This is a genomic window from Gottfriedia sp. ABJ_BB2_2 (genome assembly GCF_055484705.1).
Window position 1 is genome coordinate 230,685 of the sequence record NZ_JBVFKR010000001.1, and the last position, 57,671, is coordinate 288,355.

The following is a 57,671-nucleotide window of genomic DNA, read 5'->3' on the forward strand; positions in this document are numbered from 1 at the left end:
TCGTTCCATTATGTCATCCCATGAAAATGTACCAGGATAATGTTTATTCCCTAATACAATTACATTTCTTAAATATGGAAGGCGAGTACTGTTTAATTCACCTGGTATGGAGTTCTTTAATTCTGGTACAATTTCATATAACATTTCGATATAAGAAGAATCTTTAAATTGGTCCATTAAAATGATAGTTGTAGAATCAGATTGTTTCAATAAGTATTCTAATTCTGATGTACGATAATTTGTATTGACTGTAACAAGTACAGCCCCCATTTTCCCTGTAGCAAATTGTGTTGTTAACCATTCCGGAGTATTGGATGACCAAACTGCAATATGATCACCTTTCTGAATGCCAAGATTCATTAGACCTTTAGCTGCATTTCGACAATGGTTATTAAATTGTTCATAACTCATTCTCAATCCTCTGTCTGCATATACTACTGCTTCATGTTGAGGATGCAAGTTTGCTTTTTCCTCTAATAGTTTTCCAATTGATACATCTAATAAATTTGTCATCTTATCCTCCTTATAAGTTAGCATGTACTTAAAAGTATACGCTTTCAAAATTAGATAAAAAGTATAAGTATGAATATTCTATATATTTGAAATATAACCTTCTTTCGCAAATAAAAAGATGTAAAAGAATGACCTTTTACATCTTCTATCAATCATATTTATTTTAATTTAATAGTTTGTAGCATTTCGATCATCTGCGGCGTAATCCCCTCTGAAGCTTCTTTGTTTTCAAAATGTATTGTGAATCTAACAAGTTTACCATCCACTCTTTTGACAACAATATTTTGTTGGAATTTAGCATTATGAGCGTGTAAGAAAAAGTATGCATTTTTATAAAATGGTACTCCAACATCTGTTTTAAGTTCTGTCACTTTCCCAGTTGAAGAAAGATAAAGTTTTGAATTTGCTTTTACATCACTAATTTTAGCCTTGGCATCTAATACTTCAATACGTGTAAAATAATATCCATTTTTCTTATAGAGCAAAATATATTTCCCAGGTTCCTCAAGTCCAAATGAAAAGCCATTTTTTGGCTGTAGAACGACTTTTACCTTCATTGCATCGTAATTTATATTATTACTTATGATGAGTGTTTTACCTGCATATATTTTGTCAGATTGCAGTCCATTTAACTTCTTCAGTATAGTAACTGTAGTATGATATCTTTTTGCAATGGAATATAAAGTGTCTCCTTTTTTAATTTTATACGTAATCGTTGCGGCATCTGTTGTTTGAGTAAATCCGAGCATAGTGGTTAGACCTAATGTTAAAGCAGCAGTTTTTATAAAACTACGTTTCATTAAAAAGCCCCCTATATCTCTATTTTTTTGTCATGACTTTATGAAACATAGAGTCATGATTCAAACGTATATTCCGCACATTAGAATGCAATTATTAAGAAATTAATGCGCATTTATAGGTATATTCAAGATTTACATAATTTTTTCCTTCAATTTGTTAAAAAGTCAATTTTTTGTGAGGTATGAAAGGTTCAAAAAAAGAAGAAGCTCAAAAGAGCTTCTTCTTTTTTAAATACTATTTTTATGCAATTTTCTTTGCATTTTCTGAATTAGGAGTAAATTCCCCTTCCCATTTCGCAATTACGACAGCTGCTAATGAGTTACCAACAACGTTTACTGCTGTTCTTGCCATATCAAGAATACGGTCAATACCTGCAATAAATGCTAAGCCCTCTACTGGAATGCCAACAGTACCTAAAGTAGCTAATAGTACGACGAATGATACGCCTGGTACTCCTGCAATACCTTTAGATGTAACCATCAATACTAGCATTAATGAGATTTGATCAGTAACTGATAACTGAATACCATACATTTGTGCAATAAAAACAGCTGCTAATGCTTGGTATAATGTTGATCCGTCTAAGTTAAAGGAATACCCTGTTGGAATAACGAAAGACGAAATCGCTTTTGGTACACCAAATTTTTCAACTTTCTCCATAATTCTAGGTAAAACCGTTTCAGAACTTGCAGTTGAATAAGCTAAAAGTAATTCATCTTTAATCAACTTCATAAATTTGAAAATATTTACGCCCACCATTTTAGCAACTAAACCTAATACTACAACAATAAAAAATGCCATCGTTGCATAAACAGTAATAACTAATTTTCCAAGTGGTATAAGTGATTCTAAACCGAATTTAGAAACAGTGACTCCTATTAATGCAAAAACTCCAAATGGAGCAAACTTCATGATTTGATTTGTAATATAAAACATTGTATCTGCTGTACCTTGGAAAAATGCAAGAACTGGTTTTCCTCTTTCACCTACTGCTGTTAATCCAAGACCAAATAAAACTGAGAAGAAAATAATAGCTAACATATTTCCTTCAACGAATGCTGCAAAAATATTGCTAGGAACAATATTTACAAACGTATCGGCAAACCCATGACTTTTTACTTCAGATGCAGTTTCAACATAGCTGTTAATATCAGTTTTTTGTAGTGCACCCATATCCACTCCTGAACCAGGATGGAATATATTTGCAACGAATAGACCAATAATAATAGCGACAGTTGTAATAATTTCAAAATAAATGATTGTTTTACCGCCAAGGCGACCAAGTTTTTTTGTATCTCCTACACTTGCGACACCAACGATAATACTAGAAATGACAATCGGTATAACAATCATTTTAATTAGTCTAAGAAAAATGTCTCCGATTGGTTGTAAGTAACTAGCTACATTGGGGTTACCAAAAAATATAGCACCCACGATAATCCCTACTACTAGTCCAATTAAAATTTGCCAAGCTAATCCAATTTTTTTCATTTTAAAAAGTCCCCCTTTTTTACAAGATTTTAGTCATAGAGTAGATACCAAGAAATAAAACCAATGAAGTTTTCCCTCTTAATGGTATTTGGCATTCTGCAATGGCTTCCTCTGTAAACGATGGAACTTTAAATTACCCATCACTCACAATGAATTTGAAAATTTGTTAAAAATGCATTAGAAAAAGTTATATAAAAAATAGTATAACAGAAATCATTACGATTTCAACTTTGAAAGATTTACCAATAAAATGGAAATGATTAATTCTAAAACCCTTATCATATATGGAACTAATCCAAATATCTTAATTTTTTATCTCGAAATGAATGTTCAAAAATTTGCTAATGTTCATTTTTATATCATAATATTATGTCTTTTATATCAAGTTATAAAGCTGTTCTCCATGAAATAATCAACAAGTAAAATAAGGAAAAATTAGGAATTCATCCTGTTTACGTTTGAATATGTTTTGTTTATGATTAAAGTAAGAAAATAAGCAAAATTATTTATTTTTTGATAATCAATTGAGTTTTTAGATAAAATGTGACACTTTTTTATGTAGAATTTACGTAAATTGAATAATCACAATTGATTATTACTAAAATAAGTTAGTAATTTATGATTAAGAAGTGAGGTAGTATCATTGAAAAGTACAGAAAATCGTCCTAAAGCTGTGATCGTTATTTTTGGTGCAACTGGAGATCTTGCAAAAAGAAAGTTATTTATTTCTATTTATAGACTGTTTTTAAGTCAAAAAATAGATGAAGATTTTGCTGTAGTTGGTGTTGGGCGTAGAGCATGGTCAAACCATGAGTTTCGTGAAACAGTTAAGAAATCAATTCAATCTTCTGATCAAAGTCAAAATGATATAGATAGCTTTCTTTCTCATTTTTACTATCATCAATTTGATGTGTTAGAACCATCTTCGTATTTAGAGCTAGGTACTCTATTAACGAATATGGATCAGCATTATTCTATACCAGGAAATCGAATTTTCTATTTAGCGATGGCACCAGAATTCTTCGGTACAATTGCCAAACAGTTAAAAGAACAAGGGTTAACGGATACAAATGGTTGGAGCAGACTAGTCATTGAGAAGCCATTTGGTCATGATTTACCAAGTGCAATTGAATTAAATAAAGAAATTAGAGAAGCATTTTCTGAGAATCAAATTTATCGAATTGATCATTATCTAGGTAAGGAAATGGTTCAAAACATTGAAGTTATTCGTTTTGCAAATGCAATGTTTGAACCGCTCTGGAATAATCGTTTTATATCTAATATACAAATTACTTCAAGTGAAGTTTTAGGCGTTGAAGACCGAGGTAGATACTACGAGAATTCAGGTGCTTTAAAGGATATGCTTCAAAATCATATGCTACAAATGGTTGCCTTACTTGCAATGGAGCCACCGATCAAACTAACAACTGAGGAAATACGTAGTGAAAAAGTAAAGGTTTTTAAAGCACTTCGTAAAATTGAAGAAAATGAAATAAAGAATTACTTTGTTCGTGGACAATATATTGAAGGTACATTACAAAATAATAAAGTTCCTTCATACCGTGATGAAGAAAATGTTGATCCAAACTCACAGACTGAAACATTTGTAGCCGGTAAACTATTCATTGATAATTTCCGATGGGCTGGCGTGCCTTTTTATATTAGAACTGGAAAACGAATGGCATTAAAATCCACAAAAATTATTGTTCAATTTTCTGATATTCCTATGAATTTGTACTATAATACGAAAGAACAAATGACACCAAATCTACTGATCATACATATACAACCAGACGAAGGTATTACACTTCAATTAAATGCTAAGAGATCAGATGCCGAAAGTTATACAAAACCAATACAATTAACATTTAATAATAATTGTGTTGATTGCATTAATACCCCTGAAGCATATGAAAGACTAATCTATGATTGTATGCTTGGTGATGGAACGAACTTTACCCATTGGGATGAAGTAAAATATTCTTGGAGTTTTGTTGATGTTATCGCTCAAGCGTGGACAAATAATCTTGCTCCATTAACAACATATGAATCTGGATCAATGGGACCTAAAGAATCTGATTCATTACTTGCAACAGATGGACATAATTGGTGGCCAGTTTCAGATCTCTTAAATGATAATAAAGATAAATAATGTAAAAACCCTTGTAAAAATTACAAGGGTTTTTTTATTGTGTAACTATATACAAAAAATTTGAATTTCAAACTGATTGATTAAGTCCACTGAGTATGGAATTTTCCTTCTTTATCTGTGCGTTCATATGTATGAGCACCAAAGTAATCCCGTTGTGCTTGAATTAGATTTGCTGGTAAAGTAGCTGTACGATAGCTATCATAATAAGCAAGTGCAGCTGAGAAACAAGGAATTGGCACACCTGCTTCAATAGCTACCACACTAATTTTGCGTAAAGCTACTTGATAGCTTTCAACAATTTCTTTGAAATACGGATCAAGTAATAGGTTTGCTAAATGACCATCAAGGTCGTATGCTTCTTTAATTTTTTGTAAGAAAGCAGCTCTAATGATACACCCACCGCGGAAAATCATCGCGATATCACCATATTGTAAGTCCCAGTTATACTCATCTGAAGCAGCTCGCAATTGGGCGAATCCTTGTGCGTAAGAACAAATCTTGCTCATATAAAGTGCTTTTCTTACATCTTCAATTAATTCTTCTCTTTTACCGCTAAATCTGTAATTAGAAGGTCCTGATAATAGTTTGCTTGCCTTTTCTCTCTCATCTTTCATCGCAGAAATAAACCTAGCAAATACTGATTCAGTAATAATGGACAATGGTACACCTAAATCTAATGTGCTTTGACTTGTCCATTTTCCGGTACCTTTTTGCCCTGCTTTATCAAGAATTACATCGACTAATGGCTTTCCAGTTTCTTCATCAGTTTTTGTGAAGATGTCTGCAGTAATTTCAATTAAATAACTATCTAATTCGCCTTTATTCCATTCACTAAATACATTGTGAAGTTCTTCCGCTGTTAAACCTAATACATTTTTTAATAAAAAGTAAGCTTCTGAGATTAATTGCATATCTCCGTATTCAATACCATTGTGTACCATTTTTACGTAATGGCCTGCTCCGTCTGGACCAATGTATGTAGTACATGGTTCATTATTTACTTTTGCAGAAATTGCTTCAAAGATTGGCTTTACAAGTTCAAAAGCTTCCTTTTGACCACCTGGCATAATTGAAGGTCCTTTTAATGCACCCTCTTCTCCCCCAGAAACACCTGTTCCAATAAAATGAATGCCGCTATCTGATAATTTTTTATTTCGTCTTTGTGTATCTTTATAATATGTATTTCCACCATCAATTAAAATATCGCCTTTTTCAAGATAAGGAAGTAATGCATCAATTGTTGAATCTGTTGGCGCACCAGCTTTAACCATAATTAAGATTTTACGAGGGATTTCTAATGACTGTACGAACTCTTCAATTGAAAAAGCTCCTACGACATTTTTGCCTTCTGCTTCTTTTAAGAACTCTTCTGTTTTTTCTGCAGATCGATTATACACAGAAATAGAAAAACCACGGCTTTCGATATTTAGCGCTAGATTTTTCCCCATTACTGCTAGTCCAATCACACCAATTTGTTGTTTAGCCACCTGAATTAGTCCTTTCTTAATTAAATTATGCAAGGTTTTGTACCGAAAGTAATGACGATACCCTTCATTAATATAACCTTACACAGTTAACACTATCCTTTTGCACAATTATTAAGGATATTATGAATAAGTATACATTCTATTATTGTTTATACATAATATTTTTTTCTTGCATACTCCGAAATTAAGGTCAATAATGATAGTTATATAATAATAAAGTCATAAAAAACAATGCAATTACTCAACATTAAAATTTAATAAAATGAAAAGAAGTGATTCTATGATTGTAAAAACATTATTTCAAAAAAAATGGATTCTATTTTTAGCTACATTCATGATTGCGATTGTTGGTGGTTTATTATTTAAAGTAGTAAATCTTCCTATACCGTGGCTTCTTGGTTCGATGCTTTTTGTATTTATATGGTCAAAATTCTTTAAACAAAAACTCTACTGGCCAAGTAAACTTCGTGACTCGGCAATGATTATCGTAGGTTATACGATCGGCCTTTCATTTACTAGTGCTACTTTTGTTCAAATTGGTCAACAAATAACTTCTATGATTTTAATGACTCTCCTTCTTTTACTTTTTACATTAATCATTTCCATAGTCATCTCAAAACTCTCGGGTATACCTTTTCCAACTATATTAATAGGAAGTATACCAGGTGGATTAAGTCAAATGATTACTTTAGCTGAGGAATTAGAAGATGTTGATATAACTGTTGTTACTTTTCTACAAATATCTAGATTGATGATGATCATCTTTACAGTCCCACTATTTATTTTTAGCCCTTTATTTGATATTCATAGGGATAGTTCTATTACTAGCACAGCTCAAAATTCTGCCAACCTAATTAATTTATTTCCAAATATATTAGTATTTGCAGTTGTTTGTACTCTTTTTGCAGTTTTAGGTAAACGTATTAACTTTCCAACTGCATTTTTGCTGGGACCGATGCTAGCAACTATGTTACTAAATTTATCAGGGTTTCATGGTCCTACTCTACCATCATTCATACTTGACTGTTCTCAATTAATGATAGGAGGATATATCGGACTACTTCTTAAACCTGAAAATATGAAAAATAAATTAAAAATATCCATTTTAGCAATCAGTAGTGGTATTGTACTATTATTATTTTCCTTTGGATTAAGTATTTTATTAACGCATCTACATTCTATGAATACTGTCACTTCAATGTTAAGCCTTTCTCCAGGTGGAATGGACCAAATGGCTATTTTTGCAAAAGAAGCACATGGTGATATGTCAGTTATTATGTGTTATCAACTATTTAGAACATTATTTATTTTTATTGCTGTTCCTTATTTATTAAAGTTTATTTTTAATAGAATGAATGTGAGAATTGCAGATAAAATGTAATTCGTTTAAGTACTATCGAGTTAGGATTTAAAAATCAAAGGGGCGTCGCATAGATGCCCTTTTTTTGAAGCATTAATATTTTGAATGACTTTAAAATATAGTCTATTGAAAGAATTCCGCAATTTGTTCTTATCTCTCATTTTTACAGATCGTTATCTTCCCTAATTGATTTACATTGATAGAAATTCTGCCTAATTAACTCATTTTTTATGCTCACAAAATAATGAAGAAATCAATATTATTTAATTCATAAGAATAGTTTAAACACATATAAACTATAATATTGTTATGCACATTTATATATTTTTAGATGGGGTGATATTAAATGGTAGTATTATTTACATCAAAAGCCACAGCTTCTGGTGGTCGTGAAGGACATGTGAAATCTGATGATGGATTAATTGATTTACAGCTGACAATGCCCTCAGCTCTAAATAAGAAAACTGGTTCAAATCCGGAACAATTATTTGCTGCTGGATACTCTGCATGTTTTGATGGGGCCCTCAATTTCATTGCAAAAAAAAATAAACATCATATTGAATCATCAATAACAGCAGAAGTTAGCCTATTAAAAGATGAAACAGAAAGCCCATTTTCATTAGCCGTCACATTAAACGCACATATTAAAGGTGTACCAGAAGATGTTGCAGTAGAGCTAGTCAAAGAAGCACATGGTTTTTGTCCGTATTCAAAAGCTTTACGAAATAATGTTGATGTAAAATTAAAGGTTTCTGTAGAATAACTATTTATTTTAGTTAAAACCGCTGATATGAATGTATAAAAGACTGTTAAACATATTAACAGTCTTTCTTTAGCTTATATGTAACTTATTTCAATTTAGATTTAATATGTAATATATAAAAACTCAATAGATTGTTAAATTATTTTGTATATCAATCTATCATATATTCAAGTGGATCATTACAGTTTTTATAGCCATTTGATTTATAAAATTCAATACTTTCTTCACTTGGCCAAACCATTATGAATTCGTATTTCATTTCCATTGACCAGTTATTTACATGTGATATTAGCCTACTTCCAATACCATTACCTCTGTACTCTTCTACAGTATAAACATTTGTCATAAAAACAAATGGATTTGTAATCCTTCCTGGACGTGGTACTTTTTGAATGAGTTCTAAGTAAATATGTGATACAATTTCTCCATTAATTTCAGCTACCCAAATAATCCAGCGCTGACCATTAATTGCATCAACCAAGAAGGTTTCGCACTCCTTTTGAAAATAAATATACTCTGATTCATTTATCTTTCCACTTATATCATACTCAACAGTAAAATCCCATCTCATTTTTATTAATCGTTCTATATCTTTTAGTTCTGCTTTTCTGATATACAATCGATCTCTCCTCTCCTAAAATCCTATAACTATTTTGCAATCTAACTAACTTATTTCAATAAAAAAGCATCACTTCCTTCTATAGAAAGTAATGCTTTTGATTCATTCTAATTTAAAATCAGACTAATAAAAAATGATGACGTAAAGTTACCTTTTTTGAAATTTATTGTTCGAACTTTTTAAAAACAAGTACAGCATTATGTCCACCAAAACCAAAGCCGTTTGATATCGCATAGTTTACATTAGCTTGGATCGCTTCATTTGGCACATAATCAAGATCACATTCCTCATCTGGGAATTCATAATTGATTGTAGGTGGAATGATATTTTCCAAGATACTTTTAAGCGTGATAATTGCTTCAATTCCCCCAGCAGCACCGAAAAGATGGCCTGTCATTGACTTTGTCGAGCTTACTTTTAGACGATAGGCATGTTCACCAAATACGCTTTTAATTGCTTTTGTTTCAGATTTATCTCCTTCTGGCGTACTCGTTCCATGTGCGTTGATATAATCTATCTTATTTGGATCAATTTCAGCTAACTGTAATGCTAGCTTCATTGCTCGCTCTGCTCCGTGAAAATCAGGAGATGTAATATGGAACGCATCAGTTGTTGAACCATATCCAACGATTTCTCCTAGAATGGTTGCTCCCCTTTTTTTAGCATGCTCATATTCTTCTAATAACAAAATACCTGAACCTTCAGACATGACAAAACCGTCACGATTTTTATCAAAGGGTCTGCTAGCTTTCTTTGGTTCATCATTATTTGTTGACATTGCTCTCATTCTTGAAAAACCAGCGTAAGCTAATGGGTTAATTGATGCCTCAGATCCTCCTGCCAAAATAGCATCTGAGTATCCATGACGAATATTTAAAAAGGCCTCTCCAATTGCATGATTACCTGTTGCACAAGCAGAGACTGGAGAAAAGCTTGTACCTTTAAACCCAGTTTTAATAGAAATGATACCTACAGCCATGTTGATAATCATCATTGGGACCATAAACGGTGATACTTTTCTAGGCCCTTTGTCCAAAAGAGTTTGATGATTTTCTAATACTGTATCAATACCGCCAATTCCTGAGCCAATAAAAATACCTAATCTATTTGGATCAAGTTTTTCGATATCTAAGTTTGCTTGATCTAATGCTTGTCTTGATGCTGCATATGCGTATTGAACGAATTTATCGTATTTACCTAATTCCTTCTTCTCAAAGTAATTTTCTGGTGCGAAGTCTTTGATCATTCCACCTATTTTTGTAGTAATATCTTCATATCCTTCAAATTCAACTTTATCAATACCTGATTCTGATGCTTTAATACGATCCCATAAAGTATCTACATCATTACCTAAAGGTGAAACTACTCCATAACCAGTTACAACTACTCTTTTGTGCATATGAATCCTCCTTCAAATACAAAAATGATTAAATAATATTTAGTAGAAATTAAAATAACATCTTTTTTAATTGCAAGATAACCATGTACAAATACTTCTTGTCACTATTTAATCGACTTAAAGCTAATGAACCTTCCAAAGAAGAAAGAATAAAGACAGCCATTTCTTCTGGTAGGACATCTTTTTTTATTTCATTACGTTTTTGCCCCAGTTCAATTATATTGGCAAGTAACTGGATTAACCCATTAAATCCGTCTTTAATTTCATCTTCAAATTCCATCATTGAATCATCTGCCTCAATTGCAGCATTCATTAAAGGACATCCACCTTGAATGTATTGATCATGTAATAAAGTGCTAAATACAGAAATAAATTCATCCAATTGTTCTTGTGCACTATTTTTTCCGGACACAGCAAGAATGTACTGTTCCTTTAATGTATTCATCGAATATAAAAATGAAGCTTCAGCCAAAGATTCCTTGTTTTCAAAATGATTATAAATACCACCTTTTTTTAAACCAGTAGCATTCATAATGTCTGATATTGAGGTTGTTTTATACCCTTGCATATTAAAAAGCGATGAAGATTGTTCAATTATGTATTTCTTTGTTCGTTCACCTTTGTTCATATGCATTTACCTCCTCTGTTTCAAAAAAAGAACAATCAGTCTTTTTCAATTAAACTATTTTCTAATTTGTTTGTCAACAGACTTGAACTTTAAGACTATTCTTCATAAATCATTTTTCGTGTCATACCACCGTCAACGATGATGTTTTGACCATTTATAAAATTGTTTTCAGGATCTGCTAAATAAAGGCACGCTTTTGCGATGTCTGAAGGTTTTCCAACTCGATTTGACCAATGCTGCACGTGATCTTTTTCCTTTAAATCAGGATAGTTATTAAACTCTATCCACCCTGGACTTATACAATTCACTGTAATATTGTTGAATTGAAGTGAAGCAGCTAACGAATGTGTTAATGATACAATACCGCCCTTAGAAGCGGCATAAGACTCTGAATTAGGTTCAGACATAATAGCTCGGGTAGATGCCATATTAATGATACTACCACCATTAGACATATGTTTTGCGGCTTCTCTAGATGCGATAAAAACACTACGTAAGTTCGTATGTATCACATCATCAAATTCTTGAGTAGATAATTCAAACAAAGATTTGAACTTTGAGATTCCAGCGTTGTTAATTAAAATATCAATTTTTCCATATGTAATCTTAACATGTTGAATGAGATTTATAAGATCATCTTCTTGCTTCACATTCGTCTTAAAAAATGAGGCTTTTCCACCTTCTATTTCTATTTGATGTTGAACATGTGCCCCTTTTTCTTCATCAAGATCGGCTATACAAACAATTGCTCCTTGTTGTCCGAACTCTTTTGCAATGCCTTTTCCAATACCGTTTGCACCACCGGTGATAATAACAACTTTATCTTTAAATGTAGTACTCATCTTTCAAATCCTTTCATTTATCCTTTTATTCTTTTGGCTATGGTCTAGATAAAACAGATAATATCTTAATATGCGCTATTAAACAAAAAAACTGCCAAAAGGCAGTTTTTTTTCTAAACTTATAAGTTCATAAATTTAATTATTTGTACTTTGTTTATCAAATTTCAAAGCTAACAGAAATACACTATCCTAGCTCAATCCCATTTTTTTCAAGAGAAAAATGAGCATTTCTTTTTCTGTCTTATTAATTTGAGAAAATAATTGATCAATCATCTGTTCATGCTCTGGGAAAATCGAACTGATTAATTGATGACCTTCATCTGTTAAAACTGCGTAAGTTACTCTTCGATCTTTCGGACAAGGCAATCTTTTTATGAATCCCTTAGCCTCTAATTTATCGAGAACATAAGTCATATTTCCACTTGAAATTAGTATTCTTTTACCGATATGTTGAATTGGCGTATCACCTTTATGAAAGAGTAATTCTAAAACTGCAAATTCTGTTAAATTCAAACCAAATAACTTAATATGTTCAATAGCTGCATCAGTTATAAATCTGTTTGTTTTACAAATCTCAGAAAATAATTGTAGCGATCGGCTTTTATTATACTGATCATTCAACATGTATTTCACCTCTCATTACAAAATCTTTAATTCGAGATTATTTTAGAATACTTTCCTTGTAAAGTCAATCATAATAGGCATCGTACTTAATTTAGGCTACTATATAATGTGTTTTTTTTGAAGCTTTGTTACTTTTAGAAAAAAGTAAGGATGTTTTTGCTGCTTTTCAATTATTGAACATTTCATTGAAACTTGCTTATTAAAAAATTAAAGCGTCTATTGCATATGCCCCAGGACCTGTTAGAGCTACCCCAATTACAACTGCTAAAATAATTAAGTTTAATTCATATCCATTTTGAGCTGCCCAAAATCCGTTTGGACCATGCACTTTTACAATTGCTACGAACATTGCTCCTGCAATTAATAATGCTGCTAAAGGTGTTAGTAAACCAGTTGCAAATAAAATTCCACCTATTAATTCACTGATACCAGCGAAAAATGCCATTTGTACTCCTGGTTTCAATCCAATCGATTCCATCCACTGACCAGTACCTTTTAGTCCATATCCACCAAACATTCCAAATAGTTTCTGCGCGCCATGACCAATAAAAGAAACCCCTATCACTAAACGGATGATTAATAACCCTAAACCTACTAACATAATTTTCATTCTCCTTTTTTTGTTTTAGTTTTAATTAAAGTATCTTTAATTCGAGATAATACTCAAAAAAAATATTCAAACCTTTTTTGCTTAATTTACTTTTGATTGCACTGAAGATTCATCTATCTGATCTATTTTCACCTCACATAAAATATCTTGACTTCGAGATAATATTAAACTAAATTTTTTTCTTTGTCAACAAGGATATTGAACAAAATAAAAAAAGATGAACAAAAAGTTCATCTCAATCTTCTTTAACTACATGAAGCCCTATTCTATTATTGAATATTTGATTTTTATTTTTAAATACAAAAGATCCATTTACATAATCAATGACTAACTGATTTTCGTATACATCTTCAAAATGTAAATTTACCATAAACTCTATTCCGTCACCCGTGATTAATTTTTCATTGGGTCCGCATGGTCTTTTCTTGATCACTTTGATTTGGTAAATATTATTTACAACATCACAGCTACCACGATCAAATTCTAATAGTAATATTTGATTGTCTTCTATGTTTGTTAACTTTTCTCTTGCAGAATCAGTAATTTTAAAATCCATTTTTTAACCTGCCTTATTATTTAGTAACATGAAGGAATTTTACACAAACAGGTTCTGGTACAAGTACATCAGAATGAATGACTGTTAATTTACCTGTTTGCTGATTCCTTGAAAATAGTACAAGATTGCCTGACATTTCATTTGAAGCAATAACATAATTTTCAGTAGGATCTATTACAAAATCACGTGGCCAGTTCCCTTCCGATGAAACAATTTCAACTAATTCTAGTTTTCCATTGTCTTCATTCACACTATACACAGCGATACTGTTATGTCCACGGTTGCCAGCATAGACAAATTGGCCATCCTTTGAAATATGAATCGCGCTACCTTGGTTATTTTCAGTAAAATCCGCTGGTATTGTTGAAATATATTGTAGTTCAGTAAAGCTGCCGTCTTCCTTGTTATATGATAATACAATTACTTCTGAACTTAACTCAGTCATTACATACGCATATTTACCATTTGGGTGGAATGTTAAATGTCTTGGACCACTTCCTGGTTTTACGTTTAATGTAGATGATTTTGTTAAAGTACTGTTATCTAATTTATATGTATTAATTTCGTCAGTTCCTAAGTCTACTGCAAGAACAAATTTTTCATCTGGAGAAAATCCTGAATAGTGTGCATGTGGTTTTTCTTGTCTTGATTGATTAGGTCCTGTACCAGTATGTTGCATTGTAGAAGTAACTGGATTTACTTGTCCGTTAACTTCATAAGATTCAATTGTACCTTTATGATAGTTAGCTGTTACGACAACATGATTTTCTTCATTAACACTTACGTGACAAGGAGATGCGCCTTCTGAAAATTGGGAATTAATTTTCACAAGCTCGCCGCTTTCCTCATTAATTGAAAATGCAGTTACGCCACCTTTATCTCCTTCTTTTACGACTGAATAAAGGTTCTTGTTGTCTTTACTGATTGTTACATATGTAGGATTTTCCAATGTAGCTACTGGTTCAACATTTATAATTCTTTCTGCGTTCGTATCAAGAGTAAAACGATAAATCCCTTTACTTTCCCCTTTTGTATAAGTCCCAATATAACCTAGAAATTTACTGTTAGTTGTTTGCATTGCTACTCCTCCTCAAAATGGTTTATTTTTCATTTTATGGAAATGGTTAATATATTTTAAAAAACCCCCTAAAATCTAGCTACAGCCTTAAACAGTATCACAGACAAAGGGGGTCATTTTATAATTGATCTATTTATTTTTTACTTAAATCAGTTTGTAAATCTTTTGTGATTAAAGTTTAGGTGCTTTTTCCCAATCTGCTGCGAATTTTTCAATTCCTTGATCAGTTAATGGGTGTTTAGAAAGTTGCTCAATTACGCTATATGGAATAGTAGCGATATGTGCACCTGCCAATGCAACTCGAGTAACGTGATCTGGGTGACGTACTGATGCTGCGATGATTTGAGTATCTAAGTTATGAACACGGAATAATTCAGCAATTTTAGCAACTAATAATACACCATCTTCAGAGATATCGTCTAAGCGACCTAAGAATGGAGATACATAAGTTGCACCAGCTCTAGCAGCTAATAATGCTTGGTTTACAGTAAAGATTAATGTAACGTTTGTTTTTACACCTTTTTTAGTTAAATAACGGCAAGCTTCTAAGCCAGCAAGTGTCATCGGAAGTTTGATTGTGATGTTTTTATCTCCACCGTTAATTTTGATTAATTCGTCTGCTTCAGCCATCATTTCTTCAGCTGATACTGCATGCGGTGTAACCTCAGCAGAAACTGATTCTACTTCAGGAACTAATTTTAAAATTTCTTCAATTCGATCTTCAAATTTTACGCCTTCTTTTGCTACTAATGAAGGGTTTGTTGTAACTCCAGATAATACGCCCATTTTATAAGCTTTTTGAATATCTACTACGTTAGCTGTATCGATAAAAAATTTCATGTTTGTCTTCCTCCAAAAAATAAGTATTTTTTATATTTATATTGTAACGCTTATTTATTTCTTTTCAACTGCATGGCCACCAAATTCATTACGAAGAGCTGCAACAACTTTACCAGTGAATGTATCGTTGTCTAATGAACGGTAACGCATTAATAATGACATTGCAATAACTGGAGTAGCTGCTTGTAAATCTAATGCAGTTTCAATTGTCCATTTACCTTCACCTGAAGAATGCATAACCCCTCTAATTTCATCTAATTTAGCATCTTTAGAGAATGCATTTTCAGTTAATTCCATTAACCATGAACGAATAACTGAACCATTGTTCCATACTTTCGCTACTTTTTCATAATCGTAGTCGAAGTCACTTTTCTCTAATACTTCAAAACCTTCACCGATTGCAGCCATCATTCCATATTCAATTCCGTTATGAACCATTTTTAAGAAATGACCACTACCAACTTTACCTGCATATAAGTAACCATTTTCTACAGCAGTATCTTTGAAGATTGGTTCTACGATATCCCAAGCTTCTTGATCTCCACCAATCATGTAGCAAGCACCATTACGTGCGCCTTCCATACCGCCTGAAGTACCTGCATCCATGAAACGGATACCGAATTCTTTTAATTCATCATAACGTCTGATTGATTCTTTATAATGAGAGTTACCAGCTTCAATCACAATATCGCCTTCACTTAAGAAAGGTTTCACTTCATTAATTACTGAATCAACTACTGCATGAGGAACCATAATCCAAAGAATTCTTGGTGTATCTAAATTTTTTACTAAATCCGCTAAGCTTGTTACGCCTGTTGCTCCAAGTTTGTTCATTTCTTCAACAGCACTAGCATTGACGTCAAAAGCAACCACTTCATGGTTGTTGTCCATTAAATTTTGACCTAAGTTTAAACCCATTTTCCCTAATCCAACTAATCCTACTTTCATTACGAAATCCTCCTAAATCTTCTATGTTTCTATATATGTTTTTCTCTAAGTAAATAATTTTATGACAAAAGTATCAAAATACTTTTTTAGATTGCACGAGATCAAGAATTTAATAAACTTTTACTAATCTTTACAACATTTTCCGTACTGAAACCAAATAGTTCCATTACTTCATTGCCAGTACCTGATGCACCAAATGTTTCAATTGAGATTTTTTTGCCTTTGAAGCCAACAAATCGTTCCCATCCAAGTGAAATTCCCATTTCAATTGAGATACGATTTAAGTTTTCAGAAGGAAGTACAGATTCTTTATATTCATCAGATTGTTTTTCAAATAATTCCCAACTTGGCATTGCTACTATTCTAACTGACATATTTTCTTTTTCTAATTGAATTTTACTATCAACTGCAAGTGCTACTTCTGAACCAGTTGCAATCAAAATTAAATCAGGTTTGTCATTTGTTTCAGTTAAAACATAACCACCTTTTGAAAGATTATTGATATTTTTAGCTGTTTCTTCAAATACAGGTAAGTTTTGACGACTTAATACTAATGCGATTGGACCATCAGTATTTTGCAATGCATATGCCCAAGCGTTTGATGTTTCATTTGCATCTGATGGACGAATAACTGTTAAACCTGGAATTGCTCGTAATGCAGCTAAATGTTCAACTGGCTCATGCGTTGGACCATCTTCTCCAACTGCAATTGAATCATGTGTAAATACATATGTTACTGGTAATTTTTGTAATGCTGCTAAACGAATTGATGGACGTAAATAATCATTAAATACAAAGAATGTACTTACGAATGGTTTTACTCCTCCATGCAATGCCATACCATTTGCAGCAGCACCCATTGCATGCTCACGAACACCAAAGTAAATATTGCGACCTGCAAAAGATTCAACAGCAAATTTACTCTCATCTTTAATATCAGTCATTGTAGAATGAGATAAATCTGCGCTTCCTCCAAAGATTTCAGGTACAGATTTTATGTAGTGATTAATTGCTTCACCACTTGCTACACGTGTAGAAACCGATTTTTGAGGATCAAACGTTAAAATTCCATCAGCATCGATTAGTACTTCGCCATTTATTGCTTTTTCTAATTCAGCAGCTAATTCTGGATAAGCCTCACGATATTGATTAAATAATTGATTCCATTCAGATTCTAACTCACTACCTTTAAGTTGTATCTTGCTGAAATGCTGTTTAACTTCTTCTGGAACGAAGAAATCTTCCTCGTAGTTCCAATCATAAGCTTTCTTCGTTTCTTTCGCTTCTTCGATTCCAAGTGGAGCACCATGTGCTTTATTTGTACCAGCAACTTTTGGACTACCAAAACCGATAATCGTTCTGATTTCAATAATTGTTGGTTGGTTTGTGTTTTGTTTAGCAAGTTCGATTGCTTTAGTAATTTCTTCATGATCATTACCATTCTCAACACGTAAATAGTGCCAATTAAACGATTCTGCTCTTTTTTGCATATCTTCTGAGTAAGATAGGTTTAATGTACCATCTAAAGAAATATCGTTTGAATCATAAAGCACAACTAATTTTCCAAGCTTCATGTGACCCGCAAGTGACATTGCTTCATAAGCAACACCTTCCATTAAATCACCATCACCAACTATTGCATAAGTATGATGATCAATAATTGAATGGGTATCTTTGTTAAATTTAGCAGCTAAATGAGCTTCTGCCATTGCCATACCAACAGCTGTTGCAATTCCCTGTCCTAATGGACCAGTAGTAGCTTCAACACCATCAGTATGTCCAAATTCAGGATGACCAGGTGTTTTACTATTTAGTTTGCGAAATTCCTTTAAGTCTTGAATCGATACATCATAACCTGCTAAGTGAAGCAGACTGTATAACATACTAGAACCATGACCTGCTGAAAGTACAAAACGGTCACGGTCAAACCATTTAGAACTCTTTGGATTATGTTTTAAATGATTTGCCCAAAGTGCGTATGCCATTGGTGCTGCACCCATTGGAAGTCCAGGGTGTCCTGAGTTAGCTTGGTTAATCGCATCGATTGATAATGTACGAATTGTGTTAATTGCTAAAGTATCAATATTTGATTTCATTTTAGATACTCCTTTTTAGTTTCTTATTTTCATTTAAGTTAGATTCTTCTGAATCAGAATCAAGCCACCATTTAAATCCATCTTCTGCTAATAATTGACTAGATGCATCGGGGCCAAATAAACCAGCTTTATATGAATGTAGTGGTGTTAAATTTTCTTCAAATGCCTCTAGAATTGGTTGGACAAATTGCCAAGCTAATTCTACTTCTTTCCAATGTGCAAAAAATTTCGCATCTCCACGAATTGCATCATGTACTAGTAATTCGTATGCTTCTGGTTGGTCAGTGGCATTTGCTAAATAATCAGCACGAACAGGTTCAATTTTCCCATCAATGTTTTTACTATTTAAATAAAATGAAACTCTTTCGCTTGGATTTATTTCTATTACTAAAAGATTTGGTCCAACCAATTCATTTCTCTTTTTATATAGATCTTGCATTGGATTTTTAAATTCAAACACAATACGCGTCGATTTTTCTTTTAAACGTTTACCAGTACGAATATAAAATGGTATGCCCTTCCAGAACGAGTTATCGATCCATAAACGAGCCGCTACAAACGTATCATTTTGGGATGAAATGTCAATTCCAGGCTCTTGTTTGTATCCTTGAAGTTTTTTACCATTTTGTTCACCTGATGCATATTGACCACGGACAACATGAGATGTAACTTCTTCTTTTGTCATCGGTCTAAGGGCTTCTAAAACTTTACGTTTTTCTGCACGCACGTCATTTGTTGTTGCATTTTTTGGTAAGTGCATTGCTGTCATCATTAATAACTGAAGCATATGATTTTGGAACATATCACGAATTGCACCAGCAGTATCGTAATAACCAGCTCTTTCTTCAACCCCAACAGTTTCACTTGCAGTAATTTGGACATTTGCAATAAATTGATTATTCCATAATGCTTGTAGAACTGGATTCGCTAATTCTAATGCTTCTAAATTTTGAACCATTGGTTTACCAAGGTAATGATCAATTCTATATATTTCATCTTCATTAAAAGATTTACTTAATTTTTCATTTAAATCTCTTGCAGATTTTAGATCACGTCCAAACGGTTTTTCAATGATTAGACGTTTCCAACCTTTTGTAGTACCTAAGCCACTATCTTTAATATTAAATGCGATTGTTTCAAATAATTCAGGGGCTACAGATAAGTAAAATAATCTGTTTTCTGGAATATTTAATTCAAGTTCGCGTTTTTTAACAAGGTTTAACAAATCAAGAAATCCTTCTTTTTTTGTAATATCTAATTGATGATATCGGATTGATTCGAGAAAAGCCTCAGTTTGATCGTCATTTTCTAATTCACGTCTAGAAAATGTCTGAAGTGATTGTTTCACTTGTAGTTGAAACTCTTTATCTGAAATCTCTTTTCGACCGAGTCCAATTATTGAAAATGATTTTGGCATTTTCTGATCAATAAATAAATTATATAAAGCAGGATAAATTTTTCGTTTTGCTAAATCACCTGTACCTCCGAATAATACAAATGACATAGAATCCATTAACTAAACCCCCTATGTTCGAACTTTTTTTCTATTTATCTATTATCTTGTAAAAAGATATAAAAAGTTCGGCTTATTAAATTGTATAAGTGTATCTGAAATTCTTTGATTAAAAGAACTGAACAATCCTTTATATATAAGGGTTGATCGTTTTATTTAGTCAGAAGGATTTCAAGGTTAATATGTTTCATCAAGAAATATTTAGTTCAAATGAAGTTATTTGTCACTAATTCTCGAAAAATATTTTTTTACACTTACCTATAATACAAGAAAAAAATTTTAGTTACCAATAAAATGCTTAAAATTCTAGAATTTGGATAATATTTTTTTCGTAAAAAATCAAAAACCCTCGATGAACTTACATATTTCATCAAGGGTTTAACAATTTATTGTTTTTATAATTGGTAAATTCCGCCAATATATTTACTTTATGACAAGATCATTTAAAAAAGATTTGTATAGTAGATAAAATAATCCCAATTAAGAATCCACAAACTGCTCCATTTACACGAATCCAAGTAATATCTTTTCCAATCTTGTTTTCTAATAAATCAGTTATTTCTTCTGTAGACAATTTTTCGATATTTAATCTTACTAGTTCGCCAATTTTATAGTGATATTTTTCAATTAACTGAGTTAAGATTTTTTTAAAGCTAATGTCGAACTTATCAATCCATCCTGATTTTTTAATATAATCAACTAGACGTAATATCGTATTTATTATAAACGTGCGGTCTGTAAATTTATTTTGAATCCAATTAGTCACTTCTTGAATTGCATAAGTAGCTCCGCTATTTTTCCATTCATCTAATTGTCGTATAACATTTTCATTTGTTTTACTTTTTTCTGCTTCTAATCGAATAAATGAAAGAATTGTTTTACGTCGTTCGCTTGTTGGATTTTTTAATTCAATTAATAAATCAAGTAATCCGCTATGAATAAATTCAATAATCTTTTCTTCACCAATCATTGGTAGGAAAGCTTTAATCATAAAAAATTTACGCTCAATAAATTGAATGATTTCTCTTCCAATCAGTTCTTTTATATGTGGCATTTTTACATAATCTTCAATTTTGTCTAATAAAAATTCATATGTCTTCTCATCCCACTCGTTCTGAAAAATTTTATCAATCACATTTGTCCATATTTTTTCACTAGATATAGAGTGAATAGTTGTATGTAAAGAATCTTGAATCATCTTTTCTATTGATTCCTTTTGAATTGAAGTGCCAAATTGTTGTATTGAAGTTATGATTTTTTCTCTAGATTCTTCATCATTAAGCATGTTTTCAAATGATTTTACACCTTTTTCAATCCATTGCTGTTCATTTACTTTTTCAATTAAACTTTCTTTACTAAGCCACTGATTATTAAGTGTTGATAAAATACCTTCAGTGATTTTACGTCTATTTTTTGGTAGTAAAGCTGTATGCGGGATTGGAATATTCAGTGGGTGTCTGAACATTGCTGTAACAGCAAACCAATCGGCAAGTCCCCCTACAAGTGCAGCTTCAAATCCACCTGATAGTATTTGAATTATTTTTGCTTGAAACGGCATTGTTGCGACAAATCCAGTTGAAGCAACCAATAAAGATAGATTTGCAAGCCGTTTTGAATTTTTTTCAACCATTACATTATTGCCTCCTATTGCTGTTTGAAAATAGTATATCATTGATTGATGGCAATACTAAATTTAGGAAAATTCGTTTGATCTAAATCCGTAATTAATATTGCATAAAAAATTAAATCAGTAAATATTCTTTTGAAAGTGATGACACGTTATATCCAAACCATTCTTGAGGTAAAAACGGTGTGCATCGAATCTATTCACTCCTGAATCTAAATGAAATTGTTTACATACCTTTTTAGACGCTTCTTCAATTAACCAACTCCATAGTAGTTGAGCATATCCATTTTTACGACTGTTTTCGTTAGTAATTAAATCATCAACATATAAGTATTGATCCCAAGCTAATGACTCCGTAATTCTGAAGCCTGCTACAGCCATTACATCATTTTCTTCAATTACTGCTATCAATGTATATTCATGTTTTTCCATAAGACGTCTGATTTTACTTACGTATTCAGTTTGTTCTAAATGAGGTCTTAGTTGTTTAACTGTATGAAAAGTAAGTAAAATCTCTTCATCACTTTGCATAATTTTTACAACTGGCATTACGATACAACTCCATTCAAAAAATGATTTAGTTTGAAATTTTAATGATCTAACTTAAAAATACCAAATTTTAGTGATTTTAAGAAAGGATTTTCTAAAAGTTACTAGAATGTATCAAATTAATATATAGGAAAATGAAAGGAATGGAAAATGGGTAGAAAAATAATTTATATTATTGCATCTGTTATATTCATTTTATCAATTTTTATCTATTTCAATTTTTTCCGTGGCATCACTCAAGATATAAATTTTTTATTGATTAATAAAGTTGAAGTTTCTGAGAATGAAATAGCTCTTCACGCATCAAACCCTAAAAGCGGGATCATGATTAGTGGAATCGACAAAACATACAAACATCAAACAGTCTATCTGAAATTCCGTGGAGCACTTGCAAATGAATATGGCAAATCGATTAAAGAAGGGAAAATTAGTATTGAAGGAAATTATAAAGGTATTAATAAAGTAGTAATATTAGGGAACAATTATCAAAAAAAGGAAATCTGGTCAAAATAACAAAAAACAGACTAATAATGAATTAGTCTGTTTCATATTATTTTGATGTAATCTCTAAAAAGAAGTTAAGTTATGTTAAACAAAATATTGTTGATATTAGTTAAATAGATTTATGATGTTGTTCCATTTTTAATAGCATCTTCTTCATTTCTAATCCACCCCTATAGCCTGTAAGTGCACCATCCTTTCCAATGACGCGATGACATGGAATCATTATCAATAATGGATTTTTACCAATTGCAGAACCGACAGCACGAACTGCTTTTGGATTGTTAATCATATCGGCTATATCTTTATATGTTTTTGTTTCACCATATTGGATATTGTTTAATGCGTTCCATACCTCTAGTTGAAATTGTGTACCATAAAAAACCAGAGGCAAAGAAAACTGTTGTCGATCCCCTTTCAAAAATTCTATGATTTCAACAGTATAGCCTTGTAAAAAATCTTTATTTTCAATTAGCACTACTTCACCAAAACGCTTGATTGCCCATTCGCTTAGCTCATTTAAAGAATGATTTAACGAACCTACAAAGCATAATCCTTCTTTTGTTGCGGCTAAATATATATTCCAATCTCTATGTGTCAATAAAGTCCAGTAAATATTTTGATTCATTTATAAACCTCCTAATGCTAAGTGAGAAATTGATTGATTCTAATTAATGGAGAATTATATGGAACACTCTGTTAACATAACTAGTAAAAGTTTCGAAGCTTACTGTTCCAATCATCTACTTTAATCCAGTCAATACATTTAGTATAACTCCTCACTTCTAAATAAAGTTGATACTAAGAATGAAAGAGCAACATTTCGATAAAAATTATGAAACATTCATTAAAAAAACCAATAGCAATCTTGTACTATTGGTCCTTAAATGTGCATTATTTATCTTTAAATTCGATCTCGGCCACTAGCTTCTCTGCAGCATTTTTATATAAATTACTAATATTTACAAAAGATGCGATACATAGTAATTGCTCAAAATAATCTAGGTCTTTTTGATGTAGTTCGTTTAAATGACTACTAACATCGTTAACTCTTGATTGTAGATCAGATTTGAAATTTGAAACATTTTGTTCATTAATCTTTAAAAAGCTATTATATAAATCATCTACATTTAAATCGTCTTCTACTTGTATTTTTTTGTTTAGTCCATTTAAAGTATCTTTTATGTCATTAATTGATAATGCACCTTTTAAATGATAGATCAAACTAATTAAGATGATATGTTTCTTTGAGTATTTCTTATTTTTAATTGGGAACAGCAACTTTGCTTTTGCATAATTATTAATCATTGTTTTGGTTAATATCTTTTCTTCTGAATCGCTTTTTGCAAATTTATTATCAAAGAGTTGAATAACTTGTTCCATATAAAGATCAATTTCAGGGATATCTTCCAGTTCTATCTTTTTATCTAAATCTAGTTTTTCAATGAATTCATTTATTTTTATCATAAGAACCTCTGTTTTTTCTTTTTCAATTTGTAAGTATATATTAACATAAATTTTTTCTAATTTAAACACTTGACTACGTTATGTAATCAATGATAACTTAGTATGTAGTTATCAATACTACGTAACATAGTTGGAGGAGATTTTATATGGAGAATTATATGCGTGAACCAATCAATTCCCTAACTCATTTAGTTGGGGCTGTCCTGTCACTTTGTGGATTAATTGCAATGTTATTCAAAACTATTATTTCTGGAGGAACTGTATTACATATATTAGCGGTTGTAGTATTTGGTGTAAGCATGATTCTCTTATACTCTGCATCCACAACTTATCACATGGTACTAGCGAACGATAAAGTCATTTCCTTTTTAAGACGGATGGATCACTCTATGATATTTGTATTAATCGCAGGTACTTATGCCCCTTTTTGTTTAATTAGTTTAAACGGTTTAACAGGTTGGATTATGTTTTCAATCGTTGTATTTATTGCCTTATGTGGAATATTATTTAAGTTAATTTGGTTCAACTGTCCTAGATGGTTATCTACTGCATTATATATTGCTTTAGGTTGGGTAATTATCATTGCTTCGGTGCCTTTAGCTGATGCAATCAGTTTTAAAGGATTAGCTGTACTTATTTTAGGAGGGATTTTCTACACTGTTGGTGGTATTATTTATGGTCTAAAACCTAAATTCTTATCATTTAAAAATTGGGGATTCCATGAAATATTTCATATTTTTATTATGCTTGGTAGTTTAGCCCATTTCTTATGTGTTTATATATTTGTAATTTAATGAAATGACTCTTGGTGGTTTTACATTTTATAATTTAGGTTAGTAACTTAAAAAATCCTTCTTTTTAGAAGGATTTTTGTTATTCTTATTTTTCCCTTGTATATAGAGGAAAAATTCAATATCTTTTTAACTGTCAAGGCCATATAGAATAGATTTTTCCAATCAAACTACTTATTCTTTGTCCTAAATTGTTTCAACATAAAGTCAGTTGTTGAATTGTAGCTTTTTAAAATTTGCCTTCGCTTATTAGTAAAATAATAAAAAGAGCCACAACCGTGACTCATTCCTTCTCCAACTAATACTTTCGTTAGCTAAAATTGTAATACTCCTTTACCGCTTTAATTAAATAACGTATACCAACAAATAGTAATACAATACTTACGATTAAAGGAATGATTCCATTGTTAAGTAAAACTGCACCATACAAAGCTACCGAATAATCATTTCCACTTACTGTTCCATTTAACGAATCTATTGTTGAAGGAATAACTGTCAAGCCTAATAAAAAAATGCTCAACAAGATTGCAATACCACCTATTATCAGGTTATTCATATAATCTTCTCCCTTACAAAGTGTAAATTAATTATACATAATTCCATTTTTAGTATAAAGAAATGATTAGCTTTACAAAGAAAATGTCATTTAAAATTTAGACATTTCATATTCTAAAAAAAGGACAAGTAAAGGATGTGAACAGCTTTGAACATAGTTGAATTATCAATATTAATATTCATTTTACTTTTGATCATTGTGATAAGTCAAACTAGGTTTTCAAAATACAAAAAACAAGCAGTTAAAATTTATACCATTGAGAGTTTCTTAAATGGACATCATTTAATCGAAAATGAAGATCAAAAGAAAAATCTAATAGATCGAATAAATGATATTTTTGATGGTAGTAAGGACAACCGTGTTGAAAATGGTGAAAATGATGATGGTGATGGCGACGGTGATGGAGATTAAGTTAGGTAGTTTACTAGTCTTATGTTGTTTACTATCGTTTAATCGCATCAACAATGAGAGAAGGAAAACCAAGTTGATCTCCTTGATTTCTAGAATCATACTTTTTTGAACGGTAAATAACACCATCATTTGCATCCCACTCACTTTCATAAAATTTTCCGATTTCATCACAATATTCAAGTAATACAACTTCAAATCCAGCATTTTCAAACATTTGAGTTAATGTTTTATAGTTATAAAAAATTTTATGACTAGCAGCTGGATGGTCACTTGGTCCAGGTCCGCCTACTTTCACTATATTTTGATAGGTCTCATCTTGGAAAAATGCATCAGGGACAGCACATCGAATATGACCAGATGTTTTCAAATATTTATAACAAATTTTGGCTGCTTCAACCCCTTCGTCAAAAGTAAGATGCTCCCATACATGCTCAGCCAAAATTGCTGAAATTGAGTTATGCTCAAACCTTTTTTCCCAAGTTGATTCATCTAATAAGTTAAGTTCATCTTCCTGAGTTTGAATCCAACCTGGATTATTGTTAAATTCCCCCGCCCCTACTACTACTTTCAAATCATTTTGATGAATAACGAACACCCCCATCTCTTAATTATTGTTCTTCTACCTCATGTGATATTTCAATTTGAATCAGTTAATGCAAGTTTTTTAAGTCAGAAATCATTTCAATTTGTTCTTTTGTGTTTAATAAATTATAACATTCCGTCTTAAATTATTCTGCTGGATAAACCAAAAATAGACTGACTAGTATTACTATATACTGATAGACTATTATATTAGAAATCTAAAAAAGACATTGGTATATCTTAATCCAATGCCTTTTTCATTTAGTTAATAGTACAGAAATGGTATCTTTTTCTAGATAGAAGCTTATTCGTGATTAAATTTTTTATTAACAATCCAATAATAAGTAACCACAAGTGTCATCAATATACAAACAATACTTAGTAATATATTGATTATTCCGTCTGAATTTACCCTTCCTATTATTAGCAATTCGACAGCATGTTTGCTCATACTAGCTGGATTTACAAAATCAATTACTGGATTCAATCCGACGATAATTCGACAAGTAATGAGGTAAACAATTGAAATTAATGCAATTACACCCTGGCTCTGAAAAACAGTACTGATCATGGTAGTAAAAGTTACAATATAAAGAACCCATACTAGGTAAAAGAAGAGTCCAGTCATCATTTGTGAAAATGGAACATCCGTAAAAAGATAATTTACATAATAATAAGAAACAATGTAACCAATAGACACACTTAAGGTAGCTAAGAACCAATTTGATACTATTTTTCCACCTATATATGAAACTATTGAAACAGGTCTTGTTAGGATAAAGGCTAACATGCCATTGGCTTTGTCTGATTGAATAATTCCCATCATTGAGATTACGATAATTATAATCCCTAGCTGATCAAATTGAGAGCCTAAGGTACTAGCAAGAACTTCACTTCCATTTTGATTAGTCATACTCGGGTCAATTGTTATTCCCTGGCTACCACCTAATGATTCTAGAATTGTTGGCAAAAAATAAGTTACGATTGGCTGGGTTAACCCTAAAAAAATAAAGACAAGGGGTAACCACATAACTTTATATTCAAGTATCATTTGAGCAAATTCTTTTTTAGTTAATACAATAAAGTTATTCATTTCTACACCACCAACTTTAGGAAAATCTCTTCTAAAGTATCCTTATTTATATCAAATTTTAAGAGGTCTACTTCATGCTCGATCGCACTTTTCAGTAACATATTTTTATTTTTTGAAATTTCATCAACTTTTATTTTGACTTTATTCCCAATGACCTCTACATCCCTCACATATGGTAATTTTTTTAGAATATCAATCCACTTTTGATCTTTTGCAGTAATTTCCAAATTTAATTTATTTTCACTATTACGATTTAATAGATCTGTAATCGTCGTGTCTTCAATTTTACTCCCATCTTTAATGACAACAAATCGCTCACATATTTCTTCCGCATCGCCCAATATATGAGTAGATAATATAATCGTTGTTTCCTTTTTTATTTCTTTAATCAGGTTTAGCACTTCCCTTCGCCCGATCGGATCTAGTGCTGATACTGGTTCATCCATGACGATAAATGAAGGTTTATGCAAGAGTGCCTGAGCAATACCAAGTCGTTGTTTCATTCCACCGGAAAAAGTGCCAACTTTTGTATGTTCTTCACCTGTAAGTCCTACTTTCATCAAAATTTTTGGTATAGTGTTCGCTAATTCATTTTTTGTTACTCCAGAAAGTTGCCCCATAAATGTAAGGGTCTCTTTAGCTGTCATCCAATGATAAAAATTAGGATACTGTGGTAAGTAACCTATTTCCCTTTTCATTTGTGATATTTTTTTACCATTCAGTAATACCTCACCAGAGTCAGCGTTGATAATATCTGAAATCACTTTTATTAATGTCGACTTCCCTGCTCCATTCGGTCCTATTAATCCAATACATTCTCCTGTTTGTATTTCCATCGAGAATTTATTGACTGCAACCTTCTCTTTAAATGTTTTTGATACATTTTTGATTTCCAATTTCACTACCTCTCACTATCCTTTCTCCCCATTACAAAGTACAGAATAGGTCCAAATGTGTTTGCAAATATAACAACAAACGTCCAAAAGACGACATTCTCTCTCGTTTTTCTATGTCGGTACAAATCAATTAAAGCAATTAAAATTAATAGAGCAGATATTACGATAACTGGAAATATAATCGGTAAATAAGCCATAAAATCAAAGTCTTTTAGATCATCAAAGCCGTAGTGTAGCTTCATTTTATCTTCCCCCCTATGAATATATTTCATTCTCATTATTGATAATGATAATATATCTACTGTTATGTTGCAACTACTGTTCTCATTCTTTATAATGAGAATTAAAATTAATCAGTAAATAAGGTGATAATATGAGCAATAAAACCGAAATTATAATGCATCCAGTTAGAATGAAAATCTGCCAAGCGTTAATGAGAAATAAAGAAAATGGACTAACACCATTAGAGATGATTAAAATCATTAAAGATGTACCTCAAGCAACTCTTTATAGGCACATACAAATATTAATGGATTCTGATATCATTCGCGTTATTAAAGAAAAAAAGGTCAAATCTGTTTCGGAAAAATATTACGTTTTAAATGAAGATGAAGCAAAACTAGATCAAGAGGAATGGAAAGAAGCATCTATTGAAGAAAAATTAAACTATGTATCTTCTTATCAATTGTTACTTATGTCTCAATACCAAAATTATCTAAACAAATTAGAGGATCAAAACAGCCAAGAGGATCGTGCTACGTTTTCAGTAGTAGAGTTAAAGATTAATGAAGAACACTTTTTACAGTTTCAAAACGAATTAAATGAATTAATGACTAAATACTACAACGCCACGAGTAAAGAAAAAGATGGCCCTATTCGAACAATTGCTATTACGATTATTCCAGAGAATTAAGAAGTTTCATGAAAAATGCTAATGAACTAATAAATGTGTTAGTTCATTAGCATTAAAACATAAATTTAATTTAATAAAAAGCAAAATCTAAATGTCTGTTTTTGATTAAAGAACAAGTTTAACAATCCCACCAATTAATACTAGTATAGACACTGTCAAGAGAGTAATTTTAGTGGACCTGTTAGATTTATGGAAAAGTCTTATTAAGATGTCCTACACCCCCTTTCTTTATAATTTATTAATACTATTTAATATGAAATCATGTTTAATAAGATACAAGTGTTAGAAATTATTAATTGCTACTTTAAAATACCTCCCCCATCTTTACAAAAGCCAAAATATGTTCACTTTATGAAGTTTCTTGATGTTTTAAAATGCATCAAAATATAGTAAAGCTATTATTTTGGTTGTAGGGAAAGAAAGGTCCTACTCCATTACTATATTTCTATGGTATATTGAAAAAAGTAGGAGTTGATAATATGTCCTTAGAACTGTTCGATCAGTTGCCTGTAAAAATTTTGACTGTGGCACTTCTGATACTATTCACAGTATATTTAATCCGAAAATCGATCAAGCTTTTCTTTGATAAAACTAGTATATTGGATGAAAAGCGTGAAGAGACAATCATGCATTTCGCTAGAGAGGTCACAAAGGTATTAGGATGGGTTATCTTCATCCTTTATGTGATAAGTAATTTCGTCAAACTTGGAAAATTTATCACTGGTTCTGTCGTGGTGGCAGGAGCCCTGGCTCTAATTCTACAGCATATCATCCGTGATTATATTATGGGGTTAACTTATTTGCTTGAGCGACAAATCCATCTTGGTGATTATGTAGTCATCAACGGAAATCGTCAGGGGAAAATTGAGGAAATCAGTATGCGTTATTTGAAAATCCGTCAGTATGATGGTTACCTATATACTGTCTCATATAGTAATATCACAGAGCTACAGAATGGGAATCGTGGTATGCGTCGTGTGAACGAAAGTCTTGTTCTCAATTATAAGCAAAATCCAGATGATGCCTTTAAGGTCATGGAGGAAGTTGCACAAACTTGTAATGAGAAATATAGTGAATACTTGTTACTGGATGAAAATGGCAATCCTTTGGAGAGTTTTAGATTCAATCAGATTACCGAGTTAAATGTGGATTTCAGGGGTAACCGATTTTCTTTATCTGGTCTTGTGAAGGAATCAGACTATGTTGAAGCAAGTAAAAAAGTCAGATATGAATTGGCTAAAGCTGCTTACCAGTATGATTTGATGATGGCAGAGAGTCTAAATACTAGTCATTCATAAAAAGCAAGAGTTCATAACTCTTGCTTTTTATTTGTTGAATTTTAATTTAAAAACACTCAGTTCTAATCCGCCCCAATTCAAACTTAAGAATGTGAGTACGATATATTAATGTATTTCTTAAAATAAAAATAAGTATTCGTAAACATAATTCAATCTTTATGAAGCTTATTTAGTACTTTTATCATGCTAATGATGACGCCTAGATGTTCAGATACATGCGATACATTATAAATGAGCAAATCTTCAATTGTATTTGCTTCAAGAAAATTCTTTTTCACTTGAGTATCAAGTTTACCATTCAAAACTACATGAATATGTTCTAGCAGTTCTTTTAACTGTTCAATTAATAAATTCCATGTAGGCGGTTCAACATTCCATTCAAGAGGTTTCGTACCATACGCAAAAAATGTTTGGTAGCTTTCTGGTAGAAACTTATTATGATCAGAAAGTTTAAGTAAATGGTTTTCAGTAGTATAAAGAATATGCCCAAGTTGCCAGTGAATACTATTATTAAAGCCTTCAGGTACAACATCTCTCTTATTTTCTGGACACTTCTTTATCAAATCAAACAATTTATTATATTTTTTATGTAATAGATGAAAAACATAAGATTCACTCATTGTTGTCCTCCTAATTATCTTACTATTTATTTGGAGAAATCTAGATTTTATGGCAAAGCATTACATAGCTAAGTCCCTGTACTCTTTCTAACATTTCGAGTTGATTTCAAAAAATGTAAGTATTTTCCTGTTCCTTATCTTTTAAAGAAAAATCATTTAACAGTTGCAATAAATGTGTATCAAAAAAGGAATTTCTAAGTGAAATTCCTTTATTAAATAGATTATATTATGTTTTCGTAACTACTTCAAAATTAAGCCTTTGTTGTAGTATAGTTTTCTTCTAAAGTTGTCTTTAAAAATGAAGCTAATTCAAGCATTCCATATTTTCCAGCTTTTGCTTCAGCATCAGAATTATAGTTCGTGTTTGTATTGATATCGTAAGTAAATATCGTACCTTCAGCATTTCTGATGAATTCGATACCAGCAACTTGAATTTGATTATTAGCTAGAACTTCTTTATATTTATTTAAAATTTCATCCTCAAAGCCATTAATGATTTCGAACTTCGGCTTCTCTTCTACTTCTTCGCCAACAGGACAGTATAAATCGCCGATTTGGCAAACGTCTGCTGGACACAGTTCAAAACCTTCCGAAGTATCAACCTTCACAGCATAAACAAAGTTACCTCCGACAAACTCACAGCGAGTTATATAGCTTTCGGGAGACAATATGTATTCTTGAATAAGGGTAATACCATCGACTGGCTCTTCGAAAGAAGGTCCTTCTACGTAAGTTTTTAATGCTTCAATACTGTGAAATAATTGAACACCTAACCCTTTACCTGCACGATTATGCTTCGTAATAAATGACTGTCCTGAAAAACTTTCAGCTGCCTTCAAAATATTTTCTTTTCCAACCGCTGCAATTGTTTTTGGGGTCTTAACACCATACTTGTTTAATTCTAAGTATTGTAAAACCTTACTTACTTCTAATTTTAGTGCATTCGTTCCATTTAACACCGTACGTCCGTGTGCTTCAAGCCAGGCTAAGACTTGAGCAGTAAATTCGGCTGCAAAACGATGATCACGAGTGTGAGATGAAGCACTCATTCTGCTATAAAAGATACCTTCTGGTGGTTCTGTCGATAAATCTAAAGTTCCTCCGTCTAAATGCCATTCTTCATAAGGAACACCCAGTTCCTCCAATCTTTTTGTTAAATGGACTGTCCACTCACTATTTTCATGAATTACATATACCTTGCTCATTTGTACGACCCCTTTCTAGCTCTTTATGAAACTACGTTTTTGTTCAACTAATGGCATAACTTGTTTTGAAAATCGTTCCATTTCCTCGAGTTGAGGAGAAAATTGTAATAATAATAAGTCTAATCCAGTTTCTTCGTATTGTAAAATTCGATCTGCAATTTGTTCTGGTGTTCCTACTAAATTTGGACGCAAGCCTCGGTTAGACACCGAATAATCCTGTAATTGAATTTGTTGCTCTAATTGTGATTTTGTAGTGAAGTCTTTAAAACCAGCATATCCGCTTGAATCCTTTACTTTTGTGATTTTTTCAAGCTCAGCCTGTGCCTCTTCCTCAGTATCTCGGCAAATAACATACGCTGCCATTCCAAAAGAACTAAATGGTTTATTGCCCGTTTGTTCACGACGTGCTTTCATATCTGCTATTTTTCGTTCAATCTCTTCAACAGTTCCACCATGCATTACGTAAGCATCACATTTTTCTGCAATAGTTTGCTTGCCTTTTTCACTTTCACCACCTGCATATAGAATTGGGTTAGGTCTTTGCACCGGCTTCGGAGCAAGCTTCGTGTCCTTTAAGTCGTAAAATTGGCCAGAATAATTGAAAGTTTCTTCTGTCCATAAACCTTTTAGTACATCAATAAACTCTTCCGTACGAGCATAACGCTCATCATGTTCTGTAAAAATACCTCCGTATTGACGCGCTTCTTCTGCCCACCAAGCAGAAACAACGTTTAACGTGAATCGCCCGTTACTGATTTGATCTATAGTAGCAGCCATTTTTGCTGCTACAGCAGGATTATGAAAACCAGGACGAATTGCCGTCATAATTTCAATTTTTTCCGTAACTGCAGCAAGTGCTGCTGCTGTAGACCAAGCCTCAAGAGAATCATGCTCAGGTCCCTTAATATCATTTAAATATAATTCTGCTATTAAAGTAGTTGAATAGCCCCATTTTTCAGCCGATTGAATAACTTCTTTTGCATATTCATAGGTTGGCGGCATATTTTCATCATCAACATTGCGTAACCAGCCTCCAAAAATAGGTAACCAAAAACCATATTTCATCTGGACTCTCTCCCTTAATTTTAATATAACCGAGTTTGCCAATCTACTAAGTTGGAATTATACTCAAAATAAAAAACTCTCCTCCAAAGAAGAGAGTTTTTTTAACCCTCTTCTCATCTTTCAAGCGTGTGCTTGTTGGAATTGGCACAGTATTCATAAGAACCTGCTGCCGAGGCTTCAAAGGGCCAGTCCCTCCACCTCTCTGGATAAGAAGATAAATATAAATTCAACTTTTTCATTAATAATGTGATAATAGTTTAAATTAATTAAATTGTCAATAAATTAGTTTTAATGCTAATCTCGTTCATAATTGATAGATGATAGCTACACTAAGAACAATCATTTGTCTGAATCTTATTTTTTAATTAAAATAGAATAATCTCAAACTTGGCGTTTTCGAGCCTCTTTATGATCAGATTTGCTATATGCTTTATAGTTATTTCATATATTAAGTTTCTCATCAATTTCTTCTTCCCCTATACCGAAATATGTAACCTTTCTCTCAGGTATATAAACACGATAGTTTACAATTCCTGCATCAGCAATTTCTTTTAAAAACTCTAAAAATGGAAGAGAGATATTTGCAATAGCCTCAAGTACTTTGTTTCGATCAAATTGATTAGAAATAACTAAATTTACTTGGGAATCTGTTTTAAATTCTGAATGAACTCCTTTATAAGTAGCTTGACCAGAAGTAACTTCTATTTCATATTCATTTATGCCTCTTTTGGCTAATTCTTCTAGAAATTGCGGAAAGTTGATTTCACCATTACTTCGTCTACGAATAATATCTTGAAATTCAATTTCTGTTATTTTATCATTCATACTTATTCTCCTTCATAGTTAAAAATTGCATCTTTACATGAATAATCACTAGTTACATATGATTCATGTTTTTAATTCTTCCCTAGCTTTTTTAATAATTGATCTAATAAATTCATTTTTTCCGTTTGTATATGAAACTCTATCATATGGATATTTATCAGCTAATTTTAATTTTAAGTGATAGTACTCGTTTAGTATATCTGAATGATTTCTCAAGTAATCTCTAAATAATATATTATTTGTCCAATAGTCACTCTCAAATTCATAGATATGAAGATGGTGTGTACCTGCTCTATATTCACCTTTTCTAAAAAAACGTCTTTCCGGAAAATCCTCATGCCAAACGAATTCATATCCGATATTAGCAAACGATTTAAGAAAGTCACTTATTTCATTTACATTTTTTACTCCACACATTATATCTATAATGGGTTTTGAACCTAAGTTTTCAATTGCAGTACTACCAATATGTTCCATTTGAATTAATGTTTCCCCCAAAACACTTCTTATCTTCATTTCTTCTTTCTTATATTCTAAAGCCCATTGGGTTGAGAAATTTTCTATCATCACTTTTCCGTCCATGTTTTGTCCCCATTTTTTAACCTATCTTATATTTCTCTTTTATTTTGAATCTTTTCATACCAAATTTAACACAAATAAGAGTTCCTCAAAAAAAGAGTAGCCATTGGCTACTCAACGAAAGTCTTATAATTGTAGCTATTCGATCGAATTCGTACCATCAGATTTGCTATTTTCTAAACTTTTTTCAGGTAAAACAGCAGGGCTTTGATTTACATATCCATTGGTCCTTGATGCATATGACTTGATCAATTCAGCAACATCAATACCTGTCATTTCTTTTAATGGCTCTTGCATTTCAACCATTGTTTTTGTAATACTTTTTCCAAAAGATGGAATCCCCTGTCCGTTACCTGAATCAATAATTTTAACCGATTCAATATTGTTAAGTGGTTGAGCAATTTTTTCCGCAAAGACAGGCAGCATTTCGATTAATTTTTCTGTGATAATGACCTCACCATGTTTTTCCATCGCTTCAGCTAATAATTTACGTGCTTCCGCTTCGGCTTTACCTCTTTCACGAATAACGTCCGCCTCAGCAGAACCTTCTGCCTTACGAATCTTTGCTTTTGCTTCCCCGTCAATTTCCGCTTTACGAGCCTCAGCTTCTGCTTTACGAGTTGTTTCATAGTATTCAGCATCTGCTTTGGTTTTACGTACTTTACTTTCCTCTTCTTCAAGCCTAACAGCACGTTCACGCTCTAGGAATTTTAGTGATAATTCTTCTTCTTTTACTTCTTTTGCTAATTTTGCTTTTTCAAGTTCATATGACTGTTCTGATTTCGCACGAGCACGTTCAGTTTCTTCCATAAAGGCTGCATCCTTAATATCTTTTTCCTTTTTTGATTCTGCGATTGCAATTTGACGTTTGTATTCTTCTTCTTTTGCCTCTTGATCAGTTTGTGCTTTATGTATACGAGTTTCACGCTCACTATTTGCTTCAGCGATTTCTGCCAGTTTACGTACCTCAGCAATTCGTGGTCTACCTAAGTTTTCTAGGTATCCATTCTCTTCATCGGCATCACGTAAGTCTGTAAGACCTAATGATGTAATTTTAAATCCCATTAAATCGAGCTGCTTTTGTGCAACTTCAGATACATCCTGATTGAATTTTTCTCGGTTACTATTAATATCTTCCACCGTCATTTTAGAAAGAATCGCACGTAGATTACTTCCAAGAACCTCAATAATTTCTGCTTCAATTTCTTCTTGCTTTTTACCTAAAAATTGCTCTGCATAGTTTGCGATTCCATTTAAAGTATCTGCTACCTTAACCATTGCTACAGCGTCAGCAACAATTGGTACGCCACCATTTGTATAGACTCTTGGTGTTGATAGCTTTAATTGAAAAGATGTAAGATTTACAGGTGTAGATGTTTGGAACCTTCTTAAACGGTATCCACCACCTCTAATAATTTTCATTGAACGACCTTCTTGATCTGTAAAGATATTCGTTTCTTTCTCAGGATCTCCTAATTTTGGACCTGTAATAATTAAAGCTTGATTTGACTTTGCCGTTCTGTAACGATACCTGATCCAGAAAAAATAGCCTACACCAGCAATTGCAGCTACAATCAACAACGGAATTAAAAATAAAAGTCCTCCTAAAAAGCTTAACATTGCCATTTCCTCCTCCTAAAATTTCCAAAATATTACATTTAATGAATTATTCGACATAAATATTGTTATTCCTTGTTCAAAAAACGGATGTCCTAAAGTAAAAAAATTGGAATGGTAGATTAGATCTGATGTAATCGACATTTACAAATTAAAAAAAGCTGCTTATTAGGCAGCTTTTGAATTTCAAATTAAGTCATTCGTTTGTTATATAGTTATGCTTTAATCTAAAAAGTAGAATAGTAAAATCTTAACAAATCCTGTTTGCAAAAGGATGATTATCTGTGAATTGTATTAAATCCCACAAATTCCCGTATAAATCCTTAAATACTGCTACAGTACCGTAATCTTGTGTTTTAGGTTCTCTTACAAATTCAATCCCTCTTGAAGTCATTTCGTTATAATCTCTCCAAAAATCATCTGTGCCTAAAAAGAGAAAAACTCTTCCACCTGCTTGGTTCCCGATAAAAGATTCCTGTTCTGCTTTAGAAGCTTTTGCGAGTAATATAGTAGTACCGTTTGAACCTGGAGGCGATACAACAACCCATCTCTTATCTTGTTCTTGCTGGTAAGTATCCTCTAATAATTGAAAGTTTAGCTTCTTAGTATAAAAATCTATTGCGTCATCATAATCTTTTACAACTAGTGCTATATGTACAATGGATTGAATCACTTTAATTTCTCCTAACTAGTTTATTGCTACTTTATCAATAAATGCATTCTCTTTCCCAAAAAGACAATGTGAACAATGTTTATTTTTGATCGATTACGTCAACATCATTCAAGAAACTTCCAATAACTCGTAAATACTCTTCTTGTTCTTCGATATAAGGCATATGTGCACTCTGCTCAAAAACGTGGAATTTTCCATTCGGTGTAAGGGTGCTAAAGTATTTTGTTGATGCAGGAGTTGCTTCATCAAAACGACCACAAGTATAAATTGTTGGAACATTTATATCTTTTAATTTCGAAGTACAGTCAAAATGCTTTAAGTTACCTGTCACATGAAACTCAGAAGGGCCCCACATAATATTGTAAACTTCTCTATTTCTTAAATGTGCACCATTTTTTATAAATTCCGGATCCGGCTCTTGTCTAAAAACAAAATGCTTATTAAATACTGCTGTAGCATTCTTGTACTCTTCAGAATCTGTAGTTCCATTTTCTTCACAATTTTTTAAAGTTTGTTGAACTTCAAGAGGAAGTAGTTTTCGATTCTTATCTTGATCCTCTGCCCATAGTGGAGCACTCAAACATGGACTTGAAAAGATGATACTCTTCACACCTTCTGGTTTAGATAAGTAATATGCTGCTGCAAGAGTAGTCCCCCACGAGTGACCTAAAATATGAAATTCATCAAGTGAAAGTGCCTCACGGATTTGACCTAATTCTTCTACAAACCGATCAATATTCCATAAAGAAGTGTCTGTTGGCCGGTCAGACTTCCCGCATCCCAATTGATCGTAAAAAATAACCGAGCGATATTCCGCTAGTTTTTGTAAGCCCTGCATTGAATAATGTGAAGAACCTGGCCCTCCATGTAAAACAATAACAGGTGTAGTATTTGTATTTGAATCATGTACTTGATACCATACCTTCCCACCTGTAACATCAATAAAACCCTCTTTTATACTCATCTATTTCTCCCCTTCTTGCATTTTAAAGTTATTTTATAAATTGTATTAAAACTATTGAACTATGTAAAAGTAAGTCATAACTTTATTAAACTATCTCATAGGTACGTTGAACAAGTTATTTTTTAGTATTTACTCTAGAGAATCTGCAAATTCTTTTAACTTATTATATGTATTACTATTTTTAAAGTCCGAACCTATTAAACCTAAGCTATCACAAGCAAAAAATAGGTGTTCACACCAATCTGCGTCATGTTCTTCTACTGCTTTTTCACATTCTATTTCAATATATTTTGTACTGATTTTTTTATCTAAATCTCTAAATATATCAATAGCATCTAAAGTCCCAGGCCAGTTTCGATCCTGCAATTGCTCTGCTAATTTTGGTAAGGCTTTTTCATTTCTTGGATAGCCTATTTTTTTAATAACAGCTACCGCATTTTCCCAACAGGCTTTACTATATTTCGGAATAAGTAAATCAACTTTATCCGGTGGAAGATGGACAAGTATATTCATACTTTCTAATTGAATATCTTTAGGTAGATGCCAATGTAGTTCATAAACATAAGAAAGTATATGTTCATCGTCATAAAATTCATATGAAGAAAAATTTGTCATAAATGCTTACTCCTTATTCAGTAAAATAATTAAACATAACTGATAAAAACAAAGAGCCTCCAATTACATCGGAGACTCAAACGAATTAATATTGATCAGTAAATATTTGTTGGTCCAAGATTCCATGAAAAAACTGTTCAAGAACCGGGACGTCTTCAGTCATAATGCCAAGTTTTTGTACCCAATGTTCAGGATGCTTAATATCTTCCCTACAAATTAACACCATGCGTTCGCTTTGAATAGAAACAACCATGGCTTTTCCTAGAAAATTTCCTGAAAAGATAATCGCAAAGTCGTAGCGATGACTTTCAGTAGCGATGCAGTAATAGTGAATGTTTTGAGTTTCTTTCTCTTCTGATAAAATGTGAAAATTCATCCATACCACTCCTTTTTTTAATTTGCTACTCTCTAGCAACCTATAATTGAAAGGTTAAGTGAATTCAAGAATAAGAAATTCTATACAAGCTACCTTTATTATTAAATTATATATGAATGAACGATTTCCCTTTATTTTTCTCTAAATAATTACATATCCTTGATTTTTATCTTATGTTTTGACATCTTTACTACATACTTCACGCTTTTTGAAGCAAAATTTTGTCATTTAAAATAACCTTCATTAAGAGATACTTTTAAATTTAAATAAACGTAATCAATGTGATAACAGCTTTTTATAAAGTTTAATAATGCTTAAATGCATACCTTCATGATATAAATTGAAGGTTAGAAATTGTTTTGGTGTTTCCAAAGTCATCCCGGCCGATGTGGTATATGGTGGAATAATGTTTTCGTCCAGTCTGTCTGTGAGGGATTCTTGAATTCGAACTTGTTGTTCTTTTAGTAGTTCTTCTAACTCTAATAGAGTAGGTATACGATATGTGTGGGTATTTAAAGGTGACGTACCGTATTCGAATTGTTCCTTGAAACCTTCAGGTAATTTTTGTGGAAGTCCTAAGTATTGAAACGCAAATCTCTCTACTACAACATAGATATGTCCAAGATTCCAACGAATCGAATTTCGAAACCCCTCAGGAATTTGATCTGCCATTTCTTCTGTAACTCCTTCAAGTAGGTTCAAAGTTTGATTTCTTACGAAAGCTAACTGATTGAATAAAAATTGCTCCATTCCCCTCAACTCCTGAATTGTTTGTAGTTTAACAACGCGACATCATTTAAGTGTTTCTCCGTTGTTCGAAATTAAATGATTATTTCGATAAGAAACATCTTAAAAAATGCAGATAAAACCAAAATGTACATTCTTTCTTAGAAAACGCCCTGATTACCATAATATGTTAATTCTCTATGATGCATGATATTCCTTCTATGGCGATTATTGAAGTTTTTGGAACGCAATTTATTAATCCACTGAAAGTTGAAACAAACATAAAAAGTTGGAACCATTTTTTCATGACTCCAACTTTTTAAAGTAATCATATAAAACTCTAACTTTATTCTTTCTGACTACGTTGCATTTCTTGATTCAGCTTATAACTACGCATCTTTTTCATATTTTCAGGTGCATCCATCGGATCCTCGACGATCATTTCAATCATACATAGTCTCTTGACATATTCTTTTTCAGCTTCGTTTATAGCCAGCTCAAGTTCTTCATTTGTCCGAACAATTGAAGTATAAGCATTGCCCCCAAAGACTTCAGTCAACTTAGTGTAGGACCACTGAGGGATTATATTGTATTTTTGATCTTTCGTTTTTACATTTAAGTATTTTTCGATTGTATATCCTTTATTGTTCAAGACGAAGATGATTGGTTTACAACCATAATAGAGCATGGAACTGATTTCTTGGGCAGTTAGCTGTAGTGAACCATCTCCTGTAAAAAGCAATACCCTACGTTCTGGCGCTGCGATACTTGCACCAAACGCAGAGGGAGTTGCATATCCGATGCTCCCCCAGCCGCCCTGTCCTATATATGTAATATTGCTTGGTAATCTTACCTCCGCCATGCCATTGTATAATGTGCCGGTCTCGACGATTACGATGTCATCTTTTTTCAGCATACGTTGGATAATAGGATAATAGCCTGCTGCCTTAAGAGGTTCATCTCTATTTGAATTGTACTGACTATAAGGGAAAGTGACTTTATTTAAGTATCCTTGACCTTTGTATCCTATACTTTTCATTGCACTTAGGATATCGGTAGCTAGTACGTTATGATACTCCGCCTCACCAACCTTAACGAAGTCTGGTTGGATATTGATAGTCATTAATGAATTCAGTTTAGCTGTAAAATTTGCAGTGTTATTGTCTGCCCACACCATTCCAATTGCGATGATACAATCTGCATTTTCTACTGTACTTTTTACTTCGATACTTCCGAATGATCCTAAGTACATTCCTATATAATTTGAATGGGCCTCATTGAATGCGCCCTTTCCGAACATCATCGATGCAACAGGTATATTCATTGCCTCCACCAGTTGAAGAACTTCAGTTTCAAGACCAAAACGCATTGCTTTGACATCGACTAGGATAACTGGACTTTTGGAACGCTCTAGTAGCAGACGTATATGTTCCATCGCAGATTGAAGAGTTTGCTTGTTAGAGGTTCTTTTCTGCGGTACTTGCACTTCCCGGATCATAATCGGCTTTTCTACTAGATCATCTGCCACTACGAGGTACACTGGTTGTTTCTTTTCTTTTGCAATGTGAATCGCTGCTGGAATCTCAATCATTGCATTTTCCGGCGTTAGAACCACACTATAGGCCGTTATCTGTTCATACATCTTACGAAACACTTCAAAATTCCCATCCATTAGTGTATGGTGCATGAGCTTGTGCTCTTTTTGATCTTTTTCTGGAGGAGATCCAACAATGTGAATGACTGGAACATGCTCACTAAAAGCACCAGCTATCGGATTGCACACACTTAGCTCACCAACTCCAAAGGTTGTAATTAGAGCCGACATTCCTTTGATTCTTGCGTATCCGTCTGAAGCATAACCGGAGTTTAATTCGTTCCGTCCTTCAATAAACTTGATTCCGTTGTATCTCTCCAAAGTATCTAGCAATGCAAAATTATAGTCCCCAGCGACGCCGAAAATTTCAGAAATGCCCTCCAATTTTAAACAATCAAATAAATACTGTCCAACTGTTTTATTAGCCATTTCATTAAGTGAGTAAGGATGGTCCGTAATTTTCATCTGATCCATTTACAATATCTCCTTATCTAATTTTTGGACTTGTTAAGTTTACTAGTATCCTTTTTTATTCGTACCCTATCAATGAAAAGGCTATACGATGATTATTGAAAGATTCGATAGATTTTGACTGACAAAAAAAGAAGAGTTCATTTTTAAAGAACTCTTCGAGAGATATAAGAAGTAAATTTTAATAGAAATCAAGTTAGATTAAATAACTCCTTCATTCATCAATTACTCGTCAATCAGTTTTCCCTCATGTAAATCTTTATTTCTTTAAATGATTTCGGCCTCATTTTCACACTCATGGGAATATCTCTGTCCATATTTCCCATCTTTCCTGTCCGGTAGCAACTCGTTTAAAAACAACTTTTTTAAATGATCGTTTAAGAACATCCCATTTGGATCAAGTTGTTGGCGTAACTTTTTAAAGTCTTCTATTTTCGGATAAAGTGCAGTTACTTGATCTGCTTGAAGTGTATGAAGTTTCCCCCAATGAGGTCGTCCATTGTGGCGACGAAAAATTGCCTCAACATCAGCAAAGTATTTTTCATGCTCCATTCCTTTATACATATGGACTGCAATATACGCAGAGTCACGTCCGTGTGCTGGACTTAGCCAAATATCGTCCCCTTTCACATAGCGACATTCAATAGGAAAATGAACATAATAATTGTTTTTCTCGACAAGCTGATGGATTTCACGTACAACAGTTTCCATTAATTCTGCTGGAACGCTGTATTCCATTTCATTAAAACGAACGAGACGAGTTGTTGTAAATAATTGATGTGTATAACCAACATCCTTTCCAGTATCAACGAATTTCGCCGACAAGCGACTGATTGATTTACTCAAACTGGGAATTGTACGACAAACACGTGAAAGTGCCCCAAATAGTCCATTTTCCATTACCATTTGATTCAAATTACGCCAAAAACGATTGACTGGCAACTTGTTCGTTGATTCATTCATTAATTTTGCTTGAATCGTATTTGTGTGTGGAAACCAGAAAAATTCAAAGTTGCGATAATGGGCTCTATACTCCTCCAAATGCTTAAAACATTCATTTAATGTTAACCGTTTACTTTCATATGTAAGGACAGTTGCTGGAATGACACGTAATGTTACTTTCACAATAATTCCTAACATTCCAAGTGAAACTTGTAACGCCTTAAATAAATCTGGATGACTCTGATTATTACATGTCAAAATCTCGCCACTAGCAGTGACGATTTGGATTTCTACTGCTTGAGTCGAAATACTGCCAAGCTTACTTCCTGTTCCATGTGTACCAGTACTAATAGCCCCAGCTATCGATTGTGTATCAATATCACCAAGATTTTCTTGCGCCCATCCTTGTCTATGAAGAGCCGCACTTAAATCTCGTAATTTTGTTCCTGCCCATACAACCACTGTTTGTGTCACTGGATCGACGTTTTCGACACCAGCAAGATGGTCAAGTGAAACAAGCACATCGTTTGTATACACAACCGGCGTAAATGAATGACCCGATCCAACTACGCGAATTCCTCTTCCTTCTTCATTACACTGTTTTACTAACGAAATAACATCTTCAACACTAGTTGGATAAGCGATATGTGACGGTTTACTTTGAACGATACCAGACCAATTTTGCCAAATTTCATGATTTTCTTTTAAAGAAAACATAGTCCATCCCCTCGATAAGTAGTTACTTTATTAACAATTTCACCATTTGAAACACAATAAAGATGATTAAACCGCTCGCAAAGCTCACCAGCTTTTGCATGCCGTAAAAAAATAGGATCACCGAGATTTAAGGTTGTGGTCCCCCGGTAATCAATTGGTGTCTGCACTTCACCTGCTCCTTCAAGCGACAATAATTGAGCGTTCTCTGGCAAATATGGCTTTGGTAACTTATCTGTTCCAACTGCTCCTGACGCAATGTAGCCACCTCCAGCACACGTGAATAGATGAGTATCCGGTTTACGAACTATTTCGATCGCAAATCCCGCAGCTGGCTTATATTGAAAGTCCCGATAGTTGTCAAATAACCCCGGAGAGAAAAAACCTGACCCGACAGTTACTTCTGTTACAACATTTTCATTTGTTGTTGTATGCAAACTTCCTGTCCCGCCTCCATTCACAAATTGAAGCGAAATACCGTACGCTTCAATCATTTGAATCGTCGCTGCTCGTCTTTTTGCAAGTCGCTTGATAGATTGCTTTTTTAGTAATGTAATAATCTTATTTTTGGCAGATTGCTTTGGATATTGGTCACCAAGACCTGCAATTTGGGCCTCGTATCCCATCACTCCTACTAAACTAACTGACGACGCCCCCATGATTTCCTCAACAACTACTTTCGCATCACCTACACTCTGAATTGGTGAACGCCAAACGCCGAAATGAAGACCCGGAACATCCATTGACAAATCAATATCGAGACAAAGAGGGAGTGTAACGTTAAACTTTTGAGCAATATTGTTAAGGTGTTTTATGTGTTCGACTGAGTCAACCATTAACGTAATCATTTTGCCTTGTTGATTTAACTGACAAATTTTCGCTACAGCTTCTGAATCCCAAATTGGATAGCCTATTAAAATATCTTCAATTCCTTCGTTCAATAAATACATTGCTTCATTCGCAGTAAAACACATCACACCTTGAAACAATGCATGTTTTTCCAAAATATATTTAATAATAAAAACGCTTCGAATCGATTTCGTCGCAATTCGAATGTTTTTATGTGAGGCCGCTAAAACAATCCTTTCAATGTTTTCATCTAATAAATCAAAATCTACAAACCCAAACGGTTTTGCTGTATTTTCAAATATACTCTTATAATATTGATAATCATGTTCCATTACATCATTCCTTTCTATTTATTATGAAAGATTTGTATTCACTTTCTGCAGTATTGAAAACTAAAGAAAAGTAATTTTAATTTTAAAATATATTTTTCATAAAATTCAGATAATTAATCTTATAAATTTCTATTATTTACTATACGTTGTTTTCCATTTATCACTCCAAGTTTGGTAATCTAGACTAGTAATTTCACCTAAAGTTTTACCGTCTAGTGAATATGGATTACCTACAAGTTCTTCATTTGTAACTGGAAATGATGTTCCCCCGATTACTTTCCCTTCGTACTGAATTACCATTACTCTTACCTGATTAAGATAATTTTCATTATTTTTATAAATTTTATCAAGTGGATGATTCTTTACAATAAACGTTTCAATTGTAATAGCTTTATTTATATACTGATCAGGTCTCTCTTTTTGAACACCCCAAAACACCATTTCGCTAGGAGAAAGTAGCATTTCTTTCTTTAAAGTATACTTAGTCATACCTTCGTATGATTTGACAATATATCCTTTTTCTTTGAGAAAATCATCTGCTCGACCTTTAATATTTGAAAGCACGTTGTTATTTTTATTATGACTTTCTTTACCATCTATTGAACAGCCTGATAATAATAATACAGAACTTATTACGACTAATTGTAATTTAAACAAGTTTATAGTTCTCCTCTCTATGATGAACCAGTACGATAAGCAAATAAAAAAAATCTTTTAATATCCATATTCCTCAAGATAATATTGAATTCCTTCTTCAAACTTTACTATTAGTAACCAATATGAAAAAGACTGCCGTAGCAGTCATTTGTGTTTTAACTAATTAAATGAAAAAAGAAAAAACCTTTCATTTAGTGTATTTCCATCCTACACAAAAGAAAGGTTTTCCATCATTCAATTTAATTGTTTTTGATTTTCCTCTAAACGAAAAACGAATAGTTTTTGACAAAAATAGTTGGTGACCGTGTAAATCGCAGTACTTAGTAAGATTGCGAGGTCTGTTTGGAATGAAATCGAAAAGTCCATTCGATCTTTAATTGACCAATCAACTAAAAGTGTTCCTAAGTGATATGAGATAAAATAACAAAATAGAATGACAAGCAAAAATTTAATGATACTTTTTTGAATGGAGCCATTATTTTTAAAGGTAAATTTTCGGTTTAAAATAAAGCTAACGACAGCGCCGACAGAATTTCCAATAAATGTGGATATCCAATAAGATTGATTTGCAAAGTGGTAAAGTAAATACATAAACGATAGGCCAACAAACGTATTTATCAGTCCAACAATTAAAAATCGCACAAAAGTAAAGTTCATTATTTACTCCTCTTTATTTCCACTTTACTTAAGAAATTCTGTGACTCGGAAACAAGATTATTGTTAATTGCATATCTTGGACGCTTTTTAATTTCATGATGTATCCGATCTAAATATACATTTAGATTTGGTTTGCGATTACTCATATTAGCTTCTTTTAATGAGTAAATATCTTTTTCAATTGCGTATTTTGGTCGACTTTTCACTTCTTGATAGATTTTACCAATATATTCTCCAATGATTCCAATGCCCAAAAGTTGTATACCGCCTACAAACCATATTGAAATCATTATGGATGTCCAACCAGATTTTGTATTACCTAGGATTGCTTGAACAAAAGAGTATCCTCCTGCTATCGCACTAATAATTAAAGATAGAAATCCAATGAAAGTAACAAAACGAATTGGTGTCACACTGAATGATGTGATCCCGTCAAATGCAAATGAGAGCATTTTTTTCAGAGGGTATTTGGATTCTCCAGCAAAGCGTTCCTTACGATCATAATAAACAATGCTAGACTGGAAACCAATTAATGGAATTAAACCTCTCAAAAATAAATTTGTTTCTTTGAATTTCAATAATTCGTTAAGAGCACGTTTGCTTAGTAGCCGATAATCTGCATGATTAGGAATCAATTTTATACCTATTTTTTCCATGAATCGATAAAATCCTAATGCAGTAGTTCGTTTGAAATATGTATCTGTATTTCTACAATCTCTTACCCCATAAACAATGTCATAACCTTCCTTAAACTTATCTAGAAAGTTATATATGATTGAAATATCATCTTGTAAATCGGCGTCAATTGATACAACACAATCCGATTGCTTACTTGCAATTTCTAGTCCAGCCAATAATGCATTCTGATGACCTACATTTCTAGCTAATTTTAAACCTTTTACAAATGGATTTTGTTTGTTTTCAGATAAAATTAAATCCCATGTACGATCCTTACTTCCATCATCTACAAAAAGAATACTACTTCTCTTTGAAATTTCATTTTGATTGACTAAACTTTTTAGAAGAGTAGACAATTGAGAAGCTGTTTCAGAAAAAACTTCCTCTTCATTAAAACAAGGAACTACAATTGTCAATACCGGTTTCATCAAATAAACACTTCCTTCATAGCTGTTAAATTACTTCATAGAGGTAAATTCTCCAAGCAGATTGTTGATCATCGAACGTATTCATTAATTTCATTCCATTTTGTGTCGCATTATTAATTGGAACTGCTGAAAATATATATTTCCCACCCATTTTTTTAAACATTTTTGTATTTAATTGTAGATTATTAATTTCTTTATTTGAGTCTTTCTCATAATCATATTTTTTGCCGAGTTCAGCTACAAAAATATAACATCTTCCACCCCATTGATCGAAATATCTCTTTAATTTTGGACTCTTATCTAATTCTTTAGCAATTATGCTTCTAAATTGATGCTTATATCTTAAAGGATAAAAATTATTATAAGTATCAATTGTATAAAACCCATTATATTGTGAAATTGCTGGATGTAGCCCAATACTAGCTACCCTATATTCTTCTTTCGGTTTTCCGATGTATTCATCTATTTTTTTAAATTGTTTTTCAGCGTAAAATTCTTTAAAATTTGGTGAGCCATACACACTGTATACAATTTCCTCATTTGAGGTAATGACTACAACCATCTGTACTAGCAGACAAAGCTTTACAAAAGTTTGACCAATCTTCCCTTTTTGCCATAACAAATAGCAACCTGTAGCAAACATAAGATAGATAACCATCGGTCTTAGAAAATGAAATCTTGCAAAATTGAAAGTGTTTAATAATTGAAACTGTTCTTTTAACGGTTCCCAACCTTTAAAAAACCAAAATGCATACCAGACAGATAGCAAGATATTGAGAACAAATAAATAGATAAAGTCTTTTACATATTTACTTTTCTTTTCACCTCTAAGCATGATAAGGGCAATAAATGATAGCGGTAGTATAACAAGCGTATGTAGAGCTAATACATGTGTATGTCCAATAATGTAGTTTTTGAAGACTAAACGAATCGTACGGCGAAGTCCAAGAATCGAACTCACAAACTCATTTCTGCTCGTAGGCTCATCTGGAAAAAGTAACGAATAGACAAGACGGTATTCTATCGCTAAATAAATCATTGTCATGCATATGATACTTCCTAAAAAAGCCCAATTCATCCTCTCTTTAATGAATAAATCTCTTACCCATAATACCCCTACTGCAAATAAAAAAAAGAAAAAACCTAAAACGAAGCTTGAATAAAATGGTAATAAGATAATTGTTAGCCATACTGGATATGTATTTTTGCCGTTTCTAATATGTAAAAATGCCCAAAGTGCTAATGGCATCCCTAGTGTACTAAGCATACCTGATGGCCAAAATGGCGTGAGTGCAAACGCAAGCGATACCCAAACTCTAATTAGATAAGCATCCTTAGTGGGAATAAAGTGATCTACTAAAAGTTTATACATTCCAATGAATGCAAAAACTCTCGTAATCGTTTGAGACAAAGCATAGGCAAGCATTGAAGGGAAAATTGCATGAAGCCATTGAATCCCACTAAACTCTGTTCCATAAGCATTTCTTGGAAGTCCATTGATAACTTGTGGAATGACATCATTAATATTGCCAAATAAGGTACCACTGTTTTTTAATGTTTTATACCAGGCAATATTTGAATCCAGATTATCATGAATTCTTATATGAGCGCTTTCACCTAATATAAATAGAGGTGATACAAACAAAATTAATAGAATTGTTGCTAAAAAGATATGCTGTTTTTCAACACTCCATTGCTTCCAAAAATTCATCAGTATTCACCACACAAACTTTAGCATTATTAAAAAAGATACATTTTATAAACATTGTAAAAATAATAAAAGTGTAATTTATTCCTGTTTATCTTACCCAACAAAGCTGCCAATCATTACTAATTATTTCACTACAAAATATCCAATAAAAAACATCTTGAATGCATTTTATTGCAAACAAGATGTAATCATTAGATACGGTCAATTTTTTCAATCGTTCCTCTTTTCTTAAATCGTTTCACTTTTGGTTGTTCTACCCTTGAAACTAATTTTTGTAAGTATTGTAACAACGGCTTATTTAAATCATTGTGACGCATCGCAAATTCAATATTAGTTGTAATAAAGCCAATAATTTCACCAACATCATATCTAGTCCCTTGAAATTCATAAGCGAAAATATCTTGTGTCGTGTTTAACCGTTGAAGTGCGTCCGTTAATTGAATTTCGCCGTTTGTCCCCTCTTCTAAGTTCTCTAAAAAGCCGAAAACTTCGGGGGTTAATACATAACGACCCATTATTGCTAAATTAGATGGTGCTTGACCTGGAAGTGGTTTTTCGATTAAATTTTTTATTTTATATAACTCATTTTCTTTCCGTGAAGGATCTATTATTCCGTAACGGTATGTTTCAGATGTAGCGACAGGTTTTACACCAATAATGGAAGAACCAACTTGTTGAAATTGATCTATTAATTGTTTAATACAAGGGGTTGTTGACTCAACGATATCGTCTCCTAGTAATACAGCGAACGGTTCATCACCAATAAATTTTCTCGCACACCATACTGCATGTCCTAATCCCTTAGGTTCTTTTTGGCGTATATAATGTATGTCAGCCATTTTAGATGATTTAAGTACTTGTTGAAGTAAACCATCCTTCCCTTTGTCAAAGAGATTTTGTTCTAATTCAAACACATGGTCGAAATGATCTTCTATCGCCCTTTTTCCTTTTCCAGTTACTATGATGATATCTTCAATTCCTGCTTCAATCGCTTCTTCAACTATATATTGTATGGTCGGTCTATTTACAATTGGCAGCATTTCTTTTGGCATTGCCTTCGTAGCTGGTAAAAACCGAGTTCCAAATCCAGCAGCTGGTATGATCGCTTTTTTGACCTTTTTCATTTTAATTTCTCCCTTTTACCAAATTAAAATATGATCTTGGTTCTCGATAGATGTTTTTCGTTACAATATCTTATTATTGATGTCTACGATAATTTGATTATTAACATACTATTAAAATGTGTATTTTTTTATGTCCCATATTTAGTGAAATGGGATTCAATCTCTTTCTAAAAACATTGTAGATTTCTAGAATTCTATGAAATTTAGGACATAAAATGAAGTACGAAACTAAAAAACGACTAAATCCTGTCTATCCAAATTGGAGTGATAAACTTGATTATTGTTGATGATAAAGAAAAACAATTCCATTTAACGAATGGTCAAATAAGCTATATTTTTTATGTAATGAAAAATGGTCATCTTGGTTCCGTATATTTTGGTGAAGCGCTTAATGTAAATAGTGATTTTTCAAATATAGAAAGTCATTTTTATCCAAATACCTATTCTTCTCATTATGAAGGAGACCGTGCTTTTAGTTTAGAAACAATCAGGCAGGAATATCCTGTTTACGGAACGACAGATTACCGGGAACCAGCATTGAGTATTATTGGGGAAAATGGAAGTCATGTTTCGAACTTTATTTATAAATATTATTCTATTACAAAAGGGAAGCCAGTTTTGGATGGATTACCTTCAACGTATACAGATAATGAAGAAGATGCAGAAACCATTCAAATTGTTCTTGAGGATACTGTTTTAGCGGCAGAGTTGATTCTTTCCTATACAATCTTTAAAAATTTACGAGTGATAACACGGAGTGCATATATTTGCAATAAGGGTAAGAATCCGTTTTTTTTGGAACGATTTATGAGTACTTCTGTAGATTTTCCAGATAAGGACTTTAGCATGGTTCAGTTAAGCGGTGCCTGGGCAAAGGAACGTTATGTAAAAGCACGTCGCTTAGAAACTGGAATTCAATCAATCTCTAGCTTACGTGGGGCTAGTTCGCATCAACATAACCCTTTTCTTGCATTTTTAAGACAAGATGCAAATGAAATGCAGGGAGAAGTTTTTAGCTTCAATTTTATCTATAGTTCAAACTTTATTGCCCAAGCTGAGGTTGATCAATTTGATTGTTTAAGGGTTACGATGGGGATTCATCCATTTCGTTTTAAATGGAAGTTATGTCCAAATGAGCATTTTCAATCACCAGAGGTTGTGATGGTTCATTCAAATAGTGGATTAAATGGCATGAGTCAAACTTATCATGATTTATACCGAAATTATTTAATTAGAGGTGTTTGGAAGAAGGCTATAAGGCCTATTCTACTTAACAATTGGGAGGCGACATATTTTCATTTTAATGAGCAAAAGCTACTTGATATTGCAACAGCATCAAAAGAGCTCGGAATTGAATTATTTGTTCTAGATGATGGATGGTTTGGTAATCGGAATGATGCAACCTCTTCTTTAGGAGATTGGTTTCCGAATACAAGCAAATTCCCAAACGGTATGCAACATTTTATTAGTGAAATAGAGCGTTTAGGATTACAGTTTGGTTTATGGATTGAACCAGAAATGATTAGTCCAAAAAGTGAGTTATATCAGCTTCAACCTAATTGGGCCGTAAAAACACCAGACCGCCCTACCTCATTAGGAAGAAACCAACTTGTTTTAGATTTTTCGAGAAAAGACATTGTGGATGAAATATACAATCAAATCACTAAGATCATTGAAGAAACTAATTTATCCTATATAAAATGGGATATGAATCGAAATATTACAGAAGCTTATTCATTAAATTTGGATTTAGATCAACAAGATGAGTTTTTTCACAGATATATACTTGGTGTATATGACTTATATGAACGATTACATACCAATTTTCCGCACATATTGTTTGAATCCTGCGCTGGTGGTGGTGGACGGTTTGATGCTGGTTTATTATATTACGCACCACAAGCTTGGACTAGTGATGACACTGATCCGATTGAAAGACTAAAGATTCAATATGGCTCTTCTTTTGCTTATCCACTAAGTAGCATTGGTTCCCATGTTTCTACTAGTCCAAATGATCAAACTTTACGTTGTTCTTCTTTGAAAACACGTGGTAACGTAGCTTACTTTGGTACGTTTGGTTATGAATTAGACCCTACTTTATTAAATGAAATTGAAAAAACGACAATTAAGAATCAAATAAAATTTTATAAGAAGCATCAATCACTGATTCATTTTGGCGATTTTTACCGAATCGTAAGCCCTTTTAAAGGTAATGAAACCGCTTGGATGATTGTTAGTAAAGAAAAAGATGAAGCCTTAATCGGGTGGTACAAAGTATTAGCGACTCCTAATCCTAAAAAATATCAAGCTTTAAAATTAACTGGTTTAGAAAAAAGCTATCAATATTATGTTGAACAATTAGAACGCTATTTTTATGGTGATGAACTAATGTTTCATGGTATGCCACTACCAATCGAATTTAACGGGCCAAATAAAAAAATTGCCAAACGAAAAGGTGATTTTCAATCAGAAGTTTTCTATATAAAAAAGAAATAGATCTTTCAGAATTCCTGTCAAACGCTCGATTTGTCGTTGTATATAGTGCTCATTACCCGGTTATGTGTAAATCCGCTACTCAGCTTGCTACTAAGCATCGAAAGACATGCGTTTATCAGTCTGAATCACTTAGTTTTTAACTTATTCTACAAACTGACAAAAAAGCATCCACTATTGTGAATGCTTTTTTACTTTAAAGATGATTTATAGCCATCTTCTGCAGTTTCTGTGTCTACGATTGTTATTACTATTATTACTATTACTAACATTATTATTTGAAGATCCATTGTTGTTATTACCATTGTTTGCAGAATCTACTCTACGACAATTATTTGAATTTAAATCACTTCCACAGTCATAATTTTCGACAACTGTTTCATTTACATCAGAATTATATACTGGATAATAATTTTCATTACGAATAACTGTTCTATTAATATTTTCAACTTCTGTTGGATGAATGTTTCTTACTGTTCTGTAATTCGTATTTGTATTTGTTACTCTTTGTGTAGGATTCATAATGACTTCGTCTTGACTTGGTGACACAGAATTTGATCCATTATTAGAACCTGTATTTGCAACAGAGCCCCATCGTCTATTTCTTCTTGAATTATTGTTACAACCCATAATATCTAATCCCTCTCTTTTTTAATTTGGAAAGCTACCTGTTATAAATATGTCTTTTTTAGAAAACTTGTCCTAGGTAATCACACAAAATCCAATAAATGTGTATAACACTATTTAAGTTTTTGATTCAGTTCAAATCGTTTTGGTGAAAATTCATTAAATATGTGAAAATAAAAAAGCACTCAAAAAATGAGCGCTCTCGTTATTTTCATCATTCAATTTATTAGAAAAATAGAATTTACAAGTTATGAAAACCAAATTTGTTATAGTTTTGTTAAGTCTCATCTTACTCAATAATTCCCGTACCTGTTATTTCCACTTTAATATTTGGTTTGATAGTAATTTTAGGATAAGCTTTTTCCCAATCTAATGATTTCCAAACTTTTGGATGGAATGCAATTAAATCTCTGCCAATTCCAAAAGCATCGCAATTTGCTAATTGTAGTGTTTTAATTAATTTTTCGGCTTTTTTGGTTAACTGTTTTGAAATTTCTTTGTTCAATCTTTTAATCTCTTTTTGATCTGCAAGATTGTCTTTCGGATATTCAAGTGCTTCTACTTTTATATTTAAATCAAATTCAGCTGTAATTTCATTCTTTTTCTTGATTTTTATTTCTTTATTCACTTTATTGTTTTTCACCTGTACTGAGATAAACCGATTTCTCTCATCTTTTTCTTTAGGATTTACTTCTAAAGTGAATTTTGCATACTTTTTCATTTGATCCTTCATCATTAATAATAATGTAGGCTCTTCATCATATATATTGTAACCAGTATATTTTCGTCCATTAAATAACGCTATACCATATACATCTATCATTTTATCATCTGTTTTTCCAATATATGGAAGTGTAATATCTTCTCCAGGATCAAATAATGTAGGACAAATAGATTGAACATTTTCTTCAGGAACTAAAGTAGATGTTTCAGCAGTTGTTACAATTTCTAGTAATTCTTCACTAATTAGTGATTCTTCTACTACTCTTAGATTTAAAATATCAGCTGCTTTGTCTTTAGTTATCACAACTTTTGCTCCTAAAGAGCTTCTTGGGTCACGATAAATGATATCTAGTACCGGATATAAATCCTCCTTCGCTAAATCTTCATGAAATAATAATACTCGGGCTTTACTAGTTGCATATTCACCTGATATTTTCTTCATAATTTTTGTTCTTGAATCAGAAAAAGTATTTGCTAAAGTACTGACGATTACATTCGTTAAAACTGGTTCAGATGTTCCTTTACTTGCTTGAGCGATTGTTTGAATAACGGCTGTTACTAATAATTTCCCATCTTTTTCTAAATCTGCACCAACACCGTAAACAAGCTTAGATTGACTTAACAATCTTTGATCCCAACAACTAGTCAGAAATAAGAGACAGCAAAAAAATAAGATACAAAATTTAATTTTCATATAAATGGCTTTGCTCCTTCTTTTTTCTAATAATTGAAACAATCAATAATATAAGAGGAATGAAAGCAATAAAAAAATAACTAGAATATGAGACGATTAAGTTAAATTTATCTATTATTTTGTCTTCTTGTGGGATAAAAACTGAAATGAGCATTATGAGAATCCCTAATACTAAAGTGACTTTTTTATGATTTTTCTGTTTAAAAATTTTTTCCATCCCAACACTGGCAATATGTAAGTAAGTAACAAATGATGTTATGATTGGAACAACCCAAATTGAAAGAAATATTAAGTCAAGTCTTTCTACAACTTCATATGATAAGGCTTTTAACATATATAAAATGGGTTCCGATACAATCCCTATTTCTTCCGGACTAAAAACAACATAGCTGGTTATTAAAAAAAAGGTATATAAAACAGTTACAAATGTAATTGCGAAAGTTGAATTTTTTAAAATGTCTTTAGCATTTCCTTTGACAAAAGGATAGATGACTAATAATGATTCAAAACCTAGCATTGCTGTCAAGGAATCGTGTGAACCAATCATGATATTTTTAAAACCTGCTTGTCCAACAGGGAGCAAATATTTAAAATTAGCATCTTTGTATGAAAGCAATTCTAAAAATACTAAAAAAAGAATTAGGAGTGAAACAAAAGTAAAAAATCTGCCGATTACTTTCAAGTTTTCTCTCGCTAAGTACACACCGGTACCAACTATACAAAGAATAATGACATATGGAGGTGTAAACGTTAGTATCCATTTCTTTAATATGCTAACTGTAATGGTCACAACAAATATTGCAATAATAAAAAAATTAAGTGCATACAAGAATGAAATGACTGTCCCTACATACTTCCCTACAATTTTATTTGAATAATCGTATATTGTATCGTTCGGAAATCGTTTCCCTAGTGCCCACATGATGAACAAGAATAGAAATACGATTACCCCCGCAATTAAGACTGAAATCCAACCATCATTTTTCGCATGTAAATGTACCATGTATGGAAGTGAAAGTAGACCAACCCCAATTTGGGATTGTAAAATAAAGAACATAAGTTGTGATCTAGAAAGGTATTTTTTATTCTTCATTTTGTTTCCAACCTCTTGGATTTTTTGCACTTCTTAATTTTTTCGGTAAGGCAGAGCGTGGACGATCTGTCATTTTCCACATTGGTACCCTATAAATCGTATCTTTTAAATCTTTTCGTCTCAACGGAGCAAAAGGTGCAAAATATGGAGTTCCAAATGATTCAAGCTTACACAGATGAATTAAAATAATCATCAAACCAAATACAATCCCTATCAAACCTATAATTGCAGCTGCAAACATTAACGGAAAACCTAATAATCTAACTGAAGTTCCCATTTCACTGTCTGGTGCCGCAAAAGATGATATAGCAGTAATTGAAATGACGACTAGCATTGTATTAGAAATTAAGTTTGCTTCTACAACTGCAGTACCAATAACTAACCCACCTACAACACCAAGTGTTTGTGAAATGGGACTAGGTAAGCGAATGGCTGACTCTCTCAATAATTCGAGCGTTATTTGCATACTTAATGCCTCTATTAAAGGTGGAAAAGGTATATATTCTAACGAACTCTTTACATTAGAAACTAGTTCAATCGGTATGATTTCAAAATGGTAGGAAACTAACGCAATATAAAGTGCAGGCAGTGAAATTGATATGATAAAGCTTACCATCCTCATTAATCGAAAGAATGATACCATCATCCATCTACTGTTATAATCATCACTTGTCTGATAAAAGGAAAAGAAAGTGATTGGCATGACTAGTACTGACGGGTTACCATCAGTTATAATCGCTACCCTTCCATCCATTAAATTTGCAGATACTCGATCTGGTCTTGATGTCGTTAACATTTGGGGAAATGGTGAGAAAGAATTATCTTCAATAAATTCTTCTATATTAGTGACATAATCTACATCAATATAAGAAATTCTCCGCTCAACTTCTTTTACCAAGTCTTCGTTTGCTATTGTATCAACATATACAATTGCCAAACTAGTATCAGATTCTCTCCCAATAGTGACATATTTTATGACTAAATTTGGATTATTTATTCTTCTTCTCAAAAGATTAATATTTGTTTCTAAACTCTCAATAAAACCATCCTGTGCACCACGCAAAACTTGTTCAGTGTCAGGTTGTTCTATTGAACGACTTTCCAATAACGCAACGTTTAAAATAATAGCCGTTGTTTCATTATCAGTGAAAATTACAGCATTTCCTTTGACTAGTGCTACAACACTTTCATCAAACGAACTTGAGGTTTTAATTTCTTTAATTGAAACAGTTTCCTCTATCGTTTCCTTAGGATTTTGGATGATTTGTTGGATAATCTGTGTCTCAAGTACCTCACTCTTAATAAGGGTATCAATAAATACAATCCCTATTTTTCTATTGGCAAATTCTAAATTTCTAACCATTAAATCACTGGAATGTAAAAGTGATTTTTTCACATTATCAATATTTTCATCTAGTTTTATTGAAATATTTTTATAAACCATATGAGAACCCGATCGGTTCATAGGATTGTTTTTAATTCCGCTCATAAGTGAATGACTCCTCATTGAAACCCAAAATAAAGTAAATATATTTTATGTTAAATAGAGTTTAATATACATGAGAGACTAGTACTTCTATCTAATTCTAAATAACAAAACGATTCTATCTCCATG

General features: G+C 32.4%; 57 protein-coding genes and 1 riboswitch (1 of these 58 only partly in view). Of the genes, 9 read left to right on the forward strand and 48 right to left on the reverse strand.

Annotation, left to right across the window (positions count from 1 at the left end):
- From ACX6U0_RS01280 to ACX6U0_RS01290, 3 genes are all read right to left on the reverse strand, one after another.
- Positions 1 to 537 carry the start of an AMP-binding protein gene (locus ACX6U0_RS01280; protein WP_464958199.1) on the reverse strand. The gene continues 1,128 nt to the left of window position 1, outside the view, so 537 of the gene's 1,665 nt are visible here — the first part of the coding sequence; its start codon is at positions 535 to 537; its stop codon lies beyond the left edge, outside the window.
- Positions 538 to 671: 134 nt separating this feature from the next.
- Positions 672 to 1,313: a LysM peptidoglycan-binding domain-containing protein gene (locus ACX6U0_RS01285; RefSeq protein WP_464958200.1), complete on the reverse strand. Its 642-nt coding sequence runs from the start codon at positions 1,311 to 1,313 to the stop codon at positions 672 to 674.
- A gap of 241 nt (positions 1,314 to 1,554) precedes the next feature.
- A complete protein-coding gene (locus tag ACX6U0_RS01290; RefSeq protein ID WP_464958201.1) occupies positions 1,555 to 2,805 on the reverse strand; it encodes a cation:dicarboxylate symporter family transporter in 1,251 nt (416 codons plus the stop codon).
- Positions 2,806 to 3,448: 643 nt separating this feature from the next.
- Between ACX6U0_RS01290 and zwf (ACX6U0_RS01295) the strand changes: the two genes are divergently transcribed.
- Positions 3,449 to 4,957: a glucose-6-phosphate dehydrogenase gene (zwf, locus tag ACX6U0_RS01295; protein WP_464958202.1), complete on the forward strand. Its 1,509-nt coding sequence runs from the start codon at positions 3,449 to 3,451 to the stop codon at positions 4,955 to 4,957.
- An 80-nt stretch (positions 4,958 to 5,037) separates the two neighbouring features.
- Here the strand turns inward: zwf (ACX6U0_RS01295) and gndA are convergent, their stop codons facing one another.
- On the reverse strand, positions 5,038 to 6,444 hold the full coding sequence (gndA, locus tag ACX6U0_RS01300) for an NADP-dependent phosphogluconate dehydrogenase (protein ID WP_464958203.1): 1,407 nt from the start codon (positions 6,442 to 6,444) through the stop codon (positions 5,038 to 5,040).
- Positions 6,445 to 6,724: 280 nt separating this feature from the next.
- Here gndA and ACX6U0_RS01305 point away from each other — a divergent pair, with 280 nt between their 5' ends.
- Positions 6,725 to 7,825: an AbrB family transcriptional regulator gene (locus tag ACX6U0_RS01305; protein ID WP_464958204.1), complete on the forward strand. Its 1,101-nt coding sequence runs from the start codon at positions 6,725 to 6,727 to the stop codon at positions 7,823 to 7,825.
- A 325-nt stretch (positions 7,826 to 8,150) separates the two neighbouring features.
- Positions 8,151 to 8,567 carry an organic hydroperoxide resistance protein gene (locus tag ACX6U0_RS01310; protein WP_464958205.1) on the forward strand — a complete coding sequence of 139 codons (417 nt, stop codon included), beginning with the start codon at positions 8,151 to 8,153 and terminating at the stop codon, positions 8,565 to 8,567.
- Between the two features lie 151 nt (positions 8,568 to 8,718).
- On the opposite strand, the gene ACX6U0_RS01315 is transcribed toward ACX6U0_RS01310, so the two are convergent.
- From ACX6U0_RS01315 to ACX6U0_RS01380, 14 genes are all read right to left on the reverse strand, one after another.
- On the reverse strand, positions 8,719 to 9,186 hold the full coding sequence (locus tag ACX6U0_RS01315; protein ID WP_464958206.1) for a GNAT family N-acetyltransferase: 468 nt from the start codon (positions 9,184 to 9,186) through the stop codon (positions 8,719 to 8,721).
- Positions 9,187 to 9,349: 163 nt separating this feature from the next.
- Positions 9,350 to 10,585, reverse strand: a complete 1,236-nt coding sequence (fabF, locus tag ACX6U0_RS01320) for a beta-ketoacyl-ACP synthase II (RefSeq protein ID WP_464958207.1) — start codon at positions 10,583 to 10,585, stop codon at positions 9,350 to 9,352.
- Positions 10,586 to 10,634: 49 nt separating this feature from the next.
- Positions 10,635 to 11,213: a TetR/AcrR family transcriptional regulator gene (locus ACX6U0_RS01325; RefSeq protein WP_464958208.1), complete on the reverse strand. Its 579-nt coding sequence runs from the start codon at positions 11,211 to 11,213 to the stop codon at positions 10,635 to 10,637.
- A gap of 95 nt (positions 11,214 to 11,308) precedes the next feature.
- Positions 11,309 to 12,055, reverse strand: coding sequence for an SDR family NAD(P)-dependent oxidoreductase (locus ACX6U0_RS01330; protein ID WP_464958209.1), 747 nt, complete (start codon positions 12,053 to 12,055; stop codon positions 11,309 to 11,311).
- 189 nt (positions 12,056 to 12,244) lie between these two features.
- Complete coding sequence (locus ACX6U0_RS01335; protein ID WP_464958210.1) at positions 12,245 to 12,679, reverse strand: MarR family winged helix-turn-helix transcriptional regulator; 435 nt, start codon at positions 12,677 to 12,679, stop codon at positions 12,245 to 12,247.
- A 199-nt stretch (positions 12,680 to 12,878) separates the two neighbouring features.
- Positions 12,879 to 13,280 (reverse strand): DoxX family protein, encoded by a 402-nt coding sequence (locus ACX6U0_RS01340; protein WP_464958211.1) that lies wholly within the window; start codon positions 13,278 to 13,280, stop codon positions 12,879 to 12,881.
- A gap of 244 nt (positions 13,281 to 13,524) precedes the next feature.
- Positions 13,525 to 13,845: an iron-sulfur cluster biosynthesis family protein gene (locus ACX6U0_RS01345; protein ID WP_464958212.1), complete on the reverse strand. Its 321-nt coding sequence runs from the start codon at positions 13,843 to 13,845 to the stop codon at positions 13,525 to 13,527.
- Between the two features lie 16 nt (positions 13,846 to 13,861).
- Positions 13,862 to 14,923 carry a lactonase family protein gene (locus tag ACX6U0_RS01350; protein WP_464958213.1) on the reverse strand — a complete coding sequence of 354 codons (1,062 nt, stop codon included), beginning with the start codon at positions 14,921 to 14,923 and terminating at the stop codon, positions 13,862 to 13,864.
- Between the two features lie 171 nt (positions 14,924 to 15,094).
- Positions 15,095 to 15,763: a fructose-6-phosphate aldolase gene (gene fsa / locus ACX6U0_RS01355; protein ID WP_087997867.1), complete on the reverse strand. Its 669-nt coding sequence runs from the start codon at positions 15,761 to 15,763 to the stop codon at positions 15,095 to 15,097.
- A 54-nt stretch (positions 15,764 to 15,817) separates the two neighbouring features.
- A complete protein-coding gene (gene gnd, locus ACX6U0_RS01360; protein ID WP_464958214.1) occupies positions 15,818 to 16,711 on the reverse strand; it encodes a phosphogluconate dehydrogenase (NAD(+)-dependent, decarboxylating) in 894 nt (297 codons plus the stop codon).
- A 101-nt stretch (positions 16,712 to 16,812) separates the two neighbouring features.
- Positions 16,813 to 18,807: a transketolase gene (tkt, locus tag ACX6U0_RS01365; protein WP_464958215.1), complete on the reverse strand. Its 1,995-nt coding sequence runs from the start codon at positions 18,805 to 18,807 to the stop codon at positions 16,813 to 16,815.
- Between the two features lies 1 nt (position 18,808).
- Complete coding sequence (zwf, locus tag ACX6U0_RS01370; protein WP_464958216.1) at positions 18,809 to 20,320, reverse strand: glucose-6-phosphate dehydrogenase; 1,512 nt, start codon at positions 20,318 to 20,320, stop codon at positions 18,809 to 18,811.
- A gap of 439 nt (positions 20,321 to 20,759) precedes the next feature.
- The gene (locus ACX6U0_RS01375; RefSeq protein ID WP_464958217.1) at positions 20,760 to 21,950 is read right to left on the reverse strand and encodes a DUF445 domain-containing protein; all 1,191 of its coding nucleotides are present in this window, start codon (positions 21,948 to 21,950) and stop codon (positions 20,760 to 20,762) included.
- Between the two features lie 117 nt (positions 21,951 to 22,067).
- Positions 22,068 to 22,496 (reverse strand): GNAT family N-acetyltransferase, encoded by a 429-nt coding sequence (locus tag ACX6U0_RS01380; RefSeq protein ID WP_464958218.1) that lies wholly within the window; start codon positions 22,494 to 22,496, stop codon positions 22,068 to 22,070.
- A 150-nt stretch (positions 22,497 to 22,646) separates the two neighbouring features.
- Between ACX6U0_RS01380 and ACX6U0_RS01385 the strand changes: the two genes are divergently transcribed.
- Positions 22,647 to 23,009: a hypothetical protein gene (locus ACX6U0_RS01385; protein WP_464958219.1), complete on the forward strand. Its 363-nt coding sequence runs from the start codon at positions 22,647 to 22,649 to the stop codon at positions 23,007 to 23,009.
- Positions 23,010 to 23,109: 100 nt separating this feature from the next.
- Here ACX6U0_RS01385 and ACX6U0_RS01390 read toward each other — a convergent pair whose 3' ends face one another.
- On the reverse strand, positions 23,110 to 23,625 hold the full coding sequence (locus tag ACX6U0_RS01390) for a methylated-DNA--[protein]-cysteine S-methyltransferase (RefSeq protein ID WP_464958220.1): 516 nt from the start codon (positions 23,623 to 23,625) through the stop codon (positions 23,110 to 23,112).
- A gap of 266 nt (positions 23,626 to 23,891) precedes the next feature.
- Entirely contained in the window at positions 23,892 to 24,464 is a 573-nt protein-coding gene (locus tag ACX6U0_RS01395) for a DUF1836 domain-containing protein (RefSeq protein WP_464958221.1), read from the reverse strand.
- Positions 24,465 to 24,610: 146 nt separating this feature from the next.
- Here ACX6U0_RS01395 and trhA point away from each other — a divergent pair, with 146 nt between their 5' ends.
- Positions 24,611 to 25,258 carry a PAQR family membrane homeostasis protein TrhA gene (trhA, locus tag ACX6U0_RS01400; protein ID WP_464958222.1) on the forward strand — a complete coding sequence of 216 codons (648 nt, stop codon included), beginning with the start codon at positions 24,611 to 24,613 and terminating at the stop codon, positions 25,256 to 25,258.
- Between the two features lie 307 nt (positions 25,259 to 25,565).
- Here trhA and ACX6U0_RS01405 read toward each other — a convergent pair whose 3' ends face one another.
- Positions 25,566 to 25,811, reverse strand: a complete 246-nt coding sequence (locus tag ACX6U0_RS01405; RefSeq protein WP_464958223.1) for a hypothetical protein — start codon at positions 25,809 to 25,811, stop codon at positions 25,566 to 25,568.
- A 147-nt stretch (positions 25,812 to 25,958) separates the two neighbouring features.
- Between ACX6U0_RS01405 and ACX6U0_RS01410 the strand changes: the two genes are divergently transcribed.
- Positions 25,959 to 26,222 (forward strand): hypothetical protein, encoded by a 264-nt coding sequence (locus tag ACX6U0_RS01410; protein WP_464958224.1) that lies wholly within the window; start codon positions 25,959 to 25,961, stop codon positions 26,220 to 26,222.
- Positions 26,223 to 26,253: 31 nt separating this feature from the next.
- Here the strand turns inward: ACX6U0_RS01410 and ACX6U0_RS01415 are convergent, their stop codons facing one another.
- The 4 genes from ACX6U0_RS01415 to ACX6U0_RS01430 all read right to left on the reverse strand — a co-directional run bounded on the left by ACX6U0_RS01415 (position 26,254) and on the right by ACX6U0_RS01430 (position 29,035).
- A complete protein-coding gene (locus tag ACX6U0_RS01415) occupies positions 26,254 to 26,817 on the reverse strand; it encodes a class I SAM-dependent methyltransferase (RefSeq protein ID WP_464958225.1) in 564 nt (187 codons plus the stop codon).
- A gap of 291 nt (positions 26,818 to 27,108) precedes the next feature.
- Positions 27,109 to 27,897 (reverse strand): ABC transporter permease, encoded by a 789-nt coding sequence (locus ACX6U0_RS01420; protein WP_464958226.1) that lies wholly within the window; start codon positions 27,895 to 27,897, stop codon positions 27,109 to 27,111.
- A 2-nt stretch (positions 27,898 to 27,899) separates the two neighbouring features.
- Positions 27,900 to 28,799, reverse strand: coding sequence for an ABC transporter ATP-binding protein (locus ACX6U0_RS01425; RefSeq protein WP_464958227.1), 900 nt, complete (start codon positions 28,797 to 28,799; stop codon positions 27,900 to 27,902).
- Positions 28,799 to 29,035 carry a PLD nuclease N-terminal domain-containing protein gene (locus tag ACX6U0_RS01430; protein ID WP_464958228.1) on the reverse strand — a complete coding sequence of 79 codons (237 nt, stop codon included), beginning with the start codon at positions 29,033 to 29,035 and terminating at the stop codon, positions 28,799 to 28,801. Before ACX6U0_RS01430 ends, ACX6U0_RS01425 begins: the two co-directional genes overlap by 1 nt.
- Before the next feature lie 131 nt (positions 29,036 to 29,166).
- Between ACX6U0_RS01430 and ACX6U0_RS01435 the strand changes: the two genes are divergently transcribed.
- Together ACX6U0_RS01435 and ACX6U0_RS01440 are read left to right on the forward strand one after the other, a co-directional pair.
- Entirely contained in the window at positions 29,167 to 29,706 is a 540-nt protein-coding gene (locus ACX6U0_RS01435) for a helix-turn-helix domain-containing protein (protein WP_464958229.1), read from the forward strand.
- A 479-nt stretch (positions 29,707 to 30,185) separates the two neighbouring features.
- Complete coding sequence (locus ACX6U0_RS01440) at positions 30,186 to 31,004, forward strand: mechanosensitive ion channel family protein (protein WP_464958230.1); 819 nt, start codon at positions 30,186 to 30,188, stop codon at positions 31,002 to 31,004.
- 149 nt (positions 31,005 to 31,153) lie between these two features.
- On the opposite strand, the gene ACX6U0_RS01445 is transcribed toward ACX6U0_RS01440, so the two are convergent.
- The 19 genes from ACX6U0_RS01445 to galU all read right to left on the reverse strand — a co-directional run bounded on the left by ACX6U0_RS01445 (position 31,154) and on the right by galU (position 50,426).
- Entirely contained in the window at positions 31,154 to 31,624 is a 471-nt protein-coding gene (locus ACX6U0_RS01445; RefSeq protein ID WP_464958231.1) for a DinB family protein, read from the reverse strand.
- 251 nt (positions 31,625 to 31,875) lie between these two features.
- A complete protein-coding gene (locus tag ACX6U0_RS01450) occupies positions 31,876 to 32,829 on the reverse strand; it encodes an ATP-grasp domain-containing protein (protein ID WP_464958232.1) in 954 nt (317 codons plus the stop codon).
- Between the two features lie 15 nt (positions 32,830 to 32,844).
- A complete protein-coding gene (locus ACX6U0_RS01455) occupies positions 32,845 to 33,894 on the reverse strand; it encodes an LLM class flavin-dependent oxidoreductase (protein WP_464958233.1) in 1,050 nt (349 codons plus the stop codon).
- A gap of 110 nt (positions 33,895 to 34,004) precedes the next feature.
- Positions 34,005 to 34,107, reverse strand: a riboswitch (SAM riboswitch).
- A 228-nt stretch (positions 34,108 to 34,335) separates the two neighbouring features.
- Positions 34,336 to 34,719, reverse strand: coding sequence for a DUF1398 family protein (locus ACX6U0_RS01460; RefSeq protein WP_464958234.1), 384 nt, complete (start codon positions 34,717 to 34,719; stop codon positions 34,336 to 34,338).
- Between the two features lie 63 nt (positions 34,720 to 34,782).
- Complete coding sequence (locus tag ACX6U0_RS01465; protein ID WP_464958235.1) at positions 34,783 to 35,301, reverse strand: GrpB family protein; 519 nt, start codon at positions 35,299 to 35,301, stop codon at positions 34,783 to 34,785.
- 135 nt (positions 35,302 to 35,436) lie between these two features.
- Positions 35,437 to 36,924: a flotillin family protein gene (locus ACX6U0_RS01470; RefSeq protein ID WP_464958236.1), complete on the reverse strand. Its 1,488-nt coding sequence runs from the start codon at positions 36,922 to 36,924 to the stop codon at positions 35,437 to 35,439.
- A 241-nt stretch (positions 36,925 to 37,165) separates the two neighbouring features.
- A complete protein-coding gene (locus ACX6U0_RS01475; RefSeq protein WP_464958237.1) occupies positions 37,166 to 37,588 on the reverse strand; it encodes a VOC family protein in 423 nt (140 codons plus the stop codon).
- A 79-nt stretch (positions 37,589 to 37,667) separates the two neighbouring features.
- Positions 37,668 to 38,552, reverse strand: a complete 885-nt coding sequence (locus ACX6U0_RS01480; protein WP_464958238.1) for a proline iminopeptidase-family hydrolase — start codon at positions 38,550 to 38,552, stop codon at positions 37,668 to 37,670.
- Between the two features lie 129 nt (positions 38,553 to 38,681).
- Positions 38,682 to 39,167, reverse strand: a complete 486-nt coding sequence (locus ACX6U0_RS01485; protein WP_464958239.1) for a hypothetical protein — start codon at positions 39,165 to 39,167, stop codon at positions 38,682 to 38,684.
- An 85-nt stretch (positions 39,168 to 39,252) separates the two neighbouring features.
- Positions 39,253 to 39,543: an SAV0927 family protein gene (locus ACX6U0_RS01490; RefSeq protein WP_464958240.1), complete on the reverse strand. Its 291-nt coding sequence runs from the start codon at positions 39,541 to 39,543 to the stop codon at positions 39,253 to 39,255.
- A gap of 276 nt (positions 39,544 to 39,819) precedes the next feature.
- The gene (locus tag ACX6U0_RS01495) at positions 39,820 to 40,293 is read right to left on the reverse strand and encodes a DinB family protein (protein ID WP_464958241.1); all 474 of its coding nucleotides are present in this window, start codon (positions 40,291 to 40,293) and stop codon (positions 39,820 to 39,822) included.
- Positions 40,294 to 40,615: 322 nt separating this feature from the next.
- Positions 40,616 to 42,337 (reverse strand): alpha-keto acid decarboxylase family protein, encoded by a 1,722-nt coding sequence (locus tag ACX6U0_RS01500; RefSeq protein WP_464958242.1) that lies wholly within the window; start codon positions 42,335 to 42,337, stop codon positions 40,616 to 40,618.
- Between the two features lie 264 nt (positions 42,338 to 42,601).
- Positions 42,602 to 43,993 carry a D-arabinono-1,4-lactone oxidase gene (locus ACX6U0_RS01505; RefSeq protein WP_464958243.1) on the reverse strand — a complete coding sequence of 464 codons (1,392 nt, stop codon included), beginning with the start codon at positions 43,991 to 43,993 and terminating at the stop codon, positions 42,602 to 42,604.
- Entirely contained in the window at positions 43,981 to 45,171 is a 1,191-nt protein-coding gene (locus tag ACX6U0_RS01510; RefSeq protein ID WP_464958244.1) for an amino acid deaminase/aldolase, read from the reverse strand. The genes ACX6U0_RS01505 and ACX6U0_RS01510 overlap by 13 nt, the downstream gene beginning before the upstream one ends.
- Positions 45,172 to 45,303: 132 nt before the next feature.
- Positions 45,304 to 45,828, reverse strand: a complete 525-nt coding sequence (locus ACX6U0_RS01515; RefSeq protein ID WP_464958245.1) for a hypothetical protein — start codon at positions 45,826 to 45,828, stop codon at positions 45,304 to 45,306.
- 234 nt (positions 45,829 to 46,062) lie between these two features.
- On the reverse strand, positions 46,063 to 46,485 hold the full coding sequence (locus tag ACX6U0_RS01520) for a GtrA family protein (protein ID WP_464958246.1): 423 nt from the start codon (positions 46,483 to 46,485) through the stop codon (positions 46,063 to 46,065).
- Positions 46,485 to 47,594 carry a glycosyltransferase family 2 protein gene (locus tag ACX6U0_RS01525; protein ID WP_464958247.1) on the reverse strand — a complete coding sequence of 370 codons (1,110 nt, stop codon included), beginning with the start codon at positions 47,592 to 47,594 and terminating at the stop codon, positions 46,485 to 46,487. Before ACX6U0_RS01525 ends, ACX6U0_RS01520 begins: the two co-directional genes overlap by 1 nt.
- A gap of 22 nt (positions 47,595 to 47,616) precedes the next feature.
- Positions 47,617 to 49,302 (reverse strand): DUF6044 family protein, encoded by a 1,686-nt coding sequence (locus ACX6U0_RS01530; RefSeq protein ID WP_464958248.1) that lies wholly within the window; start codon positions 49,300 to 49,302, stop codon positions 47,617 to 47,619.
- Between the two features lie 191 nt (positions 49,303 to 49,493).
- A complete protein-coding gene (gene galU, locus ACX6U0_RS01535; RefSeq protein WP_464958249.1) occupies positions 49,494 to 50,426 on the reverse strand; it encodes a UTP--glucose-1-phosphate uridylyltransferase GalU in 933 nt (310 codons plus the stop codon).
- A gap of 273 nt (positions 50,427 to 50,699) precedes the next feature.
- Here galU and ACX6U0_RS01540 point away from each other — a divergent pair, with 273 nt between their 5' ends.
- The gene (locus ACX6U0_RS01540; RefSeq protein ID WP_464958250.1) at positions 50,700 to 52,922 is read left to right on the forward strand and encodes an alpha-galactosidase; all 2,223 of its coding nucleotides are present in this window, start codon (positions 50,700 to 50,702) and stop codon (positions 52,920 to 52,922) included.
- A gap of 204 nt (positions 52,923 to 53,126) precedes the next feature.
- Here the strand turns inward: ACX6U0_RS01540 and ACX6U0_RS01545 are convergent, their stop codons facing one another.
- The 4 genes from ACX6U0_RS01545 to ACX6U0_RS01560 all read right to left on the reverse strand — a co-directional run bounded on the left by ACX6U0_RS01545 (position 53,127) and on the right by ACX6U0_RS01560 (position 57,545).
- The gene (locus tag ACX6U0_RS01545; RefSeq protein ID WP_464958251.1) at positions 53,127 to 53,549 is read right to left on the reverse strand and encodes a CotD family spore coat protein; all 423 of its coding nucleotides are present in this window, start codon (positions 53,547 to 53,549) and stop codon (positions 53,127 to 53,129) included.
- 286 nt (positions 53,550 to 53,835) lie between these two features.
- Positions 53,836 to 54,963: a Ger(x)C family spore germination protein gene (locus ACX6U0_RS01550; RefSeq protein ID WP_464958252.1), complete on the reverse strand. Its 1,128-nt coding sequence runs from the start codon at positions 54,961 to 54,963 to the stop codon at positions 53,836 to 53,838.
- Positions 54,953 to 56,056, reverse strand: a complete 1,104-nt coding sequence (locus tag ACX6U0_RS01555) for a GerAB/ArcD/ProY family transporter (RefSeq protein ID WP_464958253.1) — start codon at positions 56,054 to 56,056, stop codon at positions 54,953 to 54,955. Before ACX6U0_RS01555 ends, ACX6U0_RS01550 begins: the two co-directional genes overlap by 11 nt.
- The gene (locus ACX6U0_RS01560) at positions 56,046 to 57,545 is read right to left on the reverse strand and encodes a spore germination protein (RefSeq protein ID WP_464958254.1); all 1,500 of its coding nucleotides are present in this window, start codon (positions 57,543 to 57,545) and stop codon (positions 56,046 to 56,048) included. The genes ACX6U0_RS01555 and ACX6U0_RS01560 overlap by 11 nt, the downstream gene beginning before the upstream one ends.
- Between the last annotated feature and the right edge of the window lie 126 nt (positions 57,546 to 57,671).

What these genes read in the sequence shown, in the direction of transcription:
- ACX6U0_RS01285 (WP_464958200.1), bottom strand. Translation starts at nt 1,313, where the DNA reads ATGAAACGTAGTTTTATAAAAACTGCTGCTTTAACATTAGGTCTAACC.
- ACX6U0_RS01290 (WP_464958201.1), bottom strand. Translation starts at nt 2,805, where the DNA reads ATGAAAAAAATTGGATTAGCTTGGCAAATTTTAATTGGACTAGTAGTA.
- ACX6U0_RS01305 (WP_464958204.1), top strand. Translation starts at nt 6,725, where the DNA reads ATGATTGTAAAAACATTATTTCAAAAAAAATGGATTCTATTTTTAGCT.
- ACX6U0_RS01310 (WP_464958205.1), top strand. Translation starts at nt 8,151, where the DNA reads ATGGTAGTATTATTTACATCAAAAGCCACAGCTTCTGGTGGTCGTGAA.
- fabF (WP_464958207.1), bottom strand. Translation starts at nt 10,585, where the DNA reads ATGCACAAAAGAGTAGTTGTAACTGGTTATGGAGTAGTTTCACCTTTA.
- ACX6U0_RS01325 (WP_464958208.1), bottom strand. Translation starts at nt 11,213, where the DNA reads ATGAACAAAGGTGAACGAACAAAGAAATACATAATTGAACAATCTTCA.
- ACX6U0_RS01330 (WP_464958209.1), bottom strand. Translation starts at nt 12,055, where the DNA reads ATGAGTACTACATTTAAAGATAAAGTTGTTATTATCACCGGTGGTGCA.
- ACX6U0_RS01335 (WP_464958210.1), bottom strand. Translation starts at nt 12,679, where the DNA reads ATGTTGAATGATCAGTATAATAAAAGCCGATCGCTACAATTATTTTCT.
- ACX6U0_RS01340 (WP_464958211.1), bottom strand. Translation starts at nt 13,280, where the DNA reads ATGTTAGTAGGTTTAGGGTTATTAATCATCCGTTTAGTGATAGGGGTT.
- ACX6U0_RS01345 (WP_464958212.1), bottom strand. Translation starts at nt 13,845, where the DNA reads ATGGATTTTAAAATTACTGATTCTGCAAGAGAAAAGTTAACAAACATA.
- ACX6U0_RS01350 (WP_464958213.1), bottom strand. Translation starts at nt 14,923, where the DNA reads ATGCAAACAACTAACAGTAAATTTCTAGGTTATATTGGGACTTATACA.
- fsa (WP_087997867.1), bottom strand. Translation starts at nt 15,763, where the DNA reads ATGAAATTTTTTATCGATACAGCTAACGTAGTAGATATTCAAAAAGCT.
- gnd (WP_464958214.1), bottom strand. Translation starts at nt 16,711, where the DNA reads ATGAAAGTAGGATTAGTTGGATTAGGGAAAATGGGTTTAAACTTAGGT.
- tkt (WP_464958215.1), bottom strand. Translation starts at nt 18,807, where the DNA reads ATGAAATCAAATATTGATACTTTAGCAATTAACACAATTCGTACATTA.
- zwf (WP_464958216.1), bottom strand. Translation starts at nt 20,320, where the DNA reads ATGGATTCTATGTCATTTGTATTATTCGGAGGTACAGGTGATTTAGCA.
- ACX6U0_RS01375 (WP_464958217.1), bottom strand. Translation starts at nt 21,950, where the DNA reads ATGGTTGAAAAAAATTCAAAACGGCTTGCAAATCTATCTTTATTGGTT.
- ACX6U0_RS01380 (WP_464958218.1), bottom strand. Translation starts at nt 22,496, where the DNA reads ATGCCAGTTGTAAAAATTATGCAAAGTGATGAAGAGATTTTACTTACT.
- ACX6U0_RS01385 (WP_464958219.1), top strand. Translation starts at nt 22,647, where the DNA reads ATGGGTAGAAAAATAATTTATATTATTGCATCTGTTATATTCATTTTA.
- ACX6U0_RS01390 (WP_464958220.1), bottom strand. Translation starts at nt 23,625, where the DNA reads ATGAATCAAAATATTTACTGGACTTTATTGACACATAGAGATTGGAAT.
- ACX6U0_RS01395 (WP_464958221.1), bottom strand. Translation starts at nt 24,464, where the DNA reads ATGATAAAAATAAATGAATTCATTGAAAAACTAGATTTAGATAAAAAG.
- trhA (WP_464958222.1), top strand. Translation starts at nt 24,611, where the DNA reads ATGGAGAATTATATGCGTGAACCAATCAATTCCCTAACTCATTTAGTT.
- ACX6U0_RS01405 (WP_464958223.1), bottom strand. Translation starts at nt 25,811, where the DNA reads ATGAATAACCTGATAATAGGTGGTATTGCAATCTTGTTGAGCATTTTT.
- ACX6U0_RS01420 (WP_464958226.1), bottom strand. Translation starts at nt 27,897, where the DNA reads ATGAATAACTTTATTGTATTAACTAAAAAAGAATTTGCTCAAATGATA.
- ACX6U0_RS01430 (WP_464958228.1), bottom strand. Translation starts at nt 29,035, where the DNA reads ATGAAGCTACACTACGGCTTTGATGATCTAAAAGACTTTGATTTTATG.
- ACX6U0_RS01435 (WP_464958229.1), top strand. Translation starts at nt 29,167, where the DNA reads ATGAGCAATAAAACCGAAATTATAATGCATCCAGTTAGAATGAAAATC.
- ACX6U0_RS01440 (WP_464958230.1), top strand. Translation starts at nt 30,186, where the DNA reads ATGTCCTTAGAACTGTTCGATCAGTTGCCTGTAAAAATTTTGACTGTG.
- ACX6U0_RS01445 (WP_464958231.1), bottom strand. Translation starts at nt 31,624, where the DNA reads ATGAGTGAATCTTATGTTTTTCATCTATTACATAAAAAATATAATAAA.
- ACX6U0_RS01450 (WP_464958232.1), bottom strand. Translation starts at nt 32,829, where the DNA reads ATGAGCAAGGTATATGTAATTCATGAAAATAGTGAGTGGACAGTCCAT.
- ACX6U0_RS01455 (WP_464958233.1), bottom strand. Translation starts at nt 33,894, where the DNA reads ATGAAATATGGTTTTTGGTTACCTATTTTTGGAGGCTGGTTACGCAAT.
- ACX6U0_RS01460 (WP_464958234.1), bottom strand. Translation starts at nt 34,719, where the DNA reads ATGAATGATAAAATAACAGAAATTGAATTTCAAGATATTATTCGTAGA.
- ACX6U0_RS01465 (WP_464958235.1), bottom strand. Translation starts at nt 35,301, where the DNA reads ATGGACGGAAAAGTGATGATAGAAAATTTCTCAACCCAATGGGCTTTA.
- ACX6U0_RS01470 (WP_464958236.1), bottom strand. Translation starts at nt 36,924, where the DNA reads ATGGCAATGTTAAGCTTTTTAGGAGGACTTTTATTTTTAATTCCGTTG.
- ACX6U0_RS01480 (WP_464958238.1), bottom strand. Translation starts at nt 38,552, where the DNA reads ATGAGTATAAAAGAGGGTTTTATTGATGTTACAGGTGGGAAGGTATGG.
- ACX6U0_RS01485 (WP_464958239.1), bottom strand. Translation starts at nt 39,167, where the DNA reads ATGACAAATTTTTCTTCATATGAATTTTATGACGATGAACATATACTT.
- ACX6U0_RS01490 (WP_464958240.1), bottom strand. Translation starts at nt 39,543, where the DNA reads ATGAATTTTCACATTTTATCAGAAGAGAAAGAAACTCAAAACATTCAC.
- ACX6U0_RS01495 (WP_464958241.1), bottom strand. Translation starts at nt 40,293, where the DNA reads ATGGAGCAATTTTTATTCAATCAGTTAGCTTTCGTAAGAAATCAAACT.
- ACX6U0_RS01500 (WP_464958242.1), bottom strand. Translation starts at nt 42,337, where the DNA reads ATGGATCAGATGAAAATTACGGACCATCCTTACTCACTTAATGAAATG.
- ACX6U0_RS01505 (WP_464958243.1), bottom strand. Translation starts at nt 43,993, where the DNA reads ATGTTTTCTTTAAAAGAAAATCATGAAATTTGGCAAAATTGGTCTGGT.
- ACX6U0_RS01510 (WP_464958244.1), bottom strand. Translation starts at nt 45,171, where the DNA reads ATGGAACATGATTATCAATATTATAAGAGTATATTTGAAAATACAGCA.
- ACX6U0_RS01520 (WP_464958246.1), bottom strand. Translation starts at nt 46,485, where the DNA reads ATGAACTTTACTTTTGTGCGATTTTTAATTGTTGGACTGATAAATACG.
- ACX6U0_RS01530 (WP_464958248.1), bottom strand. Translation starts at nt 49,302, where the DNA reads ATGAATTTTTGGAAGCAATGGAGTGTTGAAAAACAGCATATCTTTTTA.
- galU (WP_464958249.1), bottom strand. Translation starts at nt 50,426, where the DNA reads ATGAAAAAGGTCAAAAAAGCGATCATACCAGCTGCTGGATTTGGAACT.
- ACX6U0_RS01545 (WP_464958251.1), bottom strand. Translation starts at nt 53,549, where the DNA reads ATGGGTTGTAACAATAATTCAAGAAGAAATAGACGATGGGGCTCTGTT.
- ACX6U0_RS01550 (WP_464958252.1), bottom strand. Translation starts at nt 54,963, where the DNA reads ATGAAAATTAAATTTTGTATCTTATTTTTTTGCTGTCTCTTATTTCTG.
- ACX6U0_RS01555 (WP_464958253.1), bottom strand. Translation starts at nt 56,056, where the DNA reads ATGAAGAATAAAAAATACCTTTCTAGATCACAACTTATGTTCTTTATT.
- ACX6U0_RS01560 (WP_464958254.1), bottom strand. Translation starts at nt 57,545, where the DNA reads ATGAGCGGAATTAAAAACAATCCTATGAACCGATCGGGTTCTCATATG.